Annotated in this window: 52 protein-coding genes (2 of these 52 only partly in view); 28 read left to right on the forward strand and 24 right to left on the reverse strand. The window is 66.6% G+C overall.

Translation table 11 applies throughout. From position 1 onward, the window contains the following. The 3 genes in view from AC5ZH6_RS22740 to AC5ZH6_RS22750 are tightly spaced (at most 35 nt apart) and all read left to right on the forward strand, a layout consistent with a single transcriptional unit that may run on beyond the window. Positions 1 to 1102, forward strand: the 3' portion of a protein-coding gene (locus AC5ZH6_RS22740; protein ID WP_020170025.1) for an acyl-CoA dehydrogenase family protein. The gene continues 116 nt to the left of window position 1, outside the view; the window shows 1102 of its 1218 coding nt (coding positions 117-1218); its start codon lies beyond the left edge, outside the window; it ends in the stop codon at positions 1100 to 1102. A gap of 35 nt (positions 1103 to 1137) precedes the next feature. Continuing rightward, the gene (locus AC5ZH6_RS22745) at positions 1138 to 2286 is read left to right on the forward strand and encodes an acyl-CoA dehydrogenase family protein (protein ID WP_020170024.1); all 1149 of its coding nucleotides are present in this window, start codon (positions 1138 to 1140) and stop codon (positions 2284 to 2286) included. A 16-nt stretch (positions 2287 to 2302) separates the two neighbouring features. After that, positions 2303 to 3838, forward strand: a complete 1536-nt coding sequence (locus AC5ZH6_RS22750; RefSeq protein WP_288338090.1) for an AMP-binding protein — start codon at positions 2303 to 2305, stop codon at positions 3836 to 3838. Positions 3839 to 4120: 282 nt separating this feature from the next. Here AC5ZH6_RS22750 and AC5ZH6_RS22755 read toward each other — a convergent pair whose 3' ends face one another. The 3 genes from AC5ZH6_RS22755 to AC5ZH6_RS22765 all read right to left on the reverse strand — a co-directional run bounded on the left by AC5ZH6_RS22755 (position 4121) and on the right by AC5ZH6_RS22765 (position 8549). Next, positions 4121 to 5227, reverse strand: a complete 1107-nt coding sequence (locus AC5ZH6_RS22755) for an IS110 family RNA-guided transposase (RefSeq protein ID WP_464394480.1) — start codon at positions 5225 to 5227, stop codon at positions 4121 to 4123. Positions 5228 to 5748: 521 nt separating this feature from the next. Then, positions 5749 to 6888, reverse strand: coding sequence for an NAD(P)H-dependent flavin oxidoreductase (locus AC5ZH6_RS22760; protein ID WP_014361507.1), 1140 nt, complete (start codon positions 6886 to 6888; stop codon positions 5749 to 5751). Continuing rightward, on the reverse strand, positions 6885 to 8549 hold the full coding sequence (locus AC5ZH6_RS22765; protein WP_211543668.1) for an acyl-CoA synthetase: 1665 nt from the start codon (positions 8547 to 8549) through the stop codon (positions 6885 to 6887). Before AC5ZH6_RS22765 ends, AC5ZH6_RS22760 begins: the two co-directional genes overlap by 4 nt. An 81-nt stretch (positions 8550 to 8630) precedes the next feature. Here AC5ZH6_RS22765 and AC5ZH6_RS22770 point away from each other — a divergent pair, with 81 nt between their 5' ends. Continuing rightward, positions 8631 to 9452, forward strand: coding sequence for a crotonase/enoyl-CoA hydratase family protein (locus tag AC5ZH6_RS22770; protein ID WP_211543667.1), 822 nt, complete (start codon positions 8631 to 8633; stop codon positions 9450 to 9452). Between the two features lie 12 nt (positions 9453 to 9464). Then, entirely contained in the window at positions 9465 to 10919 is a 1455-nt protein-coding gene (locus AC5ZH6_RS22775) for a cytochrome P450 (protein WP_211543666.1), read from the forward strand. A 7-nt stretch (positions 10920 to 10926) separates the two neighbouring features. Here the strand turns inward: AC5ZH6_RS22775 and AC5ZH6_RS22780 are convergent, their stop codons facing one another. Beyond that, positions 10927 to 11964: an LLM class F420-dependent oxidoreductase gene (locus AC5ZH6_RS22780; RefSeq protein WP_211543665.1), complete on the reverse strand. Its 1038-nt coding sequence runs from the start codon at positions 11962 to 11964 to the stop codon at positions 10927 to 10929. 133 nt (positions 11965 to 12097) lie between these two features. Between AC5ZH6_RS22780 and AC5ZH6_RS22785 the strand changes: the two genes are divergently transcribed. From AC5ZH6_RS22785 to AC5ZH6_RS22795, 3 genes are read left to right on the forward strand one after another with little or no spacing between them, the layout of a single operon-like run. Further along, complete coding sequence (locus AC5ZH6_RS22785) at positions 12098 to 13087, forward strand: Zn-ribbon domain-containing OB-fold protein (RefSeq protein ID WP_006371983.1); 990 nt, start codon at positions 12098 to 12100, stop codon at positions 13085 to 13087. 40 nt (positions 13088 to 13127) lie between these two features. Beyond that, a complete protein-coding gene (locus tag AC5ZH6_RS22790; protein ID WP_211543663.1) occupies positions 13128 to 14174 on the forward strand; it encodes a thiolase family protein in 1047 nt (348 codons plus the stop codon). Continuing rightward, positions 14174 to 15352 (forward strand): thiolase family protein, encoded by a 1179-nt coding sequence (locus AC5ZH6_RS22795; RefSeq protein ID WP_006371981.1) that lies wholly within the window; start codon positions 14174 to 14176, stop codon positions 15350 to 15352. The genes AC5ZH6_RS22790 and AC5ZH6_RS22795 overlap by 1 nt, the downstream gene beginning before the upstream one ends. A gap of 85 nt (positions 15353 to 15437) precedes the next feature. Here AC5ZH6_RS22795 and AC5ZH6_RS22800 read toward each other — a convergent pair whose 3' ends face one another. From AC5ZH6_RS22800 to AC5ZH6_RS22810, 3 genes are all read right to left on the reverse strand, one after another. Continuing rightward, complete coding sequence (locus tag AC5ZH6_RS22800; protein WP_288336954.1) at positions 15438 to 16397, reverse strand: hypothetical protein; 960 nt, start codon at positions 16395 to 16397, stop codon at positions 15438 to 15440. A gap of 208 nt (positions 16398 to 16605) precedes the next feature. Next, positions 16606 to 17055: a nuclear transport factor 2 family protein gene (locus tag AC5ZH6_RS22805; RefSeq protein WP_006371979.1), complete on the reverse strand. Its 450-nt coding sequence runs from the start codon at positions 17053 to 17055 to the stop codon at positions 16606 to 16608. Next, entirely contained in the window at positions 17052 to 18359 is a 1308-nt protein-coding gene (locus AC5ZH6_RS22810) for a cytochrome P450 (protein WP_428841858.1), read from the reverse strand. Before AC5ZH6_RS22810 ends, AC5ZH6_RS22805 begins: the two co-directional genes overlap by 4 nt. Positions 18360 to 18696: 337 nt before the next feature. Here AC5ZH6_RS22810 and AC5ZH6_RS22815 point away from each other — a divergent pair, with 337 nt between their 5' ends. Both AC5ZH6_RS22815 and AC5ZH6_RS22820 read left to right on the forward strand, forming a co-directional pair. Then, positions 18697 to 19860 carry a steroid 3-ketoacyl-CoA thiolase gene (locus AC5ZH6_RS22815; protein ID WP_288336955.1) on the forward strand — a complete coding sequence of 388 codons (1164 nt, stop codon included), beginning with the start codon at positions 18697 to 18699 and terminating at the stop codon, positions 19858 to 19860. 4 nt (positions 19861 to 19864) lie between these two features. Further along, complete coding sequence (locus AC5ZH6_RS22820; RefSeq protein ID WP_006371976.1) at positions 19865 to 20350, forward strand: nitroreductase family deazaflavin-dependent oxidoreductase; 486 nt, start codon at positions 19865 to 19867, stop codon at positions 20348 to 20350. Positions 20351 to 20378: 28 nt separating this feature from the next. On the opposite strand, the gene AC5ZH6_RS22825 is transcribed toward AC5ZH6_RS22820, so the two are convergent. Continuing rightward, positions 20379 to 20990: a TetR/AcrR family transcriptional regulator gene (locus AC5ZH6_RS22825; protein ID WP_288336956.1), complete on the reverse strand. Its 612-nt coding sequence runs from the start codon at positions 20988 to 20990 to the stop codon at positions 20379 to 20381. 122 nt (positions 20991 to 21112) lie between these two features. On the opposite strand from AC5ZH6_RS22825, the gene AC5ZH6_RS22830 reads away from it, so the two are divergent. The 3 genes from AC5ZH6_RS22830 to AC5ZH6_RS22840 are packed head-to-tail and all read left to right on the forward strand — an operon-like array spanning position 21113 to position 24057. Beyond that, positions 21113 to 22375: a cytochrome P450 gene (locus tag AC5ZH6_RS22830; RefSeq protein WP_006371974.1), complete on the forward strand. Its 1263-nt coding sequence runs from the start codon at positions 21113 to 21115 to the stop codon at positions 22373 to 22375. Positions 22376 to 22418: 43 nt separating this feature from the next. Further along, a complete protein-coding gene (locus AC5ZH6_RS22835) occupies positions 22419 to 23249 on the forward strand; it encodes a glycosyltransferase family 2 protein (RefSeq protein WP_006371973.1) in 831 nt (276 codons plus the stop codon). Further along, positions 23209 to 24057, forward strand: coding sequence for a glycosyltransferase family 2 protein (locus tag AC5ZH6_RS22840; protein WP_240524000.1), 849 nt, complete (start codon positions 23209 to 23211; stop codon positions 24055 to 24057). Before AC5ZH6_RS22835 ends, AC5ZH6_RS22840 begins: the two co-directional genes overlap by 41 nt. Positions 24058 to 24079: 22 nt before the next feature. On the opposite strand, the gene AC5ZH6_RS22845 is transcribed toward AC5ZH6_RS22840, so the two are convergent. The 4 genes from AC5ZH6_RS22845 to AC5ZH6_RS22860 form a co-directional block, all read right to left on the reverse strand. Next, entirely contained in the window at positions 24080 to 25426 is a 1347-nt protein-coding gene (locus tag AC5ZH6_RS22845) for a condensation domain-containing protein (RefSeq protein ID WP_496167856.1), read from the reverse strand. Further along, a complete protein-coding gene (locus AC5ZH6_RS22850) occupies positions 25423 to 26790 on the reverse strand; it encodes a condensation domain-containing protein (RefSeq protein WP_244421196.1) in 1368 nt (455 codons plus the stop codon). Before AC5ZH6_RS22850 ends, AC5ZH6_RS22845 begins: the two co-directional genes overlap by 4 nt. Before the next feature lie 80 nt (positions 26791 to 26870). Next, positions 26871 to 28349 (reverse strand): condensation domain-containing protein, encoded by a 1479-nt coding sequence (locus tag AC5ZH6_RS22855; RefSeq protein WP_006371968.1) that lies wholly within the window; start codon positions 28347 to 28349, stop codon positions 26871 to 26873. Positions 28350 to 28403: 54 nt separating this feature from the next. Then, positions 28404 to 29423, reverse strand: a complete 1020-nt coding sequence (locus AC5ZH6_RS22860; RefSeq protein WP_014361522.1) for an alpha/beta hydrolase — start codon at positions 29421 to 29423, stop codon at positions 28404 to 28406. A 263-nt stretch (positions 29424 to 29686) separates the two neighbouring features. Between AC5ZH6_RS22860 and AC5ZH6_RS22865 the strand changes: the two genes are divergently transcribed. The 5 genes from AC5ZH6_RS22865 to AC5ZH6_RS22885 all read left to right on the forward strand — a co-directional run bounded on the left by AC5ZH6_RS22865 (position 29687) and on the right by AC5ZH6_RS22885 (position 35307). Then, the gene (locus AC5ZH6_RS22865) at positions 29687 to 30679 is read left to right on the forward strand and encodes an ATP-binding cassette domain-containing protein (protein WP_496167859.1); all 993 of its coding nucleotides are present in this window, start codon (positions 29687 to 29689) and stop codon (positions 30677 to 30679) included. After that, positions 30676 to 31545 carry an ABC transporter permease gene (locus tag AC5ZH6_RS22870; protein WP_006371965.1) on the forward strand — a complete coding sequence of 290 codons (870 nt, stop codon included), beginning with the start codon at positions 30676 to 30678 and terminating at the stop codon, positions 31543 to 31545. The genes AC5ZH6_RS22865 and AC5ZH6_RS22870 overlap by 4 nt, the downstream gene beginning before the upstream one ends. Then, the gene (locus AC5ZH6_RS22875; RefSeq protein ID WP_094601097.1) at positions 31542 to 32894 is read left to right on the forward strand and encodes a non-ribosomal peptide synthetase family protein; all 1353 of its coding nucleotides are present in this window, start codon (positions 31542 to 31544) and stop codon (positions 32892 to 32894) included. Before AC5ZH6_RS22870 ends, AC5ZH6_RS22875 begins: the two co-directional genes overlap by 4 nt. Then, on the forward strand, positions 32891 to 34135 hold the full coding sequence (locus AC5ZH6_RS22880; RefSeq protein ID WP_094601098.1) for a glycosyltransferase: 1245 nt from the start codon (positions 32891 to 32893) through the stop codon (positions 34133 to 34135). Before AC5ZH6_RS22875 ends, AC5ZH6_RS22880 begins: the two co-directional genes overlap by 4 nt. A 92-nt stretch (positions 34136 to 34227) precedes the next feature. Continuing rightward, on the forward strand, positions 34228 to 35307 hold the full coding sequence (locus tag AC5ZH6_RS22885; RefSeq protein ID WP_265077025.1) for a DUF5685 family protein: 1080 nt from the start codon (positions 34228 to 34230) through the stop codon (positions 35305 to 35307). A 20-nt stretch (positions 35308 to 35327) separates the two neighbouring features. Here the strand turns inward: AC5ZH6_RS22885 and fadD8 are convergent, their stop codons facing one another. Further along, positions 35328 to 36965, reverse strand: coding sequence for a fatty-acid--CoA ligase FadD8 (fadD8, locus tag AC5ZH6_RS22890; RefSeq protein ID WP_026919855.1), 1638 nt, complete (start codon positions 36963 to 36965; stop codon positions 35328 to 35330). 159 nt (positions 36966 to 37124) lie between these two features. Between fadD8 and AC5ZH6_RS22895 the strand changes: the two genes are divergently transcribed. Next, positions 37125 to 37781 (forward strand): GNAT family N-acetyltransferase, encoded by a 657-nt coding sequence (locus tag AC5ZH6_RS22895; RefSeq protein ID WP_006371960.1) that lies wholly within the window; start codon positions 37125 to 37127, stop codon positions 37779 to 37781. 27 nt (positions 37782 to 37808) lie between these two features. Here AC5ZH6_RS22895 and AC5ZH6_RS22900 read toward each other — a convergent pair whose 3' ends face one another. The 3 genes from AC5ZH6_RS22900 to AC5ZH6_RS22910 form a co-directional block, all read right to left on the reverse strand. After that, positions 37809 to 38180, reverse strand: coding sequence for a DUF8021 domain-containing protein (locus AC5ZH6_RS22900; RefSeq protein WP_006371959.1), 372 nt, complete (start codon positions 38178 to 38180; stop codon positions 37809 to 37811). A gap of 31 nt (positions 38181 to 38211) precedes the next feature. Beyond that, complete coding sequence (locus AC5ZH6_RS22905) at positions 38212 to 39111, reverse strand: SDR family oxidoreductase (protein ID WP_006371958.1); 900 nt, start codon at positions 39109 to 39111, stop codon at positions 38212 to 38214. Positions 39112 to 39175: 64 nt separating this feature from the next. Continuing rightward, positions 39176 to 39985, reverse strand: coding sequence for an SDR family oxidoreductase (locus tag AC5ZH6_RS22910; RefSeq protein ID WP_006371957.1), 810 nt, complete (start codon positions 39983 to 39985; stop codon positions 39176 to 39178). A 73-nt stretch (positions 39986 to 40058) separates the two neighbouring features. On the opposite strand from AC5ZH6_RS22910, the gene echA20 reads away from it, so the two are divergent. The 4 genes from echA20 to AC5ZH6_RS22930 are packed head-to-tail and all read left to right on the forward strand — an operon-like array spanning position 40059 to position 43647. After that, positions 40059 to 40829, forward strand: coding sequence for a (7aS)-7a-methyl-1,5-dioxo-2,3,5,6,7,7a-hexahydro-1H-indene-carboxyl-CoA hydrolase (gene echA20 / locus AC5ZH6_RS22915; RefSeq protein ID WP_094601099.1), 771 nt, complete (start codon positions 40059 to 40061; stop codon positions 40827 to 40829). A 1-nt stretch (position 40830) separates the two neighbouring features. Next, entirely contained in the window at positions 40831 to 41760 is a 930-nt protein-coding gene (locus AC5ZH6_RS22920; protein WP_006371955.1) for a CoA transferase subunit A, read from the forward strand. Beyond that, on the forward strand, positions 41757 to 42515 hold the full coding sequence (locus AC5ZH6_RS22925) for a CoA-transferase subunit beta (protein WP_006371954.1): 759 nt from the start codon (positions 41757 to 41759) through the stop codon (positions 42513 to 42515). The genes AC5ZH6_RS22920 and AC5ZH6_RS22925 overlap by 4 nt, the downstream gene beginning before the upstream one ends. Before the next feature lies 1 nt (position 42516). Next, complete coding sequence (locus AC5ZH6_RS22930; protein ID WP_094601100.1) at positions 42517 to 43647, forward strand: NAD(P)H-dependent flavin oxidoreductase; 1131 nt, start codon at positions 42517 to 42519, stop codon at positions 43645 to 43647. Here AC5ZH6_RS22930 and AC5ZH6_RS22935 read toward each other — a convergent pair. After that, on the reverse strand, positions 43634 to 44203 hold the full coding sequence (locus tag AC5ZH6_RS22935; protein ID WP_006371952.1) for a TetR/AcrR family transcriptional regulator: 570 nt from the start codon (positions 44201 to 44203) through the stop codon (positions 43634 to 43636). The genes AC5ZH6_RS22930 and AC5ZH6_RS22935 overlap by 14 nt on opposite strands. A 42-nt stretch (positions 44204 to 44245) precedes the next feature. Between AC5ZH6_RS22935 and zapE the strand changes: the two genes are divergently transcribed. After that, the gene (zapE, locus tag AC5ZH6_RS22940) at positions 44246 to 45232 is read left to right on the forward strand and encodes a cell division protein ZapE (protein ID WP_094601101.1); all 987 of its coding nucleotides are present in this window, start codon (positions 44246 to 44248) and stop codon (positions 45230 to 45232) included. Here the strand turns inward: zapE and AC5ZH6_RS22945 are convergent. Beyond that, positions 45203 to 45628: a DUF7832 domain-containing protein gene (locus AC5ZH6_RS22945; RefSeq protein WP_094601102.1), complete on the reverse strand. Its 426-nt coding sequence runs from the start codon at positions 45626 to 45628 to the stop codon at positions 45203 to 45205. The genes zapE and AC5ZH6_RS22945 overlap by 30 nt on opposite strands. Before the next feature lie 122 nt (positions 45629 to 45750). Here AC5ZH6_RS22945 and AC5ZH6_RS22950 point away from each other — a divergent pair, with 122 nt between their 5' ends. Continuing rightward, positions 45751 to 46401, forward strand: coding sequence for an NAD(P)-dependent oxidoreductase (locus AC5ZH6_RS22950; RefSeq protein ID WP_020170002.1), 651 nt, complete (start codon positions 45751 to 45753; stop codon positions 46399 to 46401). A gap of 261 nt (positions 46402 to 46662) precedes the next feature. Continuing rightward, positions 46663 to 47499, forward strand: coding sequence for an SDR family oxidoreductase (locus tag AC5ZH6_RS22955; RefSeq protein WP_094601103.1), 837 nt, complete (start codon positions 46663 to 46665; stop codon positions 47497 to 47499). A gap of 8 nt (positions 47500 to 47507) precedes the next feature. Here the strand turns inward: AC5ZH6_RS22955 and AC5ZH6_RS22960 are convergent, their stop codons facing one another. Beyond that, positions 47508 to 49103: an acyl-CoA synthetase gene (locus AC5ZH6_RS22960; RefSeq protein WP_094601104.1), complete on the reverse strand. Its 1596-nt coding sequence runs from the start codon at positions 49101 to 49103 to the stop codon at positions 47508 to 47510. Positions 49104 to 49242: 139 nt separating this feature from the next. Between AC5ZH6_RS22960 and AC5ZH6_RS22965 the strand changes: the two genes are divergently transcribed. Continuing rightward, positions 49243 to 50850, forward strand: a complete 1608-nt coding sequence (locus AC5ZH6_RS22965; protein ID WP_006371946.1) for an AMP-binding protein — start codon at positions 49243 to 49245, stop codon at positions 50848 to 50850. A gap of 246 nt (positions 50851 to 51096) precedes the next feature. Here the strand turns inward: AC5ZH6_RS22965 and AC5ZH6_RS22970 are convergent, their stop codons facing one another. The 5 genes from AC5ZH6_RS22970 to AC5ZH6_RS22990 all read right to left on the reverse strand — a co-directional run bounded on the left by AC5ZH6_RS22970 (position 51097) and on the right by AC5ZH6_RS22990 (position 56763). Then, entirely contained in the window at positions 51097 to 51687 is a 591-nt protein-coding gene (locus tag AC5ZH6_RS22970; RefSeq protein WP_014361540.1) for a TetR/AcrR family transcriptional regulator, read from the reverse strand. Between the two features lie 51 nt (positions 51688 to 51738). Then, positions 51739 to 53247, reverse strand: a complete 1509-nt coding sequence (locus AC5ZH6_RS22975) for an aldehyde dehydrogenase family protein (protein WP_006371944.1) — start codon at positions 53245 to 53247, stop codon at positions 51739 to 51741. 267 nt (positions 53248 to 53514) lie between these two features. After that, positions 53515 to 54672 carry an acetyl-CoA C-acetyltransferase gene (locus tag AC5ZH6_RS22980; RefSeq protein ID WP_026919854.1) on the reverse strand — a complete coding sequence of 386 codons (1158 nt, stop codon included), beginning with the start codon at positions 54670 to 54672 and terminating at the stop codon, positions 53515 to 53517. 22 nt (positions 54673 to 54694) lie between these two features. After that, positions 54695 to 55516, reverse strand: a complete 822-nt coding sequence (locus AC5ZH6_RS22985; RefSeq protein WP_006371942.1) for an SDR family oxidoreductase — start codon at positions 55514 to 55516, stop codon at positions 54695 to 54697. After that, complete coding sequence (locus tag AC5ZH6_RS22990) at positions 55513 to 56763, reverse strand: acyl-CoA dehydrogenase family protein (protein WP_006371941.1); 1251 nt, start codon at positions 56761 to 56763, stop codon at positions 55513 to 55515. Before AC5ZH6_RS22990 ends, AC5ZH6_RS22985 begins: the two co-directional genes overlap by 4 nt. Positions 56764 to 56806: 43 nt before the next feature. Between AC5ZH6_RS22990 and AC5ZH6_RS22995 the strand changes: the two genes are divergently transcribed. Continuing rightward, positions 56807 to 57671: the 5' portion of a FadD3 family acyl-CoA ligase gene (locus AC5ZH6_RS22995; RefSeq protein ID WP_006371940.1), read on the forward strand. 683 nt of this gene lie beyond the right edge of the window; 865 of the gene's 1548 nt are visible here — the first part of the coding sequence; its start codon is at positions 56807 to 56809; its stop codon lies off the right edge, out of view.

Consider the following 57671-nt stretch of genomic DNA (forward strand, 5'->3'; position numbering starts at 1 on the left):
CGGCGAGGGCGACGCCTACCGCGACGTGGTACGTCAGATGGGTGCCGACGGCTGGCTGGCACTGGGGTGGCCGACCGAGTTCGGCGGCCAGAACCGCTCGATGATGGATCAGCTGATCTTCACCGACGAGGCAGCGATCGCCGGCGCGCCGGTACCCTTCCTGACGATCAACTCGGTGGCACCGACGATCATGCACTACGGCACCGACGAGCAGAAGGCATTCTTCCTGCCGCGCATCGCCGCGGGCGAATTGCATTTCTCCATCGGCTATTCCGAGCCCGGTGCCGGCACCGACCTCGCCGGGCTGCGGACCACCGCAGTGCGCGACGGTGACGACTACGTCATCAATGGGCAGAAGATGTGGACGTCGTTGATCGCCTACGCCGACTACATCTGGCTCGCATGCCGCACCGACCCGGCGACCCTCACCGACGAGGGGCGAGCCCGTGGACTCAAACGCCACCACGGCATCTCGGTGCTGATCGTGCCCGCCGACGCCGATGGGTTCTCCTACACCCCGGTGCACACCATGGCCGGTGTCGACACCAGCGCCACCTACTACTCCGACGTCCGGGTGCCGGTCAGTTCGCGGGTCGGTGAAGAGGGCCGGGGGTGGTCGCTGGTCACCAATCAGCTCAACAACGAACGGGTGGCACTGTGCAGTGCCGCCCCGATCCAGACCGCGCTGCGGGAGACGCTGGCCTGGGCGCAGCAGACGAAAACCGGTGACGGACAACGCCTCGTCGACACCGAATGGGTTCGTCAGAACCTGGCGCGGGTGCACGCCAAGGTCGAGTTCCTCAAGCTGCTCAACTGGAAGATCGCCTCCGCGGCCAGCTCCGGTGGCGCGCCGAGCCCCGCCGATGCCTCGGCCACCAAGGTCTTCGGTACCGAATTCGCCACCGAGGCCTACCGATTACTGATGGAGGTCGTCGGTCCCGCCGCAACCATTCGGGCGGGCAGCCCGCGAGCACATCTCCTGGGTCGTCTCGAACGCTTCCAGCGCACCTCGCTGATCCTCACCTTCGGTGGCGGTACCAACGAGGTCCAGCGCGACATCATCGCGATGACCGCCCTCGGCCTGCCCCATCAGCGACGCTGATCGCCGCCCACCCACATTGAAGCGAGAGCAACACAATGGATTTCACACTCCCCGAAGTGACCGAGGACCTGCGCGGACTCGCCCGTGACATCACCGAGAAGGTGAGCACCGACGACCGCGTGGCGCGGCTCGAGGCCGACGACGCCGCACTCGACGATGTGCTGTGGCGCGAACTCGGTGCGGCCGGACTCCTCGGCCTCGAGGTGGGGCCGGAGGTCGCGGGCGACGCCGGTGCCGGCCAGTCGATCCTCGAATCGATCACCGTCGCCGAGCAATTGGGCCGCGGGCTCGCTCGGGTGCCGTACGGAGTGCACGCCATCGCCGCACTTCCCGCGATCGCCACACACGGTTCGGTGGCCCTTCGGGGGCGCCTCGTCGGCGACGCCGCGACCGGCACGGCCGTGCTCACCGTCGCCCTCGAGGAGGACCTCGGAACCGGCTCCGATCATCCGCAGACCCTGCTGAGCCGCACCGAACACGGTTGGGCCCTGACCGGATCCAAGGTCAACGTCGCCTATGCCGGTGCCGCCACGGCGATCGTGGTCAACGCGATGTCACCGGACGGGGTTCGCGCGGTGGTCATCGACGCCGACGCCGCGGGGATCGGACTCACCCCCACTCCGGCCACCGGGAAGACGCCGACCTTCGTCGTGGATTTCGACGGCGTGGTCGTCGACGACGATCACGTGTTGGATGGTGGCGCGGGTACCGTCGCCGACATCGTCGACCGCGCAACCCTGGCGGTGTGTGCCGATCAGTCCGGAACACTCTCCCGTGCATTGGAACTCACCGCCGCCTATGCCGTCGAGCGGGAGCAGTTCGGTAAGCCGATCGGGTCGTTCCAGGCGGTCGCCCAGCGACTCGCCGACGGCTACATCGACACCCAGGGACTGTCGCTGACCACCCTGGCCGCGGCTTGGCAGTTCACCCGGATCGCCGACGCCGACGAGGACAACGACGACGGTGGACTGCACGTCGCGGTGCAGACCGCCAAGTTCTGGGCATGTGACGCCGGACATCGGGTGGCACACACCGCGGTCCACGTCCATGGAGGCGTCGGCCTGGACACCACCCATCCGGTACACCGGTATTTCCTGCGCGCCAAGCAGAACGAATACACCCTCGGTTCGGCACCGATCACGCTCGCGGCCATCGGCGACGTGCTGGCAGCGGCGCCGGCCTGATGACCGAGCCACGTCCATGACCGAACCGTCGACGGCGGTCGCGCTCGGGTCGTCGACCGCGACGATCACCTCCCTGTTGCCGGCGCTGACCGATGTCGAGGACCGTGGCATCGAGCACGAGGGCGGCTTCCTGTCGTATGCGGAGCACCTGCGGCGATCCGCGGCCTGCGCGCGGCGCCTGCGCGATCAGTTGGGCGACACCGCGACTCCCCATGTCGGGGTGTTGCTGGACAACGTCGTGGAGTTCAGCATCCTGGTGGCCGCGGCCGCGCTCGACGGCCTGGTGGTCGTCGGTCTCAACACCACGCGGCGCGGTGCCGCGCTCGCCGCCGACATCGCCCGCGCCGACTGTCGGTTCGTGCTCGTCGACGACCACACCGCACCGTTGTTGGCCGATGTGCCACTCGATGTCCCGGTGCACCGGGTGAGCCGCTACACCGAGCCCGATTCCGTGGTGGCGTCGGTGATTCCCCGAGAAGCATCCCCGGACGAGTTGCTGATGCTGATCTTCACCTCGGGCACCACCGGCGACCCGAAGGCCGTGCGCTGCACCCAACGCACCTTCGCCGCGGCCGGGGTGATGCTCGCCGAACGGTTCGGGATCGGCCCCGACGACGTCGTCGGACTCTCGATGCCGATGTTCCATTCCAATGCGATGATCGCCGGATGGTCGGTGGCACTGGCCGGCGGTGCGTCAATGGTGTTGCGCCGCAAGTTCTCCGCGAGCGGATTCGTTGCCGACGTGAGACGTCACGGGGTCACCTACGCCAACTATGTCGGTAAGCCGCTCAACTACATCCTCGCCACCCCGGAGTCGCCCGACGATGCGTCGTCGAGTCTGCGCATCATGTACGGCAACGAGGCCTCGGCGGCCGATCGGGAACGCTTCGCCGCGCGTTTCGGCTGCCGGGTGGTCGACGGTTTCGGTTCCACCGAGGGTGGCGTCGCGATTACCCGCACCCCCGATACTCCCCCGGATGCGCTGGGCCCCATGCGCTCTCCCGTAGCGGTGGTCACCCCGGACACCGGTGCACCGACGCGTATCGGAGAGATCGGGGAGATCGTGAACACCTCGGGGCCAGGCCTGTTCAGCGGCTATTACAACGACCCGGACGCGACCGCCGAGCGGATGCGCGGCGGCATCTACCACACCGGCGACCTGGCCTGGGTCGACGACGCCGGTTACCTCCACTTCGCCAGCCGCCTCGGCGACTGGATGCGCGTCGACGGCGAGAACCTGGGAACCGGACCCATCGAGCGAATTCTGTTGCGCCATCAAAGCATCGGCCAGGCCGCCGTCTTCGGTGTCCCTGTCGAGATCGGCGACCACATCGAGGCGGTGCTGGTGACCGACGGCGATCTCGACCCCGTTGAGTTCACCGATTTCCTCTCTGCACAAACCGATCTCGGGCCGAAGCAATGGCCGCACCGGATTCGCGTCGTCGACGCTCTACCGGAGACGGCCACCTTCAAAACCCTCAAGCGCCGGCTGCGGGAATCCACCGAGCCGCCGACCTGGGTCCGCATCGACGGCCGTTATCAGCGGCCCTGACGTCCGAGACGGTCGAGAACACAGTCGGCACAAAAGGTCTCGGGGCTCGTCGCTATCGATCCTCGGCACCTCGACCACCGGGGTGGGACGAGCATCGGATGAGACGGGCCACGGGACGGGAAGGCCGAACGTCCTTCGATCGCATCTTCCCCCGCTGGTCGAGGTGCGAGCCGCGTGCGGCGAGCCTCGAGACCACCTGCGCCGATGCTGGAATCGGACCACCGTAGCCCGGAACACCTTCGGCACAAGGGGACGCTCCTATGTCTTGTCAAGAGCGGGTATTTATGCTGCGTGAGCTGGGGTTTCACCCCCGTTCGAGGGAGTGTTGTCGCCGTATTCGAGGAGACCGTAGAGCTCGCGCGCGACGTAGGTTTTCAAGCAACGCCGAATCTCGCGCTTACTCTTCTTCTTCCGCCCGTTCGACTCCGACTGCCATTTCTGCACATACCTTTTCGTCCGAGGATCATGCTGCATCCGCACCAACACGATGTGATGCAACGCCCAATTCAACCGACGATCCCCCGACCTGTTGAGCCGATACCGCGTGACCTCACCACTACTGGCCGGGATCGGAGCAGCCCCAGCCAACATCGCAAACGCCCCACGACTACGAATCCGACCCGGATGCGACCACGCACACAACACCGTCGCCGCCACAATCGGACCCACCCCGTGCACATCCAACAACGCCGGCTTCCACGACTTCACCACCGCCTTGATCTGCTTCTCCAACTCCGCAGCCTCGGCCTCCAACGACTTGACCCGCTTGGCCAACCTGCGCAACACCCGCGCCATCGCCGCCGTATCCGCATCCCAGGACTTACTGATCCGCAACACCGCCGCCCGATCAACCATCGCCGCCGTCGACGACTCGACCCGCACCCGATCCCGCAACACCTGCGGCGCCGACACCGTCAACCCAAACAACTGCCGAGCCCCATCAGCAGCACCCTGCACCGCCGACGCCCGCACCGCCAACAACGCCGCCAGCCGATCCCGCCGCGCCCCACTACGCGGCACCCCCAACTGCGGGCGCGCCAACGCCTCCCGCGCCGCCCGCACCGCATCAATCTCATCACTCTTAGCACCATGACGACGCTTCATCCGCTCCGGCCGATCAAGCTCAATCACGTTCTCCACCAAATCATCACCCAGCAAATACCGACACAACCCCGCCCCGTGCGACGAGGTCCCCTCCACCGCCCAAAACCGCGCCGGAGAATACCTATCGGCAAACACCACCAACCGCGCGAACCCATGAACATCCGCGCTCACCCGCACCTGACCCAACACCGCACCCGTACGCGCATCCACCGCCGCAGCAGCATGCTCATGCACATGAGTGTCAACGCCGATCACCACCTCGACCAGCTCCCGCAAATCCGTCACACTAGTCACGTGTTCTCTCCATTCCAGTAGGGAACCAACAGTGGTTCCGGCCCGGGAGAGCGGCAGGCACGACTATTGACGGGACACAGATGACGCGGCTACGTCATCAGGTCAAGCTCCTATCAAGCAACCCGCACACCCGGGCCGGGGCCGATGAACCAGAGCGGACAAGTCCCGTTCAGGACACGAAGTCAGTCTCGAGGAGGGCCACACCCCGGTCCATCACCCACAACCTAATACGGCTGCACCCCTAATTCTCATAGTCTCGAGGCTCGTCGCTGGCGCTCCTCGGCACCTCGACCAACCTCGACCACCGGGGTGGAAGGCCACCGGATGGGAAGGCCATCGGGGTGGAAGGTGATCGGATGGAATCCGCCGGATGGGAAGGCCACCAGGCGCGATGCTGATCGGGTGGGATGGTGATCGGGTGGGAAGGGCGTTTTACACCGCTGGTCGAGGTGCGAGCCGCGTGCGGCGTGCCTCGAGACCACCTGCGCCAAGGCTGGTTTCGTACCGAAGCGCTACCCCTCCAATGTTTTCTGCATCCGGGCGACGGATTCCTCGTATTCGGCGACCATGTCGGCGATCAGCTCGGCGACCGGGGTGATCGCGTTGAGGCGTCCGACGATCTGACCGGCGGGCATCGCCACGACCCCGGGGTCGCTGGACGCGGAGATTCGGGCGTGCGCCTCGGAGACGAGGATGTTCTGCAGCGGCATCGGCAGCGGCTCCGGTGCGCCCTGGGCATCCCACGCGTCGGTCCACTTCGTCTTGAGCAGTCGAGCGGGCTTGCCGGAATAGATGCGACGGCGCACGGTGTCCCGCGAGCTCGCGTCGAGCAGCGCCTGCTGCACGGTCGACGGCCCCTCCTGCCCCTCGGGCACCCCGAGTTTGTACTCAGCAGCGGTGAGCCAATAGGTCCCCATCCAGACACCCTGTGCGCCTAGGGCAATCGCGGCAGCGATCTGTCGACCGCTGCCGACGCCGCCGGCCGCAAGCACCGGTGCCCGGTCGCCGACGGCGTCGACGAGTTCGGGCCACAGGATCATCGACGTCACCTCACCGGTGTGACCGCCACCCTCGTATCCCTGGGCGATGACGATGTCGACTCCGGCGTCGACGTGATGCAGCGCATGATCTTTCGCGCCCGCCAGGGCGGCCACCGACACACCGTGGTCGTGGGCGGTGGCGATGACGTCGGCGGGGGGTGACCCGAGGGCATTGGCGATGAGCTTGATCTGGCCGTACTTGTCGGCGTGGGTCATCGCGACGTCGACATGCGAACGCGCCACCGAATGCAGCCAGCCGAGTACTCCGGCATTGACCCGGTCGCCGTCGGGCAGCGGCGGCACACCGAGGTCGTCGAGCGTGCGTTCGACGAACGCGCGGTGCTCGGGCGGGATCATCGCGTCGAGGTCGGTGTGGCTGCCCTCGGTCGGGATCTTCGCAGGCATCACGATGTCGACGCCGAACGGCTTGCCGTCGGTGTTGTCGTGCATCCACTCGAGGACCTCGTCGAGTTCCTCCGGATCGTTGAACCGCACACACCCCAGGACGCCGAGGCCACCGGCCCGGCTGATCGCCGCGGCCACGTGTTGGCTCGGCGTGAATCCGAAGATCGGGTAGTCGATCCCGAATCGTGTTGCCAGTTCTGTCTTCATCGAGTGGCCCCTTTGATCTCTGTGTCTGCTGTCTCATCGGCCGGGCGGCTCTCGGTGACCGACGCCGCCCACCGGTAGTCGGGCTTGCCCGCCGGTGATCGCTTGATCTCATCGACGAACCACACGCTGCGCGGCGTCTTGTAGCCCGCCAGTTCTTTGCGCACCACATCTGCGAGCTCTCCGAGCGTCGGCCGCGCCGAGTCACGCGCGGCGATCACCGCGGCGACTCGCTGCCCGAACCGGTCGTCGGCGACCCCGACGACAACGGTGTCGAAGACGTCGGGGTGTGCCTTGAGTGCCGCCTCGACCTCTTCGGGATAGACCTTCTCGCCGCCGGTGTTGATCGACACCGATCCGCGGCCCAGCATGGTGATGGTGCCGTCGGCCTCGACCCGCGCGAAGTCCCCCGGAATCGAGTAGCGAATCCCGTTGAATTCCTTGAACGTCTTGGCCGATTTCTCTGGATCGTTGTGATAGCGCAGCGGGATGTGACCGGTGCGCGCGAGCACCCCGACCTCACCGGTGCCGGGCTCCACCTGGGTCCCGTCCTCGCGCAGCACGTGGGTTTGCTTGTCGGCGTTGACCCGTGGCGCCCCGACGTGTGACTCACCCTTGACGACGGCGGCCATCCCGCCGAATCCGGTCTCCGACGATCCGATCGCGTCGATGATGACGGCGTTCGGGAAGCGTTCGAGGAACTGCTCTTTGATGCTCGGCGAGAACAGGCACGCGGACGACGCCACGGAAACGAGTGTGGAGGTGTCGTAGTCGCGCTGACCGAGCGCCTCGATCATCGGTCGCCCCATGGCATCTCCGGTGATGAACATGACGTTCACCCCGTGCCGGCCGACCGCCTCCCAGACGGCGTGCGCGTCGAAATCGGGATACACCACCGCTTTTCCGCCACCGAAGAGCGCCTGGAACACCGCCCACTGCGAGCCTCCGTGGATGAACGGAGGGATCGGGAATCGGACGAGTTGTCCGCCCGCGGCGCCGGTGCGCGCGTGCTCCCACTCGTCGGTGACCGGCTCGCCGGTGTACCAGTCGATGCCGCCGCCGAGAACCCGCCAGACGTCGGCCTGCCGCCACACGACACCCTTGGGTTTGCCGGTCGTTCCGCCGGTGTAGAGCATGTACAGGTCGTCGTCGGAGCGCTCCTCGAAGTCACGCTCGATCGATTCGCCTGCGATCGCGTCGTCGTAGAGGACCGGGGCGACGAGCGTCCCGATCTCGACGTCACTGCCATCGGGGATGACGACGCGGTGGGCGACGACCGGCCGCACACCGCCGGCCGCGTCGCGATTCGACAACACGTTGCACACCCGCGTCGAATACTGACGTTCGTGGATGAGCACGGTCATCCCGGAGTCGGAGAAGATGTGGTCGAGTTCGGCCTCGACGTAGCGGTAGTTGACGTTGACCATCACCGCCCGCGCCTTGAAGATCGCGACCATCGCCTCGATGGATTCGATCGTGTTTCGGCTGTACAGACCCACTCGGTCACCTGGCTGCACGCCCAGCGAACGAAGGTGGTGCGCGAGGGCGTTGCTGCGGGCCTCGAGTTCGGCATAGGTGCGCGAACGGTCGCCCGATTCGACGGCGGTGCGGTCCGGCATGAGGTCGACCGCATGCTCGATGAGGTCCCCGATGGTGAAAGCCATGACACAAAACTAGAACGTGTTATCGTTTCCGGCAAGAGCACGTTCCTTCCACATGCCACTTCCACCGATCTGGGGGTCGAGATGACCACGATGTCGCATGCCGAATCCGCCACCGACGAGGCGCCACACTGTCTGGTCGAGCAACGCGGACACGTTCTGATCGTCACCATGAACCGCCCCGCCGCCCGCAACGCGCTGTCCTCGGAGATGATGGCGATCATGACCGAGGCCTGGGACCGGGTCGACTCCGATCCCGAGATCCGGGCGGCGATCCTCACCGGCGCGGGGGGCGCGTTCTGCGCCGGCATGGACCTCAAGGCCATGTCGCGCAACGCTCCCGGCGACACGGTCAAACAGGGCGCCTGGGACCCGGCGTCGCTGCCTGCGCTGCTCAAAGGCCGCCGACTGACCAAACCGCTCATCGCCGCCGTGGAGGGCCCGGCGATCGCCGGCGGTACCGAGATCCTGCAGGGCACCGACATCCGGGTGGCCGGCCGAAGTGCCAGATTCGGTGTATCCGAAGCACGTTGGGGACTCTTCCCGCTCGGCGGCAGCGCAGTACGGCTGGTGCGACAGATCCCCTACACCGTCGCCTGTGACATTCTCTTGACGGGCCGTCACATCACCGCCGACGAGGCCAAGGAATACGGTTTGATCGGCCACGTCGTCGACGACGGCGCCACCCTCAACAAGGCTCTCGAGCTCGCCGATGCGATCTGCGCCAACGGTCCCCTCGCCGTACAGGCGATCCTGCGGACCATCCGCGAGACCGAGGGGATGCACGAACTCGACGCCTTCGCCATCGAGGCGCCGATCGGCATCTCGGTGTTCCAGAGCAAGGACGCCAAGGTCGGCCCGAAAGCATTCGCCGCCAAGGAAAAGCCGGTCTTCACCGGCGAGTGACGTCGGGCGACGTTGACACCACCGCCCACGACGAGCATCGTCGAGGATGTGTTGCGACGCCCGCTGAAAAACGACTGGTCCGGCCAACGATTCCCGCATGCCGGCACCCGGCGCCCGGTCATCGGTGACCTCGGGGTCTCCGATCCGCGTAATCCGGTGTTGAGCATCCTCGAGTGGGGCCCGGGCCTCGGCCCGATCTTCGAGATGCAGATCTTCCGGCAGAAGTTCGTGTTCGTCGCGTCGGCCGAGCTCGCCGCCGAACTCTGCGATGAGACCCGTTTCTGCAAGGCGTTGCCACCGGCGATCACCGCGCTGCGCCAGTACGCCGGCGACGGTTTGTTCACCGCGCGCAACGACGAACCCAATTGGCAACTGGCGCATGAGCTGTTGATCCCTGCATTCACCAAGTCGGCGATCCGCTCCTACCACCCGACGATGATCTCCACCGCGAGTGAACTCTTCGACTATTGGGACCGTCGCGGTGGCGACACCGATGTCACCCGGGACATGACCAAGTTGACCCTCGAGACATTGACGCGCACCGCTTTCAGTCAGGATTTCGGCTCGTTCTCCTCTGCGCAGCCGCATCCGTTCATCGGTGCGATGATCCGCGCCCTCGAGACCGGCCGACGCAAGGGCGGCTTGGGTACCGCTCCGGGTGGCCGATTCCTGATGCGCTATCTCGACCGCCGCAACGCCGAGCACCAGGAGTACGTCGACTCACTCCTCGACGGGGTGATCGCGGCCCGCGCAGGCGATCCGAACCGTGACGATCTACTCGGCATCATGCTCAACGTCGCCCATCCCGAGACGGGCGAGAAGCTCTCGATGCTCAACATCCGCTACCAGATCCTCACCTTTCTGGTCGCGGGGCATGAAACCACCTCCGGGGCATTGTCATTCACCCTGTACTACCTCTCCCAGAACCCGGAGTTCCTCGCGCGCGCCCAGGCCGAGGCCGACGAGATCCTCGGTACGGATCCGTCGGCGATGCCGGAGTTCGAGCAGGTGCCGAAGTTCCGCTACATCCGACGCTGCCTCGATGAGGCGCTGCGGATCTGGCCGACCGTCCCCGCCTTCGCCCGCAGCCCGCGGGAGGACACCGTGATCGGCGGTCACCACCGGATGCGGACCCAGGACTGGGCGATCGTGCTGCTGGGCCTGGTGCACCGCGATCCGCAGGTGTGGACCGACCCCGACGTCTACGACCCGGATCGGTTTCTCTCGGCGAACATCAAGAAGCGGCCCGCGCACACCTACCAGCCGTTCGGCACCGGGGTGCGCTCGTGCATCGGACGCCAGTTCGCCCTGCACGAGGCGGTGTTGGTGCTCGCGAGCCTCCTACACCGATACGACCTGCGCGCCGACCCCGACTACCAACTGACCGTCGACGAGCGTCTCACCATGGTGCCCAAGGATTTTCACTTGTCGCTGAGCGAGCGCCGGGTGTCGGCGACCGCGGGTTGAGCGTGGTTCAGACCAGCCCGGCCAGGGTCTCGATGGTCTCGACGTCACGCGCGGTGACCATCAGCATGTCGACTCCGGCAGCCTCCCACAAGGAGATCTGCGCGCGTACTTCGTCGGCGGTGCCGGCGATCAGGGTTTCGCGGACCATCTCGTCGGGCACGGCCGCGATCGCCTCTTCCCTGCGGCCCGCCCGGAACAGACGGCCGATCTCCTCGACGGCGTCGCCGTAGCCCATCCGTGTGTAGAGCGCGGCGTGAAAGTTCTTCTGCTCGGCCCCCATTCCGCCGACGTACAGCGCCGTCGACGGACGGTACCGCTCGACGGCCGAGGCGACGTCGTCGGTGACGACGACCTGCACGGTCGCCGCGACCTCGAACTCCTCACGCGTTCGTCGCGCCCCCGGTCGGGCGAAGCCCTCGGCCAACCACTGCTCGTAATGATCGGCCAGGGCGAGACTGTAGAAGATGGCGAGCCAGCCATCGGCGATCTCTGCGGTCTGCGCCACGTTGCGCGGTCCCTCGGCACCGAGCCAGATGGGGATGTCGGCCCGCAGCGGATGGGTGATCGGCTTCAGTGACTTGCCCAGGCCGGTCGATCCGGGCGCGTCTGTCGGATACGGCAGCGGGTAGTGCGGTCCGTCGCTGCGCACCGGTGTCTCGCGCGCCAGCACCGCGCGGACGATCTCGACGTATTCGCGGGTCCGGGCAAGGGGTTTGGCGAATGGCGCGCCATACCAGCCCTCCACCACCTGCGGGCCCGACACCCCGAGTCCGATGATGTGGCGGCCGCCGGAGAGGTGGTCGAGGGTGAGCGCGGCCATCGCCAGGGAGGTCGGCGGTCGCGCCGACAGCTGGGAGACCGCCGTGCCCAGGCGGACACGGGACGTGGCCGATCCCCACCACGCCAGCGGGGTGTAGGTGTCCGAGCCCCACGATTCGGCGGTGAACACGGCGTCGAAGCCGTTCGCCTCGGCGGCCGCGACGAGCTCAGCCGCGCCGGCGATGGGACCGGCTCCCCAATATCCCAGTTGCAAAGCCAGTTTCACGGTCGATGCCGTCCTCTCGGGGTTGTCGATCCTCGGCGTGCCGACGTGCGTCTTGTGCCCAATACTAGAACGTGTTCTACTCGATTGTGTGAGCAGCATCGCAACCAGTGACCGTCCCGGAGTCCCAGACCCGGTGGCGGTCGTTCCCGAACCCGAGACCCCCGTCCTCACCGCACCGCTGACCAACACCTTCGGGTACACCCGGTCGCTGGGTCCGGTGCTGTCGCAGTTCGCGCTCGGTCTGCGCGACGGCCGGATCGTCGGCTCACGCGCCGCGGATGGCACGGTCTCGGTGCCGCCGGTCGAGTTCGATCCCGGATCGGGTGCCCCGACCACCGATCTCATCGACGTCGCCGCCACCGGCACCGTCGTCTCGTGGACGTGGGTCGACCAACCCGCCGCTCCCCAACCGCTCGACGTGCCGTTCGCCTGGGCGTTGATCCGCCTCGACGGCGCCGACACCGCTCTCTTGCACGCCCTATTGGTGGATTCGGCCGACGACGTGACGACGGGGCTGCGCGTGCACGCCGTCTGGCGCGCCGCACGGACCGGCCGAATCGACGACATCAGCCATTTCGCCCCGGGTGAGACCGCAACGCCGGCCGAACCGAATACCGCCGAGGTCGACGCCGGCGAGCGCGTCGTCATCACGACCCCGATCACCACCACGATCACCCACTCGGCCACCGAGGAGGAGTCCTGGTACCTGGAGGGGCTCAAGGCCGGCAAACTCTACGGCTCCCGGATCGGGTCGGGCGTCGACGCCGGTCGGGTGTACTTCCCGCCGCGCAAGGTCAGCCCGTCCGACGGTGCACCCGCGGTGGAGCGGGTCGAGTTGGCCGACACCGGGATCGTCACCACCTTCTGCATCGTCAACGTCCCCTTTCAGGGACAACGCATCAAGCCGCCGTACGTCGCCGCCTACGTGCTGCTCGACGGCACCGATATCCCGTTCCTGCATCTGATCCTCGACTGCCCGGCAGACGAGGTCCGGATGGGGATGCGCGTGCAGGCGGCGTGGGTCCCCGAGGACGAGCGTGAACTCTCGTTGGGCAGCATCAGCCACTTCCGGCCGACCGGTGAGCCGGACGCCGACTACGCCTCCTACCGCGAATTCCTCTGAGCCCGAACACTTTCTCGCCCATCACAAAGGACATGTCGTCATGACCCTCCCCCGGATCGCGATCGTCGGGTTCGCCCACAGCCCGAATGTCGTCGGGACCCACGGCACCACCAATGGCGTGGAAATGCTGATCCCCTGTTTCTCCAAGCTCTACGCCGATCTCGGCATCAGCCGGACCGATATCGGCTTCTGGTGTAGTGGATCGTCGGATTACCTTGCCGGACGCGCTTTCTCGTTCATCTCGGCCATCGACTCGATCGGTGCGATGCCGCCCATCAACGAGTCGCACGTCGAAATGGACGCGGCGTGGGCGCTCTACGAGGCCTGGGTGAAGATCGCCACCGGCGAGGTCGATCTGGCCCTGGCCTACGGCTTCGGCAAATCGACTGCCGGCGACATGGATCTGACCCTGGCGCTGCAGACCGACCCGTACACTGTGGCACCGCTGTGGCCACAGGCCCGGTCGCTCGCCGCACTGCAGGCCCGCGCGGGACTCGATGCCGGAACGTGGACCGAGGCCGACATGGCGGCGGTGGCCGCCCGTACCACCGGCGCCTCGATGGACGACCTCCTGGGTGCCGACTACGTCGCGAATCCCTTGCGCGCCCACGACATCGCGCCCTACACCGATGCCGCGGCGGCGGTCATCATCGCCTCCGAGCGTCGGGCGCGTGAGCTGGTGGCCAATCCCGCGTTCATCACCGGGTGGGATCATCGCATCGACACCCCGAATTTCGGCGCGCGGGACCTGACGGTGTCGCCGTCGACGACCCTGGCCGGCGATACCGCGTTCGGCGAGCAAAGCCGCGCAGTCGACGTCGCCGAGATCGCGGCACCCTACACGCATCAAGAACTGATCGTGCGCAACGCGTTACGCCTGCCGGAGTCGGTGCGCATCAATCCGTCCGGCGGTGTCCTCGCCGGGAACTCGCTGTTCTCGGCCGGATTGCAACGGATCGGTTATGCCGCGAACGAGATCCTCGGCGGCAACGCGCAGACCGCGCTCGCGCACGCGACGAGCGGTCCACTGCTTCAACAGAACATGGTTGTCACCTTGGGCGCCGACACCGCGGGAGACGAGAACTGATGGCACACAACAACCGGGCGGCGGTTCTGGGCACCGGCCAGACACACTATGTCGCCAAACGGCACGACGTGACGATGGCCGGGATGTGCCGGGAGGCGATCGACGCGGCGCTGGCCGACGCGAAGGTCTCGATCGATGACATCGACGCCATCGTCATCGGCAAGGCCCCGGATCTCTTCGAGGGCACCATGATGCCCGAGCTGGCGATGGCGGAGGCGCTCGGCGCCGTCGGCAAACGACTGATCCGGGTACACACCGCGGGTTCGGTCGGTGGTTCCACCGCCAACGTCGCGGCGTCACTGGTATTCGCCGGGGTGCACCGTCGGGTGCTGGCCGTCGCGTGGGAGAAGCAGTCGGAGTCGAACGCCATGTGGGCGTTGTCGATTCCGGTGCCGTTCACCAAGCCGGTGGGCGCAGGCGCGGGCGGATTCTTCGCGCCCCACGTGCGCGCCTACATCCGGCAGTCCGGCGCCCCCGAGCACATCGGTGCGATGGTCGCGGCCAAGGACCGTCGCAACGGCGCCCTCAATCCGCTGGCACACCTGCATCAGCCCGACATCACCACCGAGTCGGTCATGGCGTCGCAGATGCTCTGGGACCCGATCCGCTACGACGAGACGTGCCCGTCGTCGGACGGGGCGTGCGCCGTGGTCATCGGCGACGAGCAGATCGCCGATGACGCTGTGGCACAGGGAACTCCGGTCGCATGGATTCACGCGACCGCGATGCGTACCGAGCCGTTGGCCTTCGCGCACCGCAACGTCGTCAGCCCACAGGCCGGTCGGGATGCCGCCGCGGCACTGTGGAAGGCCGGCGGCATCGACAACCCCGTCGAGGAGATCGACGCCGCCGAGATCTACGTGCCCTTCTCGTGGTTCGAGCCGATGTGGTTGGAAAACCTGGGTTTCGCGCCGGAAAACCAGGGCTGGAAGCTGACCGAGGCCGGCGAGACCGAGATCGGAGGACGCATCCCACTCAACGCCTCCGGCGGCGTGTTGTCGTCGAATCCGATCGGCGCGTCCGGCATGATCCGCTTCGCCGAGGCTGCGATCCAGGTGATGGGCAAGGCCGGAGCACACCAGGTGCCCGACGCCCGCAAGGCCCTCGGCCACGCGTATGGCGGTGGTTCGCAATACTTCTCGATGTGGCTCGTGGGGTCCGACAAGCCACAGCACTGACGTCTGTCTCGGATTCTTCCCCAGAGATTTCGTTGTTCCCCTGGAAATTGTCAGGGGAGGAATGGGTTTCTTGGGGAAGAACAGGTCAGCCAACGATTCCTGCGCGGCGGAGAGCCCCGAAGATCTTGCGGACGAAGGCGTCGGGGTCGCGCAGATCCTGCCACGTCCACCGCACCACGACGATCCCGCACTCACGGATCGCGTCCTCGCGCAGCTTCTCCGCGTAGATGACGTCCTCGGCAAGCCGATGCCCGCTGGCCGCCGAGGCACGGTGATACTTGAACCTGCCGTCGAACTCCCCGACGACCAGCAAACTTCCCTGCGAGTCACGCCACCCGAAATCGCAGCGTTTCACCGAGCCGTCGGCGACGACGACCTCCGCCTGGAGCTCGGGCCGCGGCACCGACTTCGACTCCATCATGACACCGCGGCTCAGCGACTCGCCGATGCTCTCGGATCGATCGTCCGCCAAAGGCAGGGCGCTGCGCAGTAACGCAATTCCGTGCTGTCGCCGCATACCCGCTGCGACACCTTCAAGGTCGACGGAAATACCACGCTTACGGCCCTGGTAGAGCCCGGAGTCGAGAGCGCACAACGCTTGCCGGAAAGTGCCTTCCCGCGCGACGTCACAGACGGTACGTGCGATCGACGTCACGAGAACTCCGTTGGCCTCGACGAGATCGGTCGGAGTGATGTGGGCTTGGTGAACGATCAGACTCTGCGTGGTACGGCCTGAGGCTTTCGAGGTGAAATGAACCTTCGAGGTATCGCTGTCCAGCAACGGAATGCCCAGCAGCGCCGCCGCCGACTGATGGCTCGGGTAACGCCGTTCCCCGCCGATCCGAACCGCCGCGAGGACCGAATCGCGATACCGCTCTTCGCGAACCGCAAACTCATCGAGCTCGCAGTCGCCTTTCACCGGGACGTACCCACCCCACCCCACACGCGCAAGAGTCCCGTCGCGTAGACCACGTGCGATCTCGGCGTCGGTCGCACCTCGCTTGATCGCATCACGTCGCAGGATCAGACGGTCGTCGGAATTCATGGGGATGAGCATGCCCGAGAACGAGCAGGCGTGGTCAAGCTCATCCACAGCTGTGGATAATCGCCTTTCCACCGGGATCCTGGCGATTCTTCCCGAAGAAATCCTTTCCTCCGCAGGAAATTTCGCGGGGAAGAACGAGAAAGTAGGGGAAGAAGATTCTTCCCCTACTTTTCATGGGTCGACCGCTCCGAGCGGGTGAGAGGGTCCGCTAAGCCGGGCGCACCGAGTTGATCGTCTTCTCGACCTCCCAGAACGCCCGCAGCGCAGCGAGTTTCCCGTTCTCGTCGGCGCGATAGGTGAACACACCGTGGGCTTCGGAGACGTGACCGGCGATGTGGGTGACGATCTTACCGACGTAGGCGACCTCGTTGCCGCAGATGATCTCGTCGTCGAAGACGAACTCGATGCTCTCGGTGGTCGCTATCGACAGATCCCAGAACTCCGAGATCCGTTGGTGCCCGCTGAATCCGACGCCCTCGGCGTCGAACATCGACGGCCCGACCGGGTCCTCGACCTTCGCGTCGGCGGCGAAATTGTCCACCCAGGCCTGCTTGTCCCGGGCCTCGACGAACTCACGCGAGCGCCGTCCGGCGACCACCGCCGGATGGTTCTCCCGATCGATGTTCAGATACGCTGGTGCGGTTTCGGAATGAGTCATTTCGTCCCGTAGTCGACCCGGAGTTCCTTGACCCCGTTGATCCAGCCGTGCCGTAGCCGACGCGGTGCCTCCAGCCTACTGATGTCGGGCACCAGGTCGGCGAGCGCGTTGAACATCAGGTTGATCTCCATCCGCGCCAGGTTCGCCCCGACGCAGAAGTGCGCACCGTTGCCGCCGAAACCGACGTGCGGGTTGGGATCTCGCAGGATGTTGAACTCGTAGGGTTTCTCGAAGACCTCGTCGTCGTAGTTCGCCGAACCGTAGAACAACCCGACGCGCTCGCCCTCGGCGATGTCGACGCCGCCGACCTGCGTGTCGCGCTTGGCGGTGCGCTGGAAGCAGTTGACCGGTGTGGCCCAGCGGACGATCTCGTCGACCGCGGTGGCCGGCCGCTCCCGCTTGAACAGCTCCCACTGATCGGGGTGCTCGAGGAAGGCGTTCATGCCGTGGCTGATCGCGTTGCGCGTCGTCTCGTTGCCGGCGACGGTCAGCAGGATGAAGAAGAAGCCGAACTCGGCCTCGTCGAGCGACTGGCCCTCGATATCGGCGTTGACCAACACGCTGACGATGTCGTCGACGGGATTCTTGCGACGTGCCTCGGCCATGTTGTAGCCGTAGCCGAGGATCTCCGCCGACGCCATCTCCGGGTCCTCGCCGAACTCCGGGTCGTCGTAGTTCATCATGTTGTTCGACCAGGTGAAGAGCTTGACCCGGTCGTCCTCGGGCACACCGAGCAGATCGGCGATGGCCAACAACGGCAGGTCGACGGCCACATCGTGGACGAAGTCTCCGGTGCCCTGTTCGGCCGCATGCCTCACGATCGTCCGGGCCGCGTCATCGAGCTTGTGCTCGAGCGCCTGCACCGCGCGCGGCGTGAAGGCCTTCGACACCAGCTTGCGCAACCGCGTGTGGTCCGGCGGATCGTGGTTGATCAGCAGAGCCTTGGTGACGTCGAGCTGCTCCTGGGTCATCTCGTCGTCGAAACGCATGATCACGCCCTTGGACGCGGTCGACCAGTCGGCGTTGTTCTTGGAGATCTCGCGGATATGGGCGTGCTTGGAGATCACCCAATAGCCGCCGTCGTGGAATCCGCCGCCCTTGCCCTCGCGCTGCGCATTCCACCACACCGGGGCCGTCGAACGCAGGGCTGCGAACTCCTGGACCGGGATTCCCTGTTCGAGCAGGTCGGGATTGGTGAAATCCCAGCCCTCCTGCGTCATGAACGGGCTGCTGCCCGCGTCTTCCGTTGACGACGTCGCCCCGCTCGGCGACTCCCCCGCGGAAACGTTGACGGTCTTGACCACTGTCACACCACCTGTCGTTACCTGTAGTGAGATGAGAACGGATTTCGGTCTCACTTGTGTGATCCACGGTACACAAGAAACCCGGACTACACGAGAACCTGTTCTACTTTTTTCTGGACGGTCGCCCCAGTCCACGCCGCCTATGCAGTGTTGGGCGACCGTCCCACTTCGATTTTTCTGGACTGATGTCCAGGAAACTGTCGCTTTCACCCCTTCCCCGACCCATCGGCGTCGCCATATCGATCCCGAGGCTGGACGCAAACGAGAACATGTTCTAATTTGAGCAGGACAGTGCCGGTCGTCAGACGGCAGCGAACCTCGTAGGAGAGGAACCACCATGGGTGTTCCGGTGATCGTGGAAGCAGTGCGGACGCCGATCGGAAAGCGGGCCGGCTGGCTATCGGGTCTGCATGCCGAAGAGCTCCTCGGGATGACCCAGCGCGGCCTCATCGAACGGGCGGGCATCGACCCGGCCTTGGTCGAACAAGCGATCGGCGGCTGTGTCACCCAGGCCGGCGCCCAGGCGGGCAACGTCACCCGCAAGGCCTGGCTGTCGGCGGGTCTGCCCGAACACACCGGCGCGACCACGATCGACTGTCAGTGTGGGTCGGCGCAGCAGGCCAATCATCTGATCGCCGGACTGATCGCGACCGACACCATCGAGGTCGGCATCGCCTGCGGCGTCGAGACCATGACACAGGTGCCACTGGGCGCCAACGTCGGGACGAATGCCGGTCCCTACCATGCCGATTCGTGGCACATCGACCTGCCCAACCAGTTCGAGGCCGCCGAGCGCATCGCGCGCCGACGCGGCATCACCCGCGCCGACATCGAGGCGCTCGGACTGCGGAGCCAACAGCGTGCGCGAATCGCCTGGGACGAAGGACGCTTCGACCGCGAGGTACTCGCGCTCAAAGCACCGGAACGCACCAAGGACGGTGAACTCACCGGCAACATCCTCGACGTCGTCCGCGATCAGGGGCTGCGCGAGACGACCGCGGAGTCGCTGGCCGGACTCAAGCCGGTGATCGAGGGCGGCATCCACACCGCCGGGACCTCGTCGCAGATCTCCGATGGCGCCGCGGCGATCCTGCTGATGGACGAGGGGCGCGCACGGGAACTGGGCCTCACCCCCCGGGCTCGGCTGCGCGCGCAGGCGCTCGTCGGCGCCGAGCCGCACTACCATCTCGACGGTCCGGTCCAGGCCACCGAACGAGTACTGAGCAAGGCCGGAATGTCGTTGTCGGACATCGACCTCGTCGAGATCAACGAGGCGTTCGCCTCGGTGGTACTCAGTTGGGCCCAGGTCCACGGCGCCGACATGGACAAGGTGAACGTCAACGGCGGCGCGATCGCACTCGGACATCCGGTGGGTAGCACCGGTTCCCGGTTGATCACCACCGCCCTGCACGAACTGGAACGCACCGACAAACAGACCGCCCTGATCACGATGTGTGCGGGCGGGGCGATGGCCACTGGCACGATACTGGAACGCATCTGAGCCGGTGGATGCGAACAACCGTCCACCCCAACTCGATTCGCCTGTTGTCGCGCAGCTGATCAAGGTGGGCTCGCGGCTCAACACGGTGGTCTACCGCGCCACCGGTGGCCGCCTGGGCAACACGTGGCGAATCGGGGCGGCACTGCACAAGCCGGTTCCGGTGTGCCTGTTGACCACGACCGGCCGCAAGTCTGGTAAGCCTCGCACCGCACCGTTGCTCTATCTGCGCGACGGCGAGAACTTCGTCGTGGTGGCCTCACAGGGCGGACTGGCGCATCACCCGGCGTGGTATCTCAACCTGCGCGCCAACCCGGCGGTGACCATCGAGGTCGGGCGTGATCGCCACGAGTTGCGGGCCCGCACCGCCGATGAGGCCGAACGCGCGCGCCTGTGGCCGAAACTGGTCGACGTGTATGCCGACTTCGACACCTACGACGCCTGGACCGAGCGCGAGATCCCGGTGGTGATCTGCGAACCCGCCACCGGCTGACGTCGCCTCGGACCTCGGCCGGGCCGGCTCAACGAATTCCGCTCGGAAGTGCACGGATCGCCGATCCCAACCAGCAGTCGAGGAACTCTCGGCGATCCGGAGCCGAGTGCGCGTGACCGGGGTCGATGATCAGTGATTGCAGGGTGCGCAAGACGATCTCGACGAGGATCTCGATGTCCTGGTCGCCGTAACCGCGTGCGGTCCAGTCGACATCCATCCGCTCGATCATGCTGCGCGCGAATACGCGCGCGTTCTCCGAGGTGATCTGTCCGATCACCGGGAGGCTCTGATGTCCGGGCAGCAGCAGGATGCCCATGTAGCGGTCGTCGGCGAGCGCCTCCAGCACCGCTGAAACACCCTCGACCACAGCCACATCCGGCTCGGTGAGTCCCGCCAAGCGGCCGGCGATGCGGTCGAGGAACGCTCCGACGGCGTCGATGGCGGTCGCCGAGAGCAACGCCTCGGTGCTCGGGAAGTAGCGATACACCGTCTGGCGGGTCACGCCGAGTCGTCGCGCCACGTCGGTCAGACGCGTGGCCTCTCCCTGTTCGTCGATGACCTCTCGGGTGGTCGCGAGAATGCGCGCGACCGCCTCCTCATCGGTGGCGGGTACCGCACCGGCCCATCCGTGCGTCCGCATCAGCGTGCCCCATGGTCGATCGGCCTCACCGGGCACTCGCGCGTCATGAGAATCCACCCTAATCGGCGAACGACGCCGAGATGTTTGACCATACAGATATTCTTCTGGTGTATGGTGTGGTGATGCAGACCACATCGGCCCGTCCGTTCGACGCGGGCATCGACTTCACCGATCCCGACCTCCTCGAACGCGGTATCCCCCTTGTCGAGTTCGCTCATCTGCGCCGGACGGCACCGGTGTGGTGGAACGCCCAGGAGGAGGGCAAGGGCGGCGGATTCCACGATGGCGGATTCTGGGTGGTCTCGAAGCATGCTCACGTCCGCGAGGTCTCACGCAATCACGCGCTGTGGTCGACCAATGCCAACGGCGCGATCATCCGCCTCCCCGAGTACGTGACGGCCGATCAGATCGAGTTCACCAAAGCGCTTCTCATCAACCACGATCCGCCGTCGCACACGCGTCTACGCAAGATCGTCTCGCGCATCTTCACGCCGAAATCCGTTGGTGCGCTGACCGACACGTTGCAGGAGTCGGCACGCCGGGTGGTCACCGAGGCCGCGGCGCGCGGCAGCGGGAACTTCGTCGACGACGTCGCCGTCCACCTCCCGTTACAGGCGATCCTCGACCTCATCGGTGTACCCACCGCCGATCGACCGAGAATTCACGAACTCGTCGACGCCATCATCAATTCCGACGATCCGGATCAGCTGATCGATCCCACCACGGCGAACGCCGAATTGCTGGGTTACGCATACCAGATGGCCGAGGATCGGCGACGTAATCCGCGTGAGGACATCGTCACCACCCTGGTGCAGGCCGACATCGACGGTGAGGCCCTCGACGAGATGGAGTTCGGTTTCTTCGTCATCCTGCTGATCACCGCCGGGAACGAGACCACCCGAAATGCGACCACACACGGAATGAATGCGTTTCTCGATCATCCCGCCCAATGGGAGCTGTTTCGCCGTGAGCGGCCCGCCTCGACGATCGATGAGATCCTGCGCTGGTCGACGCCGGTCAACGCCTTCCAGCGAACCGCCCTCGCCGACACCGAACTCGGTGGCGTCGCGATCACCGCTGGGCAGCGGGTCGGACTGTTCTACAGCTCGGCCAATTACGACGAGGACGTCTTTTCCGACCCATTCACCTTCGACATTCTTCGTGACCCCAATCCCCATCTCGCGTTCGGCGGGAATGGGGCACATTTCTGCATCGGGGCCAACCTCGCCCGCCTCGAGCTGAACCTCATCTTCAACGCCATCGCCGACGTGCTGCCCGACATCTCCCGGGTCGGGCCGATGCGGCGGGTCCGATCGGGCTGGCTCAACGGGGTCAAGGATCTCCCGGTGGACTACGGCACCCTCTCCCGGGTGCCTGGTCCCTGACGCTCGGTGGCCACGACGCGAAAGGGCACATAGACTTTCGTCCATGGCCGACGAATCCGATTCCACAGCCGACCACCTCTGCCCATCGACGCCCGCAGTCGCGGTGATCATCCCCGCATACAACGAGGAACGCCTGATCGTCGACACCCTGCAGGCCTTGCAGGATCAGGAGTTCGACGCCCCACTGCATCGTGAGGTCCTGCACGGATTCCGCGTGGTGGTGGTCGACAACAACAGCACCGATCGCACCCCGGACCTCGTCCGCGAGTTCATCGAGGCCGGAACCCGGTTCCCCACCGAATTGATCTCCGAAACCGAAAAGGGTTCGGGCTGTGCCGCCGACACCGGCGCGCGTCACGCCATCGCTTCCGGAGCTCGCTACATCGCGCGCACCGACGCCGACTCGCATCCGGCGCCGGACTGGCTCGCCACCCTGCTGACCCCGCTGTTCGCCGGGAAACGGCTCGTCGGCGGCCGGGTGAAAGCCCGTGACGACGAAGACGTCTCACCGTTCCTGTTCAACGCGGTCGGCAAACTCTGGCGGGTCGGCCACGCCGTGGAGTACCTGCGGACCGCCCGCGGACCGGCCGCCGCCCGCCGCAGTTATGCGGTGGTGGGCAACAACATGGCCATCGACGTCGAGATGTACCTGGAATCCGGCGGGTTCCCGCGGACGCGCATGGAGGACGTCGACGACGACACCGTGTTACAGAGTCGCGTGCGGTCGCTGGTGGGCCCCAAGGGAATCGCCTTGCAGAAGAATGCCCTGGTCTACACCTCGCAACGCCGCCAACAGGCCTTCGGGATCAAGGGCCTGCTCGAATGGTATTCGGGTGACCGCAGTTCCACCGACCTCGCCGCCGATGTCCGCTGAGCCCCGCGTGGCGGTGATCGTGCCGGCCTACAACGAGCAGCGTCTGATCACCTCGACGCTGCGCGCCCTCGACGCCCAACGTTTCGACACCGTGCTCGAACGTCAACTGCTGAACGGTTTTCGGGTCATTGTCATCGACAACAACAGCACCGACACCACCGCAGAGGTGGTCGAGAAGTTCATCGCCGAGGGCACCCGCCGGCCGTTCGAGCTGATCACCGAGACGCAGAAGGGGCTCGGGTCGGCCGTCGACACCGGCGTACGGCACGCCATCGACACCGGCGCGGTGTTCGTCGCCCGGACGGATTCGGATTCGGTCCCCGATCCGACGTGGCTGCACGAGCTGCTCCAGCCGCTGCTGGCCGGCCGGCGACTCGTCGGCGGCCGATTACGGGCACGCCACGACGAACCGTACTCTCCGGTTCCCTACGACCTGCTCGGCCTGCTGTGGCGAGTCGGACACCTGCAACAGAAGTGGCGGACCCGACACGAACCCCCGTATGCGCAGCGGACTTTCGGGGTTGTCGGCCCGAACTGCGCCTTCGACACCGAGGTCTACCTGACCGCAGGCGGGTATCCGCGGCTGCCTCTCGAGCAGGTTTCCGAGGACTGGGAGTTGCAACAACGTGTACGCAAGGTCGCACCGAAGTCGGCGGTGGCCCTCGCACCCCGTGCCATCGTCCGCACTTCCCAGCGACGTGTACGGCATCTGGGCATTCGTGGGAACTCGGCGTGGTACGCCGCCGACCATCGGGGCGGACGAGCCGACCTCGCGGAGTCGACGGGTCAGGCGATCGACATCCGCTGAGCAGTGACGCCGGTATGAGATCTCATGCCATACCGTGTGCCCGCGCAGCAGGCATCGTGACGCGATCGACGATCTCACCGATCACCGAAACCGTCTCGGACAGAACGGCGTCGATGATCTTCTCGGCCTGATCGGTGTCGGGATAGCGAACCCGCACATGGATGCCGCTCTCGTCGCGCCACAGCCACCACTGCGCGTTGTCGGTGTCGTGATCGCCGGAGAGTTGACGGACCTCGACGCCGTCGGCCGGTGTGTACCAACGGGTGTAGTCCACATAGGACAGCATGAACACGTCGTCTCGGCTGCGGCGCAACCGATCTCCGAAGGTCTGATAGACCGGGGTCAATCCGATCTCGGCCAGCGGTGTCGCCTCGGCCACCCGTCGTGCGTTGATCCGGCTGAGCTCCAACGGATCACCACTACCTGCGACGCGCATCGGGATGTTGTCGACCACCCAACCCACGAAGCGTCGGTCCGTCTGGGGTCCGGCCGGGATGATCGTCGACATCTCCTCCGGGCCTCCGGACCGATGGACGGCCACTCCGATGGCGGTCAGCAATGCCGAGAGCGTACGGCCGCCGAGGCGTCGGATACCGGAACTGAGTTCGGGGGCGTCGTCGGCGGCCACCAGTGTGCGCATCGCGGTGCGCATCGGCTTGCGCTCCCCCGGGCCGACGCCGAGATCCAAGGGGAAATCCGGTATCTGCCAGTCGGATTGTTCGAGAAAGCGTTCCCAACCGGCCAGCCGCGGGTCGTCGGCGGGCACGTTCGGAACACGGATGTGGGCGCGCACCTCGTCGAGACCCGATGCCGCGGGTCGTAACGGGCGTTCGGCGAGAACATCGGTGATGTCGGCGGCGATCACCGTCAACGACCGGGCGTCGACGTAGGCGTGGTCGAAGGCGCAGATCACCGTCGTCGAGTCCGGCCGGCAGACGGCGGACAAGAAGTGCCCACCGGATCGGAGTGGATTACACGCCGATGCCGTTCGTCGCAGTACTTCGTCGGTGAGTGCCTGCGCGTCCCAGTCGCGCGCATCGATCTCGTCGTCGACCATCGCCAGGACTTCCTGATGATGTTGGCGCACATAGTCGTCGCCGGCGACGAAATGGCTGCGCAATGCGTCATGACGCGACATCAGCTCCGATGCCATGCGGCGCAGCAGTTCCCGGGGCACCGATCGGGGTAGATCGACGACGAGGGTCATCCAGCCCAGGTGACCCTCCTGCACCGAGTCGAGATGGAAACGCTCGTTCTCCGAGACCGCCATGACCGTCACAGCCGACGAGTTCGCCGCTGCGCACTCCGGCACCCACTGCACGAAGCAGCCGGGTTGCACCGAATAGTGTTCCAGGCTCGCCAGTTTCATACCGCTGCCCCGGTCGCGCCGGTGTGCGGTGCGGGCCGCTCGGCACCCGCGGCGAAGTCGTGCAGGATATCGGCGATCGCGTCGAGGTAGTTACCGATGTTCCGCCGGGCGGTCGCGTTGTCGGGGATCTGGGTCTCGACCGTCACGCAGTCGGTCATCCGGCTCACCCAGAGGTTGGCGTTCTTGGTCTTTCCGACACCGGGGAAACCGACCGTCGTCCGCACCGTCGGGTCCTCGACCCCCGGCAGCCGACGATGATCGAGGTAGGTCACCATCTGCGGCGAACCCGTGATCGGCGGCAACTCACCGGTCTGTGCCAACACCCCGAGTACCGCACCCACCGGCGCGGCTGCGGCGGAGCGGGCGTCGCGGACGGCGTCGGTGGCCGCCCCGATCAGCGACACGAAGTCGGCGTCGGGGTCCACCTCGAAACAGATCGGCGCAAAGTTGCACAACCAGCCCTGGGTGCTTTCGTGCCCGGGGGGACGCGTCGCCAGGGCGGTCGTCGTACAGAACAGGCGATCACCGGTCACCGCGAACTGCGCCGATGCCATTGCCGCGTACAGACACCCGGTGAAGGTGCAGCCGGTCCCGGCGAGCCGCTCGTCGATCCGGGCGGCGTCATCGGCGTCGATCAGATCGCGACGGGCACGGACCGCCGGTACGGCGGTGTCACCGTCGAGCCCGAGATCGAGCGGCGAGGTCGGAACCCCGCCCTTGGCCCGCAGTGCCGCCCGCCAGGTGTGGACGCTGTCGGCGTCGGCGGCGACCGCCGCGGCCGACATCGCCTCGGCCCGGATGAAATCCGCGTACTTGCCGACCGACGGCAGATCCGCGGGCTCGCCGTGCACCCGTGCCCGGTAGAGCGCGACGATCTCGGCGAGCGCGAGCCACACCGAGTATCCGTCTCCGTGGACATGGTCGGCGCCCAGATAGAACGTGAAACCCCGCTCACCCGCCGCCGCCCCGAATGCCATGGCGGGTACCGAATCGAAATCGGTCAGCGAGGTGATGCGTTGCGCCGCATACTCGCCGACCGACGCCTCGTCGAGGACGAGGTCGGGGTCCGGCACGGTGGTGACCATCTCCACCGAATCCGGTGGCGCGACCACGCGGGTGATCCCCGATTCGTCGACCACGTAGTGCGCACGTAGTTCCTCGTGGCGCCGCACGAAGTCGGTGAGCGCCTGCGCCATGACCTCGGCGTCGAGCGGCTCGTCGAAACGCGTGAGGGAGCCGATGATCGCCCGATGCGGTTCGCCGCGTAGACGAGCGGCGACCGCGGTCGCGAGGTGATCGGACTGCAGGAAGGTTCCCGCACCCGAGGGAGACGAGCCGAGTCTGGCCCGATCCGGGGAGCGCATGGTCCACTCCACGACGGACCCACCCGGAAACGCCTCGCGCAGAAGCGGTCCGAGCTCACCGGGTGGTGAGAACCGCACCGTCACCGGCGCCGGCCGGTCAGTGCGGAGGTATCGGCGAGGACGACCGGGCAGTCGCCGTCGGCGATCACCGAGCGCAGTATGGCGTGGAACGTCGAGAGGAACGCCTCGACTGCAGCGCCCTGCGGACCGGCGGTGAACCGGGCGGAGACGTTGAGGCCGTCCGGGATTCGGTTGATCCAGAAGTACACCTCATCGGCGTCGGCGGTGGCGCTGCGCAGGACGCGGGCATTGCGCGCGTCCCACTGGTCGGCGCCCTCGGCACGTCGCAGGTCGATGTAGGAGATGACGAATCCCGGCGGGGTCACGTCGCCGCCGATCAGGTCGGCAATCGGGGCGAACGGAGCGCTGCCGGCATCGCGGTACCGTCCGACACTCGCCGCCACGGAGGGCAGTGCCTCACGGAATGTGGTGGCACCGCCCAATCGGGCGTGCATCGGGATCACACCGACGAACCATCCCACCGCCTCGCCCCACTCGGGGCCGGTGCGGGTGTGGACGGGGCTGATGAACCGCAGATCGTCGGCCCCGCTGCAGGCGGCACCGGCCATCGTCAGCGCCGTGTACACACCGACGGCCATCGAGGTGCCCGCGGCTTTGCACACCGTGTCGAACGCCTTGGTCTGGGCGGGATCGAGGAGATATGTCGACAGGCTCGACTGGTATCCGTCGTCGGGGATGCGAGGGCAGGTGATCGTCGGAGAATGGCCGTCGGGAACCTCGAAACGAGGGAAGGTCGGCATCGGCCCCGGCTGCGCGACCGATGTCGGGGTCTCGAAGAACTCGCGCCACAGGGTGACGGCGATGTTGTTGGCGTCGATCTGCTCGCCGAGATCGCGTTCGGCGTCGGCGAAATCGAGGTAGCTGCCGTAATCCAGCAGATTGTGCGGCGTTGCGTCCAGTGCGGCCTCGTACAGGGTGGTGAGCTCGCGGATCGCGAAAACCTGTGTGTAGGCATCCATCACGGTGTGGTCGGCGGCGAAGACCAGCAAGAAACGATTGTCGTCGCCGTCCGGTTCGACGGTGACCGCAACGCAGTGGGGCCACCGGAGCGGTGACACGGTGGTGTTGAAGTACTCCTGCACGCAGGCCTGGGCGTCGTCAGCGCTCATCGCGTCGCCGAGTGCGCTCGTGCGGACCGAGATCGCCTGGGCCCCGGTGGTGATCCGGGTCAGATCGTCCTCGGGGCCGGTACCGGCATCGGTGCGCACCGACGACCGGAACGCCTCATGTCTGCGGTACCACTCCTCGATGGCGGCCGCGAGTGCCTCTCGATCGAGGGGACGGTCGATCATGAACGCTGTGCCGATCCATTCGCTGTACCAGTCGGCACCCATCGTCTGGGCGCGGCGCGCGTGCTCGAGGTGCATGTAGGACAGCCGCCGCGGATCGGGCTGCCAGGCGGTGGCGTCGGCGGTCGGCTCCCACGCGGTCACCCGACCGCCGGGAATCCGATAGTCGGCGAGCTCTGTGTATTCCATCGAAACCTCCGGTAATGATCGTGTGAACGGGACGGAGCAATTGTTGAAAGCGCATCAACTGTTCAAGCCGCGGGCAATGGTGGGCCAACTCTGCGTCTGCTGGTCGCGCCAGTACGGCCAGGAGTGCGTTCCCGGATCGACGTATCGAATCGTCGCGGGAATGCCGGAGGCGACGAGTCGGGACTGCAATTCCCGTGTACACAGGTAGGTACCGAATTCGATTCCACCCCCGACGACCTGGCGATTCGCCGGGTCACTGTTTCCCGGGTACCCCGGCTCGTCGTACTTGCCGGGCATCCCGGTTCCACTGGAGACATACACCGTCGTGCCGCGCAGATTGCCGGCCAGCGACACCACGTCGTGCGCGGCCCATTGGGGATCGTTGGGAGGGCCCCACATGTTGTCGGGGTTGCCGCCGAATGCGGTGACGATTCCCCGCGGATACGTCTGTCCGGCCAGGCCGGTGGTGGTGTAGCAGCCACTGTAGGAGGCGACCGCCCGATAGAAACCCGGATGGCGTGCGGCGAGCACCAACCCGGCACCCGCACCCATCGAGATGCCTGCGATCGCCCGCTTGCCGTTACCGTTGAACGTGGCATCGATCAGCGGCGGCAGCTCGTCGATCAGGAATGTTTCCCATTGGTAGCGGCCGAGTTTGGGATCATCACGTTCCCAGTCGGTGTACAGGCTGCCGTTGCCCGCCAGCGGCATCACGACGTTGACGTTCTTGTCGGCGTAGAAGCGCCTGGCATCGGTCTTGCGCAACCACATGCTGTTCTGCGGGTCTTCTTCACCGAGGCCGCTGAGCAGGTACAGCGACGGACGAGTCCGGTCGGCGTGTGCCGGGGTGAGCACCTGCACCTTGATCGTCTTGCGCATCGCCGGGGAGTACACATAGAGGGCGGTGAGGTCGGTCCCCTCCGACGCCGTCCGTACGATGGACGCCTTCTGCGGCGTCGCGTATGCGGCCCCCGGCTCACCGACGACCCCGGTCATCACCGCGGCAGCGACGACCAGAAGACCCGCGGAAACGCGGAAACGCCACCGCGAACGGCGACCAGAATCACCCGACAAATCAGCACCTCGCGAACAGTGAACAACCGAGAAATGTGGCTCAGATAGACCGCCAGCACGCTCAAGATAACCCGAACCCGCGGTATTCGTCACAATTTCTTTCTCCGGATCAATGAATTACGTTGTCGAACCATGTGGCGCTTTCTGCGAGATTCCTGTGAAATCACCCGTGGCGGGTAAACCAAAGCAGACTTTGAATGGCGCCGAATCGTCCGGATCTCGGTAGGCTACGTATCGCAATCGCGTCGAGAAAGGAGCCCGGCATGGTCGTTTTGCCTTCGACCGCCATCGAGGCCGCGTCGCTGCGCAAGACGTTCGGGCGGGTCACCGCGGTCGATGACGTCTCCCTGTCGGTCCCGACCGGCTCGGTGTGCGGACTGCTCGGCACCAACGGCGCAGGTAAGACCACCACGGTCCGCATGCTCTCGACGCTCCTCCGCCCCGATGGGGGCAGCGCGCGCATCTTCGGCCGCGACGTGGCGACCCAGGGCACCGCCGTGCGCTCCCTCATCGCATTGACCGGTCAGTATGCATCGTTGGACGAGGATCTCAGCGCCGAGGAGAACCTACGATTATTCGCCGAGCTGCGTGGTTTCAGCAAAGTCCGAGCGCGTTCTCGTGCCGACGACCTGATCGGACAATTCGGACTTTCTCACGCCGCCCGCCGTGCGGTCTCCGGCTATTCCGGCGGAATGCGCCGTCGCCTGGATCTGGCGTGTTCCCTGATCACCGCGCCGCCATTGCTGTTTCTCGACGAGCCCACCACCGGCCTCGATCCGGCGACCCGGGCACGGGTGTGGCAAGCCGTGCGTGAACTCGTCTCGGGCGGCACTACGGTACTGCTGACCACGCAATATCTCGACGAGGCCGACAAGCTGTCGGATTCCATCGTCGTGATGGATTCCGGACGTGTCGTCGCCGAGGGCACGGCCGACACCCTCAAGGAACGCATCGGCACCAAGTCGCTGCACGTGATCATCACCGACGCCGCACAACTGCCCCGCGCGGCCGGGGTCTTGCAGCAGAGCCTGGGTACCGAGGTGGCGCAGGTGGCCGGCGAGGCACGACTGTCGGCGTCGATCACCGATCCCGGACTGGCGGCGCGCGCTGTCGCCGATCTGGAGGCCGCGTCGGTCGGTATCGTCGAATTCTCGGTTCAACGCCCGACGCTCGACGATGTGTTCTTCGCCCTCACCGGCGATCCGGCGACCCACGATGCAGCGGGCAACGAGATCTCGTGGCAGGACGCCTCATGACCGAAGACGTGCTGGGCGCCCGCACCATCGAGACCGCCGACGCCATCGAGGGTGCCGAGAACCCGGCGGTCGGCATCGAATGGCCGATCACCCCACTCGATCGGGTGCCGCTCTCGCAGGCGCTGCGACAGATCCTCGCCCTGGCACGGCGAGGTTTCCTGCGGATGCGCCACTCGCCGCAAGGCCTCATCGACGTCGTCGTCGTACCGATCGTCTTCACCGTGATGTTCGCCAACATCTTCGGCGGTGCGGTCGCCGGTGGCGTCGGAAATTACCTGCAGCTCTTGGTTCCCGGCGTGTTGGTCTCGGTGTCGGTGACGACGTCCATCGTCACCGGAACCCAATTACGGGAGGACATCGACAGCGGCGTCTTCGACCGGATCGTGTCGATGCCGATCGCTCGGATCGCTCCCTTGGCCGGACTGCTCATCGCCGACACGGCGCGCTACCTCATCGCGACCACGGTCTCGCTGGCGGTGGGTCTGGCGATCGGTTATCGACCCACGAGCCCCCTCGGTGTGCTGCTCGGCGTGGTCCTCGTCGTCTTCGCCGCGTTCTCGTTGAGCTGGATCTTCGCCCTCATGGGTGTGCTGCTGTCGAAGGTCTCGGCGATCCAGGGCATCTCGATGCTGATCCTCATGCCGATGACGTTCACCTCCAACGCCTTTGTGCCGACCTCGACGATGCCCGGATGGCTCGGGGTGATCGCCGAGATCAACCCGATCTCACACCTCATCTCGTCATTTCGCGCACTCGCCAATCACGGGCAGTTCACCGCGGACGTCGGATGGACACTCCTCGGCTGTTGCGTGATCCTGGTGATCTTCGCCCCCGCGACCCTGCGCGCCTACCTCACACGCCTATGACCAACCACGACACGGACATCCGGCGTCGCCCCACCGAGCGTTTGGGTACCGAGCGCCTGGGTACGGAGCGCCTGGGCACCGACGACGACCTGTTCATCCGCATGGAGCACGCCCTCGGACTCGGTGTCATCAACCAGGGGGCATGGCGATTCGACGGCCGTCTCGATCCGGATGTCTTGTCCACCCTGGCGACTCGGCTACGGTACGGGCGTCTGTCCCGCCTCGCACGACGTCGCCCGCCTCCGGTCCGTGATCGCTGGCATTACACACCGGCAGCGGGGATGACCCACTTCGAGAACGAGCCCGTCGCCGAGGGTGACGCCGTGGCATGGGCGCGACGGCAGGCCGAGCGCGGGGTCGACAGCGTCGACGGACCGGCGTGGCGACTGACCGCCGCGTACTCGGCGGACGGGCGCTCCACCCTGGTCTCGCTGATCGCCGCACACGCCGTCGCGGACGGATGGTCGATGGTGACCGCGGTCGAAGAAGCCGTTCGCGGAAACGATTACGCCGTCACCACCGAACCGGTGGGTCCACTCGACGACGTCATCGACGGTGTGCGGACCGCCGCTCGAGCCGCGCTGGCCACGGGTCGACTCATCGCCGGCACGGTCGGGTCCCGGCGCGAACCCACCCCGGCCGGCCCGGTGCGACCGGCGGGACTCATCGCGGAGGAACCCTGCGGAATCCTGTTGAGCATCCCGGCCGACGACTACGCGCGCGCTGCCGCACGTGCGCACGGCAGCGCGAACGCGTTGTTCGTCGCGATCATGGTCGGACTCCTCGCCGAGGCCGGGATCGTGGGACCCGATGACGTTGTTCCCGTATCGATTCCGGTGTCGATGCACCCCGAGGGGGACCGTCGGGCCAACGCCACCACCGGGACGACGGCCCGGATCCGGGTATCCGACGACCGCTATCACGATCTCACCGCGATTCGGGTGGCCTGCAAGGAGGCCTACCGCAGCGTGACCACGGCCGCGTCCTCGATGGGGAACCTCTCGCAGATCGCGCAGGCGCTCGGCGACGGGCTGGTGCGACGCCTGGCCGCCAACGGCTCGACGCCGATGTGTCTGGCGTCGAACCTCGGCGAATTGTCGCCCGAATTCTGCAGCCTGGGAAGCGGACTCGATGCCGAGATCGCGGTGCGCGCCTTCACCGGCCGGCCGGCGGGCACGGCCGACTTCGGTGGCGGTGTGAGCGGATGGTTCGGCGTCGGACCCCGTGCGATCGGGCTGGCGGTGACGTCCCTCGATCCGCGGCTGGCCGCCGATGACGCCGCCCTGGCGGCCCTGGTGCGCGCCGAGTTGAAGCGATGGGAACTCGAGGCGAGCGAGTGGGGCGGATGAGAATCGCCTTCGCGCTGCACGGCAGCCGCGGCGATGTCCAACCGGCGGCCGCGGTGGCCGCCGAGTTGGTGCGGCGTGGTCATTCGGTGCGATTGGCCGTGGCGGCCGATCTGGTGGAATCCTTTGCACGAACGATGATTCCGACCACCGAGCTCTGTCCGTCGACCGCGGATCTGCTCGCCAGTCCACTGATCCGCAACGACCTCAAGTCGCGCAATCCGCGCACCCGATTCCGGGCGCTGCGCGAGGTCAGCGCGTACGGGGTGGAGCAGTCCGAGCGGGTGATGGCCGAGCTCGCCGACGAGTCGGACGTCCTCGTCACCGGCCTGCTCGCCCAGGACCGGGCCGCGACCATCGCCGAGAGCCGCGGGATCGCCTTCGTTCCCCTGCACTACTGCCCGGTGCGTGTCTCGGGCTCGGTCTCGCCGGTGTATCGGGATGTGCCGCAGTTGGTCTCACGCGTGGCATGGACGCTCGCCGATCGGGTCATGTGGCGCTCGACCCGCGGCGCCGACCGCCGACTGCGCGCACGTTTGGGGTTGCCGCCGGACCGGCGCCCATTCAGCAGACGTCTGCGCGCGGACGGAATCCCCGAAATCCAGGTGTATGACCCGGTCCTGTTCCCCGACCTGCCGCGCGAGTGGGGATCGCAGCGGCCCTTCGTCGGATTCCTGTGCCCGGACAAGGAGATCCGGACGGCGATCAACGACGGCCTGGACCGGACCGATGCGGCCATCGGTTTCGCCTGCTCGGGACCGCCGCCGGTCTATGTCGGTTTCGGCAGCATGCGAACCCCCGTGGACCGGATGGAGTTCGTGGTCACCACCCTGCTCGATCGAGGTCTGCGAGTGATCGCCCACACCGATCTGGACCTTCCGATCACGGATTCCCGTCTGTTCCGGGTATCCGGAACGGTGGATCACGAAGCGCTGCTGCCGCATTGCCGCGCCGCGGTGCACCACGGTGGCGCCGGGACGACGGGTTCGGTCCTGCGGGCCGGGATTCCGTCAGCCGTCGGATGGTTCAGTGCCGACCAACCGATCTGGGCGGCCGCGTTACGCCGCTGCGGTGCGGGTACCGGAAGCCGGTTGAGCCGGATGAGTGCTGACGATCTGTCGGTGCTGACCGACCCGGGCGCGCAAGCAGCCGCACGTCGGATCGCCGAGCGACTCCTTCCCCCGCATCATGCGGTCGACGTCGCGTGCGACATCATCACGACCGCCGCGGCGTCGACGACCTGAGAGTGTCGACCACCGAAGGGTTGTCGTCCGCCTGAAGGACACGGCTGCGACTCGGATGGCGTCGAGCCGGAGCGTGATGTTTGGATGGCGGCATGTTCGGGGTCCTCACACCTTGTCGTCACCGTCTGGGAGACGAACTCGCCGACCGGTGGCGCGCACATCTTTGCGGGTTGTGTCTGGCGTTGCGCGACGGTCACGGCCAAGCCGCGCGACTGACCACCAACACCGACGCGGTGATGATCTCGATCCTCACCGAAGCCCAATACGGCGGTGCGGCAACGACCACACGAGCGGGCCGATGCCCACTCCGGTCCCTGCGGACGGCCACGGTGGTGACCGCCACCGACCCGGGTATCCGGCTGGCGGCCGGCGCGTCGCTCACCTTGGCCGCGGCCAAGGCCGACGATGTCCGCGCCGAGCAGCGCCTCGGACTCGCGCCACACTCACCGATGAGGTCGGCAACCGCCCGGGTGATCGGATCACGGTTACATGCGGCGGCGTCGAATGCACCGGTTCTCGACGTCGAGCGCATCCTGCACACTCTGCACCGTCAGCCCGAGATCGAGTGCACTGCCACATCTCTCGGCGAGATCACCGATCCCAGCGGCCAGGCGTGCGCCGAGGTGTTCGCTGCGACCGCCGATGCCTCGGGCGTGCCGGACAACCGCGCCGACCTCGCGGCCATCGGTTACGACTTCGGCACGATCGCCCACCTGCTCGACGCCGTCGACGACTATCACGCCGACGCGCTCGATGGTGCATACAATCCATTGCGCGCCACCGGAACCGAGGTGACGGCGGCGCTGGCCGAGTGTCGCGACCGGCGTGACCGGATCACCGAGCGATATTCCCGGCTCCGACTCGACGACGACCGGTTGCTGCGGGCAGTATTCCTCGACGGTCTACGGCACGCGATCGCCCGCCGGATGCATGCGCGGACCCGGTGGCCCGCCACGCGACCACCGGACTTCCCCGACTCCTGGCCCTATCCCCCGCCGTTCCCACCGAACCGACGATTTCGTGATCGCCTCGGCCCGTTCCTGTGGACCGGCTGCACAGGCCGGGCGTGCTGCGCCGACCACTGGAATCACTGCAGTGACAAATTCACCGACCCCTGCTGCAACGACGACTGCGGGGATTGCTGCGACTGCTGCGACTGTGATTGCACCTGAACGCTTTCGGTCGATGCCGCTCAGCCGACCCCGCGTCCGGCCGACTCCCAGAACTGTGCGCGCAACGCCTTCTTGTCGGGCTTGCCCAGCGCGGTCAACGGCAGCGCGTCGGCGAAGATCACCTGCTTGGGTGACTGCACCGCACCCTTGCGTTCCTTGACCGCACTCTGGATCTCGGCGGTGATCCGCGCCCGTCCCGCATCGTCGGATGCGGCGTCGGCACGCAGCACGACGACCGCGGTGACCGCCTCGCCCCATTTGTCGTCGGGTACCCCGATCACGCCGACCTGTGCGACGGAAGGATGTTCGGCGACAACGTCTTCGACCTCCCGCGGAAAGACGTTGAAGCCGCCGGTGACGATCATGTCCTTGGTGCGGTCGACGATGTACCAGAAGCCGTCGTCGTCTTCCCGGGCGACATCACCGGTCCGCAGCCAACCGTCCCGGAAGGTCGCCGCGGTCTGCTCGGGTAGGCCCCAATAGCCGCCGGCGAGAAGCGGTCCGGCCACACAGATCTCGCCGGGTTCACCCGGCGCGACGGGCGCGTCGTCGGGGCCGAGGAGCGCGGTGCGCAGGAAGGCCGACGGCCGGCCACAGCTCGACAGTCGGCGGGTGTCCTCGCCCGGTTTCGGGTGGTCGTGCTTGCCGAGGTAGCTGATCACCATGGGGGCCTCGGACTGCCCGTAGTACTGGGCGAAGATCGGACCGAAACGTTCGATGGCCTCGGCGAGCCGCACCGGATTGATCGGCGAGGCACCGTAATACACGGTTTCCAGCGACGAGAGGTCACGGGTTTTCGAGTCGGGATGATCGAGGAGCGCATAGAGCATCGAGGGCACCAGCATGGTGGCGCTGATCTTCTTCTCCTCGATCGTCGCGAGAACCTGTGCGGGGTCGAACTTCGACAGCACGATCATCGTGCCGCCCTTCATCAACGTCGGCACGAAGAACGCCGCACCGGCGTGCGAGAGCGGCGTACACATCAGGAACCGTGGTCGCTCCGGCCATTCCCACTCCGAGAGCTGGATCTGGGTCATCGTCGCCATCGCCGACGCGGTTCCGATGACACCCTTGGGTTTTCCGGTGGTCCCGCCGGTGTAGGTGATCGACACGATGTGATCGCCGGGCAGCGCCGCCGCGGTCAGCGGGCGGGGCGAGAACGTGTCGGCCTCGGCGATGATGTCGCGACCGTACGCGGACAGTTCCTCCGGCACCGGCCCCAGGGTGAGGACCTGCTTGAGGCTGTCGACGCGGTCCACCAGCGCCACCGCCCGCTCGACGAACATCGGCACCGGATCGATGACCAGTGTGGTGACCCCGGCGTCGGAGAGCACGTAGGCGTGATCGTCGAGCGAGCCGAGCGGATGCAGCGCGGTGCGCCGCCAGCCCTGGGTCTGCCCGGCACCGATCACCAGGAGTACCTCCGGACGGTTGAGCGCCAGGAGTCCGACCGCGGTTCCCGATCCCGCCCCCACCGACTCGAAGGCCTGCACGTACCGGCTGACCGCGTCGGCCATCTCGCCACCGGTGAGTTCGGTGTCGCCGAGCTCGAGCACCTTGTGGTCGCGATGCCGTCGCAGGGCCGCGACCATGAGATCACCCAGATGGACCCCGCTGCGCAACGGGTCGTATTCGGTCACAGAGCTGTCCTCAGTCATACGACCAGACTAGGACGTGTTTCAGAACTGAGGAAGGGTGTGGCAAAGATTCGTCGATGACGTGCACAGATATCGCCGATCGTAGGAGAGAATAGGACTAGAACGTGTTACAGATCGAGTCTGCCCTCATGGGCGGCGACTCCACACTAGGATCGAGTCATGACTGACCTGGACCTGGCGACCTCCCGTCGCGACATCACCGACGCACTTCTGACCGCCCTCGAGCGGCGCCACGAGGTTCTCGACACCATCGTCGAGGCCGACAACCACTCCGAGGCGGTCGCCGCGATTGCCGAGCTGCTGGACAAGTCCCAGCTCGGGGCCGAGGCGATCCTCGACATGAAACTCGATCAGCTCACCAAGGACGAGCGCCGCAAGAATCAGGCCGAACTCGACGACCTGAACTCGGCGCTGACGTTCACCCTCGCCGAGCGACCGGCCTCGAGCGGTGACACCCTCGATCTGCGCCCGTTCTCCCCGGAGGAGGACGCCGACCTCTTTGCCACACGTACCGCCGAACTCGGCGTGGCCGGTGACGGCTCGGGCGCTCCCGCAGGCGATCTGGCCGAGGAACTGAGCAAGGCGACCGCGCGCGTCGACGACGAGGAAGCCGTCTGGCTCGTCGCCGTCGAAGGGGAGTCCAAGGTGGGCTTCGTCTTCGGCGAGTTGACCTCCGGCGAGGTCGATGTGCGGATCTGGATTCATCCCGAGCACCGCAAGAAGGGCTACGGCACCGCCGCCCTGCGCAAGTCACGCTCGGAGATCGCCGCCTACTTCCCGGGTGTGCCGATGGTGGTTCGGGCGCCGGGCGCCTGAGCACTCTCCTCGTGCGGGTCGGTGCGCTCAGCCGACCCGCCGGGGCAGCCCGAACCGGGCGACGATCGCGCGGATGCGGGTGTCCTCGTCGATGACGAAGGTCTCCGACACCGGCGCCGCGAGCCCCAGCATCTTCGGTGCGACGTGTACGAGGTAGCGGGTGGTGACGCTGTGCCCGTCGACGGTGGCCTCGAATCCACTGACACGGTGGATCAGCCGGAACTGCGGTCCGCGTTCCAGACTGCGTGCGATATGCGGTCCGTTGCGCCCGGTCTTGACACCGAATTCGACTCGGGTGCAATCCGGATGCAGGTCGACCCCGCTCGCGTCGTGACTGACCAGTGCGTCGACATAGGCCCGTGCCGCCGCGACACGGGCCGCCGCCACGGAGTCGGTCATGGTTCCCCCAAGAGGTATCTGCCCAACGGTGTCAGCGCGCGCCGTAGACCGGCATCGGCACCGGCGCCTTACCGATGATCTCGGCGATCACCGGGCCGAGTTCGGACGATTCCCAGCGCGCACCCTTGTCGCGTTCGACGCTACGCTGCCAGCCGTCGGTGATCGAGATCTTGCCGCCTTCCACCTCGAAGACCCGACCGGTGACCTCACCCGACTGCGGCGAGGCGAGCCAGCACACCAGCGGCGAGATGTTCGCCGGATCCATCACGTCGAAGGAGCCGTCGTCGGGGGCGGCCATCTGCGCGGCCATCGCCTCGCCGGCACCGAGGGTCATCGCGGTGCGTGCCGCCGGTGCGATCGCATTGACCGTGACACCGTAACCGCCCATCTCGGCGGCCGCCTGAACGGTCAACGCCGCGATACCGGCTTTGGCCGCGACGTAGTTACCCTGACCGACCGAGCCGTACAGGCCCGCCCCGGACGAGGTGTTGACGACGCGGGCGGTGCGCGGGCTGCCGGCCTTGGCCTGCGCCCGCCAGTAGGCGGCGGCATGACGCAGCATCACGAAGTGCCCCTTCAGATGCACGCGGACCACGGCGTCCCACTCCTCCTCGGCCATCGAGACCAGCATGCGGTCACGCACGAATCCGGCGTTGTTGACCAGGACGTCGAGTGCGCCGTATTCGTCGACGGCCGTGGCGATGATGCCGGCCGCGGTGTCCCAGTCGGCGACGTCTCCGGTGGCGGCAATCGCGTCCCCGCCACGGTTACGGATCTCGTTGGCCACCGCGTCGGCGGCCTCGGCCACGAAGTCGTTGACGACCACCTTGGCGCCGTCGGCGGCGAAGGCCACCGCATGGGCCCGGCCGATTCCCTGACCCGCACCGGTCACCACGACCACACGACCCGCATTGGACGCGCTCTCAGCCACTGTTGTTGTCCTCTCAGATGTTTCGGTTCACAGCGTAGTTGTACAGATCAGGCGTCCGGGCAGATCAGACGTCGTTGCCTGCGTTGGCGGCGGCGAGGAAGGCCGGTAGCTCGCCCCCGCCGTGGACGGTCAGTGTGGCGCCGGTGATGTAGCCGGCCAGTGGCGAGAGGAGGAACGCCGCGGCGGCGCCGACATCGGCGGGGCGCGCCATGCGACCCATGGGAATCGTCCGGCCGACCGCGGCGATGCCCGCGTCGTCGCCGTAGTGCAGGTGGGCCTGCTCGGTTTCGACCGGTCCGGCGACGATGGAGTTCACCCGAACCCGGGGCGCCCATTCCACGGCGAGTGAGGTGGTGAGACTGTCGAGTCCGGCTTTGGCGGCCCCGTACGCGGAGGTACCCGGGGAGGCGCGATGCCCACTGACGCTCGAGATGTTGACGATCGCGCCACCGCCCTCCTGACCACGCATGACGGCCTGCGCCGCACGCGCGACGATCAGCGGGGCAAGCAGATTCAGTTCGACGATCTTGCTCGCGAAGCGTGGTGAGGCGTCGGCCGCCAGCGCGAACGGCGACCCGCCCGCATTGTTGATCACGCCGTCGATCCGCCCGTGGGTCTCCACAATTCGCGCGAGGGTGGCGGCCACGGCGTCCTCATCCCGCACATCACACGGCAGAAATGTTGCAGCGGAAACTGATTCGAGCTCGTCACTCGAATGTCGAGCGCAGGCCACCGGGGTCGCGCCGAAATCGGCGAGGGCGGCAACGATGCCGAGTCCGACACCTCGGGCACCGCCGGTCACCAACACGACCCGTCCGGCGAGCCCGAGGTCGTATCGGCCCGGCCGTCCGGTCACCTGTGCCCCTGTCGTCATGGGTGCTACCCTACCAAAGAACCAAGCAATTGCTTGGTTGGTTTTCTTCAGCGCTTCGCCGAGAGGAGCACGCGTGCCGATCACCACTACCCGCACCGATGGCGGGGTCGTCACCGTCACCGTCGACTACCCGCCGGTCAACGCGCTGCCGTCGTCGGCGTGGTTCGACCTCGCCGAAGCCATCACCGCAGCGGGCAACGACCCCAGCACGCACGTGGTGATCCTGCGGGCGGAGGGCCGCGGTTTCAACGCCGGCGTCGACATCAAGGAGATGCAGGCCACGGAGGGATTCGGGGCGTTGATCGCCGCCAACCACGGCTGCACCGCGGCGTTCAGCGCGGTCTACGACTGTGCCGTCCCGGTGGTCGTCGCGGTCAAGAACTTCTGCGTCGGTGGCGGAATCGGGCTGGTCGGCAACGCCGACGTGATCGTCGCCTCCGAGGGCGCGGTCTTCGGTCTTCCCGAGGTCGATCGCGGGGCACTGGGCGCCGCAACACATCTGGCGCGCCTGGTTCCCCAGCACATGATGCGCACCCTCTATTACACGGCCCAGAACGTCACCGCCGAACAACTCCTGCACTTCGGCTCGGTCCATCGGGTGGTGGCCGCCGACGAACTCGATTCCGCGGCACTCGATGTCGCTGAGAAGATCGCCGCCAAGGACACCCGGGTGATCCGCGCGGCGAAGTCGGCGATCAACCACATCGACCCGGTGGACGTGAAGGCCAGCTACCGCCTCGAGCAGGGATACACCTTCGAGCTCAATCTGGCCGGCGTCGCCGACGAACACCGCGACGAGTTCGTGGCGACCGGCAAGGCCCTCAACACAGGAGGACACGCCTGACATGGCAGCAACACCCACCCCATCAACACCCACCGCGTCAACACCCACCGACAAGACGAGCACTCTCGACGATGTCATCGGCGAGCTGCGCGACGGGATGACGATCGGCATCGGCGGCTGGGGGTCGCGGCGCAAGCCGATGGCACTCGTCCGGGCGTTGGCCCGCTCGGCGGTGACCGATTTGACCATCGTCACCTACGGTGGACCCGATCTCGGATTGCTGTGCGCCGCAGGCAAAGTCCGACGCGTCTATTACGGCTTCGTCTCCCTGGACTCCGCCCCGTTCTACGATCCGTGGTTCGCCCACGCCCGCACCACCGGCGCCATCGAGGCACGCGAGATGGACGAGGGCATGGTCAAGTGCGGTCTGCAGGCCGCCGCGGCCCGGTTGCCGTTCCTGCCGATCCGGGCCGGACTCGGTTCCGACGTGCCGGCATTCTGGGAGGGTGAGCTCAAGACCGTCGAGTCCCCGTATCCCGACCCCGACGGCCGCACGCAGACGCTCATCGCGATGCCCGCCCTGCGACTCGACGCAGCCTTCGTCCACCTCGATCTCGCCGATGCCCGCGGCAACGCCGCCTACACCGGTGTCGACCCGTACATGGACGACCTGTTCTGTGCCGCCGCAACGCGCCGATATTTGGAGACCGATCAGCTCGTCGACACCGAGGTGCTCGTCAAATCCGTTCCCACCCAGCGTCTTCTGCTCAACAGGATGAATGTCGACCGGGTGGTGCATACCCCGAATGGGGCGCACTTTTCTTTCGCGGGGGACTACGGTCGCGACGAGGCGTTCCAACGGTTCTACGTCGAGCAGGCCAAGGACGCCGACACGTGGGCCGCGTTCCGCGCGCGCTTCCTCGACGTCGACGAACCCACCTATCAGCGCGAGGTTGTCGCCTGGCGTGCCGAACAGGAGGACCGCAAGTGACCACAGCGACCACCGGGGTCACCCGGGCCGAGTACTGCGTCGTCTCCTGCGCCGAGATCTTCCGTGGCGCAGGCGAGATCATGGCGTCGCCGATGGCGCCGATCCCGCTACTCGGGGCCCGTTTGGCGCGGCTGAGCTTCGCGCCCGATCTGCTCATCACCGATGGGGAGGCGTTGATCCTCGCCGACACACCGGGCATCGGCAAAACCGGCGCCATCGAGGGGTGGATGCCGTTCTCCAAGGTGTTCGACGTCGTGGCCTCGGGCCGGCGCCATGTGGTGATGGGCGCCAACCAGATCGATCGTTTCGGTAACCAGAACCTGTCGGCGTTCGGCCCGTTGCAACACCCGACCCGACAGATGTTCGGCGCCCGTGGCGCTCCCGGCAACACCATCAACCATCCGACGAGCTACTGGGTCCCACGGCATTCGGCACGCGTGTTCGTCGACGCCGTCGACATCGTCTGCGGACTCGGCTTCGACAAGGTCGACCCCGACAACCCCGCCTTCGACGACGTCGACATCGCGCGCGTCGTCACCAATCTCGGTGTCTTCGACTTCGGCGGGCCCGACCACACGATGCGTGCACTGTCGCTGCACCCCGGGGTGAGTGCCGAGGAGGTCGCGGAGAACACCTCCTTCGAGATCGACGGACTCGCCGAGGCCCCGACAACGCGGGAACCCTCCGACGAGGAACTCGGCCTGATCCGGGATGTGCTCGATCCCAAGGGTGTTCGCGCCAAAGAGGTGCGGTGAGATGACCGGCGATGAGAGGACCGGCTCTGACACAACGGGTGCTGGGCGCGCCGCGCCCCTGCCGACGAGCTTCACCGACCTCGTCGGCGTCGAGTACCCGATCGTGCAAACCGGGATGGGCTGGGTGTCGGGGCCGTCGCTGACGTCGGCAACGGCCAACGCCGGCGGTCTGGGAATCCTCGCGTCGGCAACGATGACCTACGACGAACTCGAGGCGGCCATCGCCAAGACGAAAGCGTTGACCGACAAGCCCTTCGGGGTCAATATCCGCGCCGACGCCACCGACGCACCGCAGCGGATCGACCTGCTGATCCGGGAGGGCGTCAAGGTCGCCTCGTTCGCGCTGGCGCCCAAGAAGGAGCTGATCGCCAAGCTCAAAGAGCATGGTGTGGTGGTGATCCCGTCGATCGGCGCGGCCAAGCACGCGGTGAAGGTGGCCTCCTGGGGCGCCGACGCGGTGATCGTGCAGGGTGGCGAGGGCGGCGGACACACCGGGCCGGTGGCCACCACGTTGCTGCTGCCGTCGGTACTCGATGCCCTCGCGGAGAACGGATCCGACATGCCGGTGGTGGCGGCCGGCGGATTCTTCGACGGCCGCGGACTCGCCGCCGCCCTGGCGTATGGCGCACAGGGGGTGGCGATGGGGACGCGGTTCCTGCTGACCTCGGATTCGGCGGTGCCCGACGCCGTCAAGCAGGAGTATCTGGCCCGTGGCCTCGGCGACACGGTGGTGTCGGTGAAGGTCGACGGGATGCCGCATCGGGTCTTGCGTACCCCGCTCGTCGAGGCACTGGAGAGCGGTAGCGCCGTCAAAGCCCTTGTCGCCGCGGCCCGTAACGCCAACGAGTTCAAGCAGCTGACCGGGATGCGCTGGACGACGATGCTGCGCGACGGCCGCGCCATGCGACGCTCCGGAGAACGCACCTGGCAGCAGATCATCATGGCAGGCAACACCCCGATGTTGTTGCGCGCGGGACTCGTCGAGGGCGACACCCGCGCGGGCGTCCTCGCCTCGGGTCAGGTTGTCGGAATGATCGACGATCTGCCCAGCTGCGACGAGTTGATCCAGTCGATCATGACGCAGGTCCACGAGCGGCTGCACGCACTCGCCGCGCCGGTCAGCGCAGTGTGAGGAGTGTTCGCGTAACGAGATCGGCGACGATGCCGCGACGCGAGGAGTGCGGCTCATCGCGGTCGAGACCTTGGGTGTGGCTGTAGACCACTCCCTCCAGGACGGTCACCAACCGCCGGGCCGCCACGTGCGGCTGCGCGGACCCCAGCGACTGCATCAGCCCCGCGGCAGCGTCCTCGGAGAAGAAGCAGCGGCGCAGGCGCCCACGGACGTCATCCCCGATTCCGGCGTCGAGCAACAGCGCCTGACGCGCGGTCACCTCGGCCACGCGGTCGGTGACGAGTTCGGTGACGTAGTCGCTGATCACCTCGACCGGATTGGTCTGTCCGGCGGACAGTTCGAGCGTGCCGCGGAACCGCTCACGGGAGATGGTGATCAGCCGGTCGGCGGCGGCCAGCAAGAGCGCTTCGCGAGTGCGGAAGTAATACGAGGTCGATCCCTTCGGTAAGTCGAGCCGACGATCGATCGCCTGATGGGTAAGCGCGTGTGTTCCCCCGGACGCCGCGAGTTCCAGCGCGGCATCGGCGATTCGTGGGCGACGGTCGGGACGGGGCACACATCACATGATAGCCAGACTCTACGATGATAGAGTTTAGGAATGTTCGGTGGTCGAAAGCAGTCCGCGCCGCTGGTGGGTGACGACGTTGTCGTCGAGGCCGCGACCCGGGCCGGCTTTCGACTCGATCCAACCCAACTCGTTGCTGCACAGCATCTCTCGGGCCGTGATCATCTCTATCTCTCCGGGCCGGTAGGTCGAGGGAAGACGTGGCTTGTCGACACCTACCTCGGCGCACTGCCCCCGAAGTGGGTACGGCGGCTGCATTGGCACGAGTTCGGGCGTGATCTCGATGCGTTGATCAAAGACCGCGGCGTCGAGGGAGCGCTGGCGACGATCACGTCGGGTGTCCGGGTCCTGTGTTTCGATGAATTGACCGTCGACGACCGCGCCGACGGGATCTACGTCGACGCGGTGTTCCGGCGAGCGATCGAGCGCGACATCCGCCTGATCATCACGTCCAATCATCGACCCTCTGATCTGATGCCCCACCCGTTACTGCACGACACCTTCCTGCCGACCATCGACTTCATCGAAACACACTGTATGGCGATAGAACTCGATGGCGGTACGGACTACCGCACGATTCGCCGTCCGAACCCGCGCCGCGACCACGGCTTCGCCGGCGGTCTGTGGATCACCGTGAACGGCGCACCAACACAACGGGTCTCGCAGTCCACGTCGGTCAACGGACGAACCATCTCCGTGTGGGACTCGACTCGCGACCATCTCGGGGTGACGTTCGGGGAGATCTGTGGCCGCCCGCTCGGTGCCGCCGACTATCTTCGCCTTGCTCACCGATACCGTTCGTGGACCGTCAGCGGCGTGCCCGGTCTGGCCACAACCGACCGCCAGAGTGCCCGTCGCTTCGTCCACCTCGTCGACATCCTCTATGACCAGGAGGCGGAACTGAACATCGAGTGTGCGCTCGACAGAACAGAATTCGCCCTTTGCGCCGCTCTGGATCCCATGTCGCGGGCCCGCGTGACGAGCAGACTGTCAACGCTCGGCGAGTCTGCCGCCTTGTGACTCCCACTCCGCGTACAACTCGTCGAGCAACGCGCCGATCTCCTCCACGGTGTCCCAGGTGTCGGGTATGCGGTAGTCGTTGTCGTACCGGGCCATCAACTCGGTGCCGGGTAACGCCCGGAGATACGCGTCGTAGCACTGCTCGGCGAAGAGATTTCCGCGCGGAGTGAGGTTGTTGACGTTGATCTGCGAGACGAAGTGTGTCGCCACGAACCCGGTGGGACGGTCGGTTTCAGAGGTGGCGTCGGCGATCGCGTCGGCATGGTCGTCGGCGGGCACCAACCCGCGTCTGCACGCCCAGCCCATGAAGGCCGCGATGTGGATGGCGCCCGCGGACTCATCGAGGCCGAGGTCGATCACCGAATCCGTGTGCCACTCGGCATCGTCATAGGTCACGACGGTCAGCGTAGGGTGCGGAGCCCGACCCGCCCAGTCATGTCGGACGGATGACCGACCGCGTGGTGCAACGCCTCGGACCCGCCGGAATAACTCCGGACCACGGTCCGGTTGCACCCGGTATGAGTTCTCACATCGCCATTTTCGGAGGCACCGGGTACGCCGGTGGTCACATCGCCGCAGAGGCCGTTCGCCGCGGCCATCAGGTCACCTCGTACAGCCGATCCGGCGCGCCCGCTGATCCCGTCGACGGCGTGACCTACGACGTCGGATCGCTCGCCGACGCCGACTTGGTGAATCGGGTCGCCGAGACCGCCGACGTCGTGGTGATCGCGGTACACGGTGCCGATGTGGATGGGAAGCCTCTCGTCGATCTGATTCCTTCGGTGACCGCGGCGGCGCTCGCGCACAACACACGTGTCGGTGTGGTCGGTGGCGCCGGTAGTTCGCTGGTCGCCGAGGGCGGCCCACGGCTGGTCGACACTCCGGACTTCAACGACGAATGGAAGCCGGAGGCGTTGGCCCATGCGGATGTGCTCGACGCACTGCGCGCCGGCCCCGAAGAGCTCGACTGGTTCTATGTCTCCCCCGCCGCCCTGTTCGGGTCCTGGGCACCCGGTGAGACCACCGGTAGCTATCGCACCGACGATGATCTCCTGGTGACCAAGGACGACGGCAGCTCGGAGATCTCGGGTACCGACTACGCACTCGCCTTCGTCGACGAGATCGAGCAGCGCGCGCATGTCCGGAAGCGGTTCACTACCGGACACTGACGACCTTACCGGCGACACCGCCGCCGCCGCTACGAATACAGATTCCACGAAATCTGGCCGAAACGACCGATTTTCGGGGTCGACGGCCCGAATCGGGGACATCTGTATTTCGTCTGTCGACGGTGACCTGCTGGCGCACTTCTCGACCACACGCGCAGGGCTGACGCGCAGGGCCCGAGACGCCGAGAGGTCTCGCCGGTGTAGCATCCGAACCGATTTGCCGCATCGGCGGCAACTCGGTCGACGCCAGAGGGGGCTCGCGTGTCCGGACATCTCACCGAGAAGGTCATCATCATCACCGGTGCTGCAAGCGGCTTCGGCGCGCTCATCGCCGAGAAATGTGCGGCCGGCGGCGCGCGGGTCGTCGGGGTCGACGTCAACGAGGCGGGCCTCGGAGCCGTCATCGACGGCATCCGCGACGCCGGCGGGCAGGCACTGGCGATCGGCGCCGACGTCACCGATCTCGCCCAGATGCGCGATGTGGCAACACAAACCGTCGCGGAGTTCGGGGCTGTCGACGTCATCGTCAACAATGCCGGCGTGATGCCGCTGGCGTTCTTCGCCGACCACGAGCGGGCCGCCGACCGTTGGCATCGGGCCATCGACATCAACATCAAAGGCGTGCTCAACGGCATCTCGGCGGTCTACGACCAGATGATCGAGCAGGGCCGCGGCCACGTGGTGAACATCTCGTCGATCTACGGCAACGCAGGCGTCGCCGGGTCCGGGGTGTACAGCGCGACCAAGGCGGCGGTCAACGCGCTGTCGGATTCGCTGCGCATCGAGACCAAGGGCAGGATCAAGGTCACCACGGTGCGCCCCACCGGCGTCGCCGGAACCAACCTGGCCAGCTGGATCGTCAACGGCGCAGCCATCTTCGGGATGGTCGGGCAACGCGCGGCACAGTACGCCGAGCACACCAAGCAGATGGTCGCGGGCACGCTGCCCGACGAACTCACCGATCCCGACTCCGTCGAGTACTGGTTGATCACACCCGACGAACTCGCCGACGCCGTCGTCCATGTGATCGATCAACCTTGGGGTATCAGCCTTTCCGACGTCACCGTGCGCGCGAGTGGCGAGGACTACCTGTACTGACGGCCCCGCTACCCCGCGATCGAGTTGTGCTCGACGCGCAGATCCTTCTTGAGGATCTTGCCGCTCGGGTTCTTCGGCAGGGCATCGGCGAACACGATGTATTTCGGCCGCTTGTATCCGGCGAGGATCGGCTCGAGATGGGCTGCAACGGCCTCTTCGGTGAGGGTCACGCCATCTTTCGGGACGACGACGGCGGTGACCGCCTCGATCCACTTCGGGTGTGGCACACCGAAGACCGCGACCTCGGCCACCCCGTCGAGCAGATAGATGGCTTCCTCGACCTCACGTGAGGCGACGTTCTCCCCACCGGTCTTGATCATGTCCTTCTTGCGGTCGACCACCGAGAGGTAGCCGTCGGCGTCGATGATGCCGAGGTCGCCGGAGTGGAACCATCCGTTGCGGAATGCCGCTGCGGTCTTCTCCTCGTCCTGGTAATAGCCCAGCGCCGCATGGGGACTGCGGTGCACGATCTCGCCGACCTCCCCCACCGGTACCGGATTGTCGTCGTCGTCGACGACCTTGGTCTCGACGTTCAATGATGCCCGCCCGGCCGACCCGGCGCGGTCGATCTGCTCATGCGGCTGCAGAATGGTTGCCAGCGGCGACATCTCGGTCTGGCCGTAGAAGTTCCACAACAACACCTCGGGCAATCGGCGCGACAACTCGCGCAGGATCTCCACCGGCATCGGTGAGGCGCCGTAGTACCCCTTGCGCAACGACGACAGGTCGCGCGTGTCGAAGTCGGGGTGACGCAGCAGCGAGATCCAGACCGTCGGAGGGCAGAAAAGTTTGGTGACACGCGCGGACTCGATGGTCGCCAGGATCGTCGCCGGATCAGGCGCGGGCAGGATGATGCTGGTCGCCCCGAGGTAGATGTCGGTGGAGAAGAAGCAGTCGAGTTGCGCGCAGTGATACATCGGCAGCGAGTGGATCTCGACGTCATCACCCGACATGCCGCCGTCGACGATGCACGAAACATACTGCGTGATCAGCGATTTGCTGGAGAGCAGCACACCCTTGGGCCGGGACTCGGTGCCGGAGGTGTACATCATCCGAACCGGCTCGTCGTCGCCGACGACGATGCCGGGAGCAGTCACGTTGCCGGTGGTCATCCATGCGGTGGCGTCCTCCCACCCGTCGGTAGGCGCGGCACCCGACAACGCAATCCATCCGCGGATGTCGACCGCGGCGGCGGCGAGGTCGATCGCCGCGATGACCGTCGGCCCGAGAGCATCCTCGACGACGACGCCGCGTGCCCCGCTGTGGGTCAGGATGAACCCGATCTCCTCGGCGCCGAGCCCGAAGTTGATCGGCACCAGGATCACCCCGAGGCGGGCGGTCGCGAAGTTGAGAACGCCGAACTGCCAGCAGTTGTGACTGATCAGCGCCAACCGGTCTCCGCGTTGCAGACCGCGCGCGGCCAGGGTGTTGGCGCACCGGTTCACCGCGGAATCGAACTCGGCGAACGTCAGTTCCGTGTCCCCGTCGATGATCGCGATCTTGTCGGGGCTGCGCTGGGCGCTGCGATGCAGCAACGCGCCGATCGAATGCTCGCGCGCCGTCCGGATCGCGGCGTCGGTCGATTCGCTGAATTCCGATCCCATCACTGCCTCCGTTGCCCGCGGGGTGTCGTCGACCTCACAAATTACTAGGTCGTCCAACCATGCGGAACCGCCCGCCACCCATCCGCTCCGTTGTTGGCACATATTGATCGATTCGTTTCTTTGAGGCAGAATCCTGTCGGTGACCCACAGCCTCGCCGGCCTGCGCCGGATCGCCGTCGAACTCCGCGCCACGGGCCGGCTCGCCCGCGCCGGCATCCTGCCCGGCCCGACCGAACTACCCAGGTCGCTTCGCGCCGCTCGAGCCGGCGGTGGAGCGATGCTGACCGAGGTGCTCGCCGCCCGGTTCGGCGACTCGGTCGCCGTCGTCGACCGCGGGGTTCCGCTGACCTACCGTGACCTCGCCACCGCCACCCGCCGGTGGATCACGGTGTTGCGTGACCTCGACACCACCCGCGAACGCCCGACCGTCGGCATCATGTGCCGCAACAGTGCGCAGCTGGTGATCGCCCTGCTCGGAGCACTCGCCGGCGGTGTTCGGGTGGTCTTTCTCAACACCGACATGGGTTCCACGCAGCTGACGACCATATGCGAGCGCGAGCACATCGATCTGTTGCTCCACGACGACGAATTCACCGGTCGGCTGTCGGAGCTCACGGGAGTGCGCACCATCCGCACCGAAGACCTCGACTCGGTGCTCGCCGCCGCCGACGATTCCATTCCCCCACGCGCGCATGGCAATCCCGAGCTGGTCATCCTCACCTCCGGAACCTCCGGCGTGCCCCGCGGCGCAGCCCGCAGCAGTTCTCCGCTGACCATGCTCTCGACGCTGGCCGGACTGCTGGAGAAGATCCCGCTGCGTCGATCCGACGTGATCTACCTGGCGCCGCCGGCATTTCACGGATGGGGCCTGATCGCCACCCTCACCGGACTGCTCGCCGGGGCCACCCTCGTCTTCGACGGGCGGTTCTCCGCCGAGCGTGCCGTGGCAACGATGCTTGCCGAGAACTGCACCGCCTTCGTCGCGGTACCGACGATGCTGAAGCGGATCATGGATCTCGACGACGCAGTGCTGCAACCACTATCCGGTCGTCTGCGCATCCTCGGGTCGGGCGGCGCGCGACTCGACCCCGATCTCGTCACCGCCGTCACCGAACGGTTCGGCCCGGTGTTGCACAACCTCTACGGCGCCACCGAGGTCTCCTACATCACCATCGCCACCCCCGCCGACCTCGCGCACGACCCGTCCTGCGCCGGGTCCGCTCCGCTCGGTGTCCGGGTGGCGATCCTCATCGACGGCATGCCCGTCGGACCCGGACGGGTCGGCGATATCTACGTCCGCACCGGAGCCCAGATGCGTTCGTATACCGATGGAAGCTCCAAACACAGCGTCGACGGCATGGTCGCCACCGGCGACACGGGTTACCTCGACGGCGCCGGCCGCTTGTACGTCCGCGGTCGATCGGACTCGATGATCGTCTCCGGCGGTGAGAACGTCTACCCCGAAGAGGTCGAACTCGCACTGCACCGTCACCCCGGTGTCGCCGACGCCACGGTCTTCACCGTGGACGACGCCGATTTCGGTCAACGGCTCTCGGCGGTGGTCGCCCGCCGCGCGGGCCACGACGTCGACGACACCGCCCTCAAGGAACACATCGGCCGGGAGCTGTCGCGCTCACGTGTCCCGCGCGACATCGTCTTCGTCGACGAGATCGCCCGCACCGCAACCGGAAAGGTCACCCGCGCCTGGCTCGACGAGGTGACCGCCGGCAACTCACACGTCGGCTGAGACCGTCATCGTCCACCCCGCCGCGGCGTTGCGCCGCGTCCAGAAGTCGACGTAGGTGCCACCGCGCGCCAACGGTTCGTCGCGCCGTCCGATGTCAGACCCGCGCGGTCTGCACCGGCCCGTCGAGCAGCAGGCCCGACCCAGTTCCACGATTCCCACGAACGGGACGACCGTTGCCGCCGAGGCGATCACCTCGTTAACGCGGACAGCCAGCCGGAAGCAAGGGTTACCTAAGTCAAGGAGATCTCAGCGCGGCAGGATGCCGTCGAGGACCACCGACAAGTATTGGTCGGCGATCTGCTCCACGCTCAACGATCCGCCCGGCCGATACCAGCGGACCGCCACCCACACCGTGTCACGCAGGAAGCGGTAGACGAGTTCGACGTCGAGGTCGGCGCGGAACTCACCATCGGCGACCCCACGCGCCAGCACCGAATGCCACAGCCCGCGAAACTCTTCATTGCGGTCGCCGATATAGGAGAAACGATCTTGCGGGGCAAGGCGCTTGGCCTCGTCCTGATAGATGGCCACAGCATGGTGATCGGCGTCGATGGACTCGAATGAGGCAATCACCAACTGCCGCAACGTCTCGGCGGCCGACAGACCGGCGTCGGCGATCTGCCGATAGCGGGCGAACAAGGCGTCGAGGAAACCCCGCAGGATCTCGTCGACCATCGACTCCTTGGAATCGAAGTGATGATAGAGACTCCCCGAGAGAATGCCTGCGGCATCGGCGATGTCACGCACGGTCGTCGACCGCAGACCCTGCTCCGCGAACATCCGACTCGCCGTCGTCAGCAGTTCGTCGCGTCGGGAAGTTCCGTTACGTGGCGCCACCCCCGTACCCTAGCAAGCGCTTGGGTACGGGGGTGGCTCCCGTGAGAGGATTCAGCGCTTGCGCACCTTCTTCTGCGCTCGCGCATTGAGCTTGGTCCACAGCTTCAGCTGTCCGTTGGCCATCTTCTTGTCGCGATTGGTGAACGGCGGCGACATCATCTCGGCAACGGTGAACGGCATCGTCGAGAACGCCACGGCGCGTGCATGACTGAAGGTCTCGAAGCCGGTCTTGCCGTGGTAGCTGCCCATCCCACTACGCCCGATGCCACCGAACGGCAGTTCGGCACCGAACATGTGCAGGGCGAAGTCGTTTCCGTTGATCGATCCGCTGCGGGTGTTGTCGGCCAGCCGTGCGAAGTTGTCGTTGTCGTCGCCGCACCAGTACATCGTCAGCGGGTGCGGATGGCCGGCGATGTAACTGATCGCCTCGGTGAGATCCCGGTACGGGTAGACCGTCAGCACCGGACCGAAGACCTCGTCCTCGGTGATCTTCATCCCCGACTTGACCCCGGTGAGCAGGGTCGGCGGGATCTTGCGACGCTCGGCCGACGGCAGCGGTTCACCACCGGGGATGACCTGTCGCTTCTCGGCACCGAGTGAGACCGCGTCGTCGATCAGCCCGATGATGCGCTCGTAGTTCTTCTGGTTGATCGTCGAGGTGTACTCGGGATTGTCGTAGATCGTCGCGAAGTTGGCGGTCCAGCGGGCCATCACCTTGTCGGTGAACTCGCCGAGTTTGGCCTCCGGCACGAAGACGTAGTCGGGGCACAGGCAGACCTGACCGCCGTTGACCATCCGGGCGTCGGCGAGCATCTTTGCCGCCTTGTCGATGTCGGCGGAGACGTCGACGACGGCCGGGTTCTTGCCGCCGAGCTCGAGGGTGACCGGCACAAGGTTCTTTGCGGCCTCCTGGGCCACCGAGGAACCGACCTCGGGCGAACCGGTGAAGAACATGTGGTCGACCTTGAGTTTCGCGAAATCCGATCCCGACCCGTGCTTGGGCGTGATGACCGCGAGTTCCTCGATCGAGAAGTAGTCGGGGGCGTACTTGGCGATCACGCCGGTGGTGCGCGCGGTGATCGACGACGGTCTCATCAGCACCCGGTTGCCGGCCGCGAACGCCGACGCCGCGGGCACGAAGGTCAGCTGCAGCGGGAAATTCCAGGGGCCCATGATGCCGACCACGCCCAGCGGATCGTGACGCACCCGCTGCTTGAAGCCGAGGGCTCCCTGCACGCGCGCCGAGACCGAATCGGCCATCCACTCCTTGACCCCGCGGCGCTGGTGGGTGAGGTCGATCATGCAGCCCGCGACGTCCGCGGCGATGCTCAGTTCCCTTGGCCGCGAACCGAAGTCAACGGTCAGCGCCTCGGCGATCTCGTCACCGTGATCGAGCAGCAGCGACGACAGCCTGGTGATGCGGTCGATGCGGGTCGCCGCGTCCGGGATACCGTCCCGCAGGAACGCCGCACGCTGGATCTCGAGCAGTTCGGTCATCGAATGCGCCTCCGACGAGACACGTCCCTCGATCTTGCTGGTCACGTCAGCAGGTTTGGTCATTCGCCACCCTCCCAAGGTCGAGCGGCGTCTCGCGACCGTCGCTGAGACGTTTACGCTCGCTCGTTCCTCCATAGTATGCGTCACGTCACAGTGATGTGGCTACACGTGTTCCCAGATCCCTCGCGACAGCACTCGTCATATCGCCGACAGCGCTCGATTTTGCGCCCACAGCGCTCGAGTTTGCGCCGATAGCGCTCGCCATGGCGTCGACGGCGCTCGGCAAAGCGCTACCGGCATCGTGGCGGGCGGTGTCGGCGAGTTGACGGGTCAGCCCAGCCGCTCGATGATGGTCACGTTGGCCGTGCCACCGCCCTCGCACATCGTCTGCAGCCCGTACCGGCCGCCGGTGCGTTCGAGTTCGTTCAGCAGGGTGGCGAAGAGTTTGGCACCGGTCGCACCGAGCGGATGGCCGAGGGCGATGGCACCGCCGTTGGGGTTGACCTTCGCCGGGTCGGCGCCGGTCTCCTTGAGCCAGGCCAGCACCACCGACGCGAACGCCTCGTTGATCTCGATGACGTCGATGTCGTCGATGGACAGGCCCGTCTTGTCCAGCGCGTACGCGGTTGCGGGGATCGGCGCGGACAGCATCATGACCGGGTCGTCGCCGCGCACCGAGAGGTGATGGATGCGGGCCCGCGGGGTCAGCCCGTAGTCGGTCAGCGCCTTCTCGGACACCACCAGCGCGGCCGATGCGCCGTCGGAGATCTGCGAGGCGACGGCGGCCGTCAGGCGCGATCCTTGCGCCAACGGTGCGAGCCCGGCCATCTTCTCCAGCGATGTCTGGCGCGGACATTCGTCGACGACGCAGTCACCGAGCGGCGCGAGCTCGTTGTCGAAATGACCCGCGGCGATGGCCTGTGCCGCGCGCTGATGTGACTGCAGCGCCCACGCCTCCATGTCCTCACGGCTGATGTCCCAGCGCACTGCCATCGCATCCGCGCCCGCGAACTGCGAGATCTCGGCGTCACCGAAGCGCTCCCGCCACCCGGCGGATTCGGCTGTCGGCGTGGTGAATCCGAACTCCTGACCGGCGATCATGGCCTGACTGATCGGGATGGCGCTCATGTTCTGCACACCGCCGGCGAGCACCACGTCCTGGGTACCGCTCATCACGCCCTGCGCGGCGAAATGGATCGCCTGCTGCGAGGATCCGCATTGCCGGTCGACGGTGGTGCCCGGGATGGCGAGCGGCCCACCGGCGGCGAGCCACGCGGTGCGGGCGATGTTGCCCGCCTGTGGCCCGATGGCGTCGACGCAACCGAAGACGACGTCGTCGACGATCATCGGGTCGATGCCGGTGCGCTCGAGGATCGCGGTGATGACGTGGGCGCCGAGATCGGCGGGATGGGTCTTGGCCAGCGAGCCGTTACGCTTGCCGACCGGTGTGCGGACGACGTCGACGATGTAGGCCTGGGGTGACATCAGTTCTCCTGGTGGGTGATCGGGGTCAGGCTCGCTGGCTGGAGATCGAGACGACCTCGCCGGTGAGATAGGTGGTGTAGTCGCTGGCGAGCATCGCGATGGTGGCCGCGACCTCCCAGACCTCTGCGGCACGTCCGTAGGCTTCGTGCGCGGCGAGCTCGTCGAGCAGTTCGTCGCTGGTGACCTTCGCCAGGAAGGGATGTTTGGCTATCGACGGCGCGACCGCATTGATGCGCACCCCAAAGTCGGCGGCTTCGACTGCGGCACAACGGGTCAGTGCCATCACACCGGCCTTGGCGGCGGCGTAGTGGGCTTGTCCGCGTTGGGCGCGCCAGCCCAGTACCGAGGCGTTGTTGACGATGACGCCGCCGTGTTCCACGGCCCGGAAGTAGCGCAGGGCAGCACGAGTGGCGCGGAAGGTGCCGTTGAGGGTGATGTCGACGACGCGGTCCCACTGTTCGTCGGTCATGTCGGCGACCGGCGTCTCACCGCCGAGTCCGGCGTTGTTGACCAGGACGTCGATGCGGCCGAGTTCGTCTGCGGCACGGGTGATCAGCGCATCGACCTGCGCGGTGTCGGAGACGTCGCAGGTTGCCTGTGCGACCGTCCGGTCACCGAACTCCGCGGACAGTTTCTGGGCGGCCTCGCCGAGCCGGCGTTCGTGCCAGTCGCTGATGAGAACATCGGCACCTTCGAGCAGTGCCCTTCTGGCGGTGGCGAATCCGATGCCGGTTCCCGCGGCCGCGGTGACCACGACCTTGCGTCCCGACAGGAGTCCGTGCCCGGGCGTCTCCGTCGGTGGGTCGGCCAACGGTGAACGACGGTTCTCGGTGTCCGGGATGGTCATGCACGGGCCTCTCGGGGTAGGCCGAGCACACGCTCGGCGATGATGTTGCGCTGCACCTCGTTCGAGCCGCCGTAGATGGTGTCGGCGCGAGTGAACAGGTACAGCCGTTGCCATTCGTCGAGTTCGACGTGTTCGGGATCGGTGAGGTCGTTGAACGCACCCTCGGCGGTCGTGGCGGGTCCGATCAACGCCGACGCTCCGCGCACGGCCATTCCCAGCTCGCCGAGATCGCGATGCCAGTTGGACCACAAGAGTTTTCCGACCGAGTCGGCACCGGGAACGCCGTCGAGCACCGCCGGCGCATGGGCTCGCATCACGCGCAGGCCGATACCGGCGCGCGCGATGCGGGTGGCGATCTCGGGATTGTCGAGGGCACCGTTGCTGCGCGCGAGATCGGTGACCGCGTCGAGTTCACGTGCGAAACCGACCTGCTGTCCGAGGGTGGAGACGCCGCGCTCGAATTGCAGCAGTCCCATGGCGACCTTCCATCCGTCACCGGGCTCGCCGACGATGTTGTCGGCATCGGTGACCGCATCGTCGAAGAACACCTCGTTGAATTCCGATGTGCCGGTGAGCTGTTGGATGGGCCGGACGGTGACGCCCTCCTGATCGAGGGGGACGAGCAGAAAGCTCAGCCCCTTGTGCCGCGTCGAGCCCGGCTCGGTGCGACAGAGCACGAACGCCCACTGTGCGACGTGCGCCAAGGACGTCCAGATCTTCTGCCCGTTGATCTGCCACCGTCCGTCGGCCGGACTCGCCGTGGTCGCCACGCCCGCGAGATCCGAGCCGGCACCCGGCTCGGAGTAGCCCTGTGCCCAGAGTTCGGTCACGTCGACGATGCCGGGCAGGAATCGCTGTTTCTGCTCGTCGGTCCCGAATTCGATGAGCGTCGGACCGAGAAGCTCTTCGCCGAGATGGTTGACCCGGGCGGGCGCATCGGCGCGCGCGTACTCCTCGTGGAAGATGATGCGCTGGGCCAGCGTGGCACCGCGGCCGCCGTAGCGCGTCGGCCAGCCCAAACACGTCCATCCGGCGCGCGCGAGGTGACGATCCCACTCGAGGCGCTCGGTGAAGAACTCGTGTTCACTGCCGGGACCGCCCCGACCTCGCAACGACGCGAAGCTCCCGGCGAGGTTCTCCTCGAGCCACCCCCGGACCGCCACGGCGAACTCCGCGTCGGCGTCGGGCGTCCGAGCTGCCCATTCACCGAGATCCAGGGATCTGTCGGCGAGATCGATCGAGGTCATGGCCGCTAGCATAACCTACCAAGCAAGTGCTAGGTTGGGGAGCATGGAGAGCGTCTCGACGACCCCGTCCGCGCTGCGTCGGGCGGCCCGCGAGTGGCCGGATCGTCTCGCCCTCGTCGATACCCAGTGGAGCAGTCCGGTCGAGTACTCGTGGTCACAATTGCATGATCGGGTCGTCGATACGGCCGCCGCCCTGATCGCGTCGGGGGTGGAGCACGGGGATCGGGTGGCGGTGTGGTCACCCAACAGCCATCACTGGCCGGTTGCGGCACTGGGCATCCATTACGCCGGTGCGGTGCTCGTACCGCTCAACACCCGCTACACCGCCGGCGAGGCCGTCGACGTGATCGAGCGGGCAGGGGTGCGTGCCGTCGTCGTCTCCGGCGAGTTCCTCGGAGCCGATCACGCTGCCGAACTCATGACCACCCATCGCGATGCGATGCCGGACCTCGTGGTGCGGATTGGCTTGTCGGACAAGGGCGCGGCGCCCGACGGCGCACTCGACTGGAGCGATTTCCTCGACCGTGCCACCGACGAGACCCGCGCGCAGGCCCGTGCGCGCGCCGACGCCGTCACCCCCGACGACCTCTCCGACATCCTGTTCACCTCGGGTACCACCGGCACATCCAAAGGCGTGCTGGCCGAACATCAGCAGACCGTCGCGGGTTCACACGCGTGGGGCGCCAACGGCCGCCTGTCCCCCGACGACCGCTATCTCATGGTGAACCCGTACTTCCACACCTTCGGCTACAAGGCGGGCATCCTGCCGTGCGTGCTGTTCGGGTCGGCGATGTTCCCGCAAGCCGTGTATTCGCCCGCCGAGGCGATGAAGCAGGTTGCTGCGCAACGGATCACCGTCTTCCCGGGAGCGCCGACGATCTTCCAGACCATCCTCGACGACCCCGCTC

The sequence above is a fragment of the Gordonia sp. YC-XJ4 genome, from assembly GCF_059511865.1.

Bases quoted from the DNA above. Each gene is read 5' to 3' on its own strand.
- AC5ZH6_RS22885 (WP_265077025.1), top strand. From the start codon at position 34,228: ATGTTCGGGGTCCTCACACCTTGTCGTCACCGTCTGGGAGACGAACTC.
- AC5ZH6_RS22845 (WP_496167856.1), bottom strand. From the start codon at position 25,426: ATGAAACTGGCGAGCCTGGAACACTATTCGGTGCAACCCGGCTGCTTC.
- AC5ZH6_RS22760 (WP_014361507.1), bottom strand. From the start codon at position 6,888: ATGAAGACAGAACTGGCAACACGATTCGGGATCGACTACCCGATCTTC.
- AC5ZH6_RS22910 (WP_006371957.1), bottom strand. From the start codon at position 39,985: ATGACGACAGGGGCACAGGTGACCGGACGGCCGGGCCGATACGACCTC.
- AC5ZH6_RS22855 (WP_006371968.1), bottom strand. From the start codon at position 28,349: ATGGAATACACAGAGCTCGCCGACTATCGGATTCCCGGCGGTCGGGTG.
- AC5ZH6_RS22960 (WP_094601104.1), bottom strand. From the start codon at position 49,103: ATGGGATCGGAATTCAGCGAATCGACCGACGCCGCGATCCGGACGGCG.
- AC5ZH6_RS22770 (WP_211543667.1), top strand. From the start codon at position 8,631: ATGACCACGATGTCGCATGCCGAATCCGCCACCGACGAGGCGCCACAC.
- AC5ZH6_RS22835 (WP_006371973.1), top strand. From the start codon at position 22,419: ATGGCCGACGAATCCGATTCCACAGCCGACCACCTCTGCCCATCGACG.
- AC5ZH6_RS22805 (WP_006371979.1), bottom strand. From the start codon at position 17,055: ATGACTCATTCCGAAACCGCACCAGCGTATCTGAACATCGATCGGGAG.
- AC5ZH6_RS22975 (WP_006371944.1), bottom strand. From the start codon at position 53,247: ATGACCAAACCTGCTGACGTGACCAGCAAGATCGAGGGACGTGTCTCG.
- AC5ZH6_RS22825 (WP_288336956.1), bottom strand. From the start codon at position 20,990: ATGCGGACGCACGGATGGGCCGGTGCGGTACCCGCCACCGATGAGGAG.
- AC5ZH6_RS22800 (WP_288336954.1), bottom strand. From the start codon at position 16,397: ATGAATTCCGACGACCGTCTGATCCTGCGACGTGATGCGATCAAGCGA.
- AC5ZH6_RS22750 (WP_288338090.1), top strand. From the start codon at position 2,303: ATGACCGAACCGTCGACGGCGGTCGCGCTCGGGTCGTCGACCGCGACG.
- zapE (WP_094601101.1), top strand. From the start codon at position 44,246: ATGTTCGGTGGTCGAAAGCAGTCCGCGCCGCTGGTGGGTGACGACGTT.
- AC5ZH6_RS22865 (WP_496167859.1), top strand. From the start codon at position 29,687: ATGGTCGTTTTGCCTTCGACCGCCATCGAGGCCGCGTCGCTGCGCAAG.
- AC5ZH6_RS22930 (WP_094601100.1), top strand. From the start codon at position 42,517: ATGACCGGCGATGAGAGGACCGGCTCTGACACAACGGGTGCTGGGCGC.
- AC5ZH6_RS22880 (WP_094601098.1), top strand. From the start codon at position 32,891: ATGAGAATCGCCTTCGCGCTGCACGGCAGCCGCGGCGATGTCCAACCG.
- AC5ZH6_RS22875 (WP_094601097.1), top strand. From the start codon at position 31,542: ATGACCAACCACGACACGGACATCCGGCGTCGCCCCACCGAGCGTTTG.
- AC5ZH6_RS22815 (WP_288336955.1), top strand. From the start codon at position 18,697: ATGGGTGTTCCGGTGATCGTGGAAGCAGTGCGGACGCCGATCGGAAAG.
- AC5ZH6_RS22765 (WP_211543668.1), bottom strand. From the start codon at position 8,549: ATGGCTTTCACCATCGGGGACCTCATCGAGCATGCGGTCGACCTCATG.
- AC5ZH6_RS22790 (WP_211543663.1), top strand. From the start codon at position 13,128: ATGACCCTCCCCCGGATCGCGATCGTCGGGTTCGCCCACAGCCCGAAT.
- AC5ZH6_RS22850 (WP_244421196.1), bottom strand. From the start codon at position 26,790: ATGCGCTCCCCGGATCGGGCCAGACTCGGCTCGTCTCCCTCGGGTGCG.
- AC5ZH6_RS22830 (WP_006371974.1), top strand. From the start codon at position 21,113: ATGCAGACCACATCGGCCCGTCCGTTCGACGCGGGCATCGACTTCACC.
- AC5ZH6_RS22950 (WP_020170002.1), top strand. From the start codon at position 45,751: ATGAGTTCTCACATCGCCATTTTCGGAGGCACCGGGTACGCCGGTGGT.
- fadD8 (WP_026919855.1), bottom strand. From the start codon at position 36,965: ATGACTGAGGACAGCTCTGTGACCGAATACGACCCGTTGCGCAGCGGG.
- AC5ZH6_RS22795 (WP_006371981.1), top strand. From the start codon at position 14,174: ATGGCACACAACAACCGGGCGGCGGTTCTGGGCACCGGCCAGACACAC.
- AC5ZH6_RS22870 (WP_006371965.1), top strand. From the start codon at position 30,676: ATGACCGAAGACGTGCTGGGCGCCCGCACCATCGAGACCGCCGACGCC.
- AC5ZH6_RS22745 (WP_020170024.1), top strand. From the start codon at position 1,138: ATGGATTTCACACTCCCCGAAGTGACCGAGGACCTGCGCGGACTCGCC.
- AC5ZH6_RS22900 (WP_006371959.1), bottom strand. From the start codon at position 38,180: ATGACCGACTCCGTGGCGGCGGCCCGTGTCGCGGCGGCACGGGCCTAT.
- AC5ZH6_RS22985 (WP_006371942.1), bottom strand. From the start codon at position 55,516: ATGACCATCCCGGACACCGAGAACCGTCGTTCACCGTTGGCCGACCCA.
- AC5ZH6_RS22990 (WP_006371941.1), bottom strand. From the start codon at position 56,763: ATGACCTCGATCGATCTCGCCGACAGATCCCTGGATCTCGGTGAATGG.
- AC5ZH6_RS22920 (WP_006371955.1), top strand. From the start codon at position 40,831: ATGGCAGCAACACCCACCCCATCAACACCCACCGCGTCAACACCCACC.
- AC5ZH6_RS22895 (WP_006371960.1), top strand. From the start codon at position 37,125: ATGACTGACCTGGACCTGGCGACCTCCCGTCGCGACATCACCGACGCA.